General features: G+C 56.2%; 47 protein-coding genes and 2 tRNA genes (1 of these 49 only partly in view). 27 read left to right on the plus strand and 22 right to left on the minus strand.

The genetic code is table 11. The annotated features are described in order from the left end of the window. Together dnaJ and ACT3T7_RS06470 are read left to right on the plus strand one after the other, a co-directional pair. Positions 1 to 295 carry the 3' portion of a molecular chaperone DnaJ gene (gene dnaJ, locus ACT3T7_RS06465; RefSeq protein ID WP_172117607.1) on the plus strand. The gene continues 857 nt to the left of window position 1, outside the view, so the window shows 295 of its 1,152 coding nt (coding positions 858-1,152); the start codon falls outside the window, past its left edge; its stop codon occupies positions 293 to 295. Between the two features lie 98 nt (positions 296 to 393). Further along, on the plus strand, positions 394 to 1,293 hold the full coding sequence (locus ACT3T7_RS06470) for a DMT family transporter (RefSeq protein ID WP_193056525.1): 900 nt from the start codon (positions 394 to 396) through the stop codon (positions 1,291 to 1,293). On the opposite strand, the gene ACT3T7_RS06475 is transcribed toward ACT3T7_RS06470, so the two are convergent. From ACT3T7_RS06475 to ACT3T7_RS06485, 3 genes are read right to left on the minus strand one after another with little or no spacing between them, the layout of a single operon-like run. Continuing rightward, complete coding sequence (locus ACT3T7_RS06475; RefSeq protein WP_444630410.1) at positions 1,271 to 2,020, minus strand: ABC transporter ATP-binding protein; 750 nt, start codon at positions 2,018 to 2,020, stop codon at positions 1,271 to 1,273. The two genes, ACT3T7_RS06470 and ACT3T7_RS06475, sit on opposite strands and share 23 nt — an antisense overlap. Continuing rightward, positions 2,014 to 3,084 (minus strand): FecCD family ABC transporter permease, encoded by a 1,071-nt coding sequence (locus ACT3T7_RS06480; RefSeq protein WP_172117604.1) that lies wholly within the window; start codon positions 3,082 to 3,084, stop codon positions 2,014 to 2,016. Before ACT3T7_RS06480 ends, ACT3T7_RS06475 begins: the two co-directional genes overlap by 7 nt. Continuing rightward, the gene (locus ACT3T7_RS06485; protein WP_172117791.1) at positions 3,074 to 4,153 is read right to left on the minus strand and encodes an ABC transporter substrate-binding protein; all 1,080 of its coding nucleotides are present in this window, start codon (positions 4,151 to 4,153) and stop codon (positions 3,074 to 3,076) included. Before ACT3T7_RS06485 ends, ACT3T7_RS06480 begins: the two co-directional genes overlap by 11 nt. A gap of 307 nt (positions 4,154 to 4,460) precedes the next feature. Here ACT3T7_RS06485 and ACT3T7_RS06490 point away from each other — a divergent pair, with 307 nt between their 5' ends. The 5 genes from ACT3T7_RS06490 to greA all read left to right on the plus strand — a co-directional run bounded on the left by ACT3T7_RS06490 (position 4,461) and on the right by greA (position 11,152). Beyond that, positions 4,461 to 4,745, plus strand: a complete 285-nt coding sequence (locus ACT3T7_RS06490; RefSeq protein WP_087108719.1) for a DUF2218 domain-containing protein — start codon at positions 4,461 to 4,463, stop codon at positions 4,743 to 4,745. Between the two features lie 170 nt (positions 4,746 to 4,915). Beyond that, entirely contained in the window at positions 4,916 to 5,719 is an 804-nt protein-coding gene (dapB, locus tag ACT3T7_RS06495; RefSeq protein WP_172117603.1) for a 4-hydroxy-tetrahydrodipicolinate reductase, read from the plus strand. A gap of 514 nt (positions 5,720 to 6,233) precedes the next feature. Beyond that, a complete protein-coding gene (gene carA, locus ACT3T7_RS06500; RefSeq protein WP_172117790.1) occupies positions 6,234 to 7,379 on the plus strand; it encodes a glutamine-hydrolyzing carbamoyl-phosphate synthase small subunit in 1,146 nt (381 codons plus the stop codon). A 69-nt stretch (positions 7,380 to 7,448) separates the two neighbouring features. Next, positions 7,449 to 10,679 carry a carbamoyl-phosphate synthase large subunit gene (carB, locus tag ACT3T7_RS06505; protein ID WP_444630411.1) on the plus strand — a complete coding sequence of 1,077 codons (3,231 nt, stop codon included), beginning with the start codon at positions 7,449 to 7,451 and terminating at the stop codon, positions 10,677 to 10,679. Beyond that, positions 10,676 to 11,152 carry a transcription elongation factor GreA gene (gene greA, locus ACT3T7_RS06510; RefSeq protein ID WP_172117601.1) on the plus strand — a complete coding sequence of 159 codons (477 nt, stop codon included), beginning with the start codon at positions 10,676 to 10,678 and terminating at the stop codon, positions 11,150 to 11,152. Before carB ends, greA begins: the two co-directional genes overlap by 4 nt. A 129-nt stretch (positions 11,153 to 11,281) precedes the next feature. Here greA and yhbY read toward each other — a convergent pair whose 3' ends face one another. Further along, entirely contained in the window at positions 11,282 to 11,608 is a 327-nt protein-coding gene (gene yhbY / locus ACT3T7_RS06515) for a ribosome assembly RNA-binding protein YhbY (protein ID WP_087108709.1), read from the minus strand. Positions 11,609 to 11,723: 115 nt separating this feature from the next. Here yhbY and rlmE point away from each other — a divergent pair, with 115 nt between their 5' ends. The 17 genes from rlmE (at position 11,724) to ACT3T7_RS06600 (ending at position 28,836) form a co-directional block, all read left to right on the plus strand. Beyond that, positions 11,724 to 12,371 (plus strand): 23S rRNA (uridine(2552)-2'-O)-methyltransferase RlmE, encoded by a 648-nt coding sequence (gene rlmE, locus ACT3T7_RS06520; protein ID WP_172117600.1) that lies wholly within the window; start codon positions 11,724 to 11,726, stop codon positions 12,369 to 12,371. A 204-nt stretch (positions 12,372 to 12,575) separates the two neighbouring features. After that, positions 12,576 to 14,594: an ATP-dependent zinc metalloprotease FtsH gene (gene ftsH, locus ACT3T7_RS06525; RefSeq protein WP_444630412.1), complete on the plus strand. Its 2,019-nt coding sequence runs from the start codon at positions 12,576 to 12,578 to the stop codon at positions 14,592 to 14,594. Positions 14,595 to 14,691: 97 nt separating this feature from the next. Then, positions 14,692 to 15,606, plus strand: a complete 915-nt coding sequence (gene folP, locus ACT3T7_RS06530; protein WP_444630413.1) for a dihydropteroate synthase — start codon at positions 14,692 to 14,694, stop codon at positions 15,604 to 15,606. Continuing rightward, positions 15,603 to 16,952 (plus strand): phosphoglucosamine mutase, encoded by a 1,350-nt coding sequence (gene glmM / locus ACT3T7_RS06535; RefSeq protein WP_172117598.1) that lies wholly within the window; start codon positions 15,603 to 15,605, stop codon positions 16,950 to 16,952. The genes folP and glmM overlap by 4 nt, the downstream gene beginning before the upstream one ends. Positions 16,953 to 17,030: 78 nt before the next feature. Next, on the plus strand, positions 17,031 to 17,780 hold the full coding sequence (tpiA, locus tag ACT3T7_RS06540; RefSeq protein ID WP_444628508.1) for a triose-phosphate isomerase: 750 nt from the start codon (positions 17,031 to 17,033) through the stop codon (positions 17,778 to 17,780). Positions 17,781 to 17,784: 4 nt separating this feature from the next. Continuing rightward, positions 17,785 to 18,144 (plus strand): preprotein translocase subunit SecG, encoded by a 360-nt coding sequence (secG, locus tag ACT3T7_RS06545; RefSeq protein ID WP_172117596.1) that lies wholly within the window; start codon positions 17,785 to 17,787, stop codon positions 18,142 to 18,144. A gap of 34 nt (positions 18,145 to 18,178) precedes the next feature. Next, a tRNA-Leu gene (locus tag ACT3T7_RS06550) sits at positions 18,179 to 18,265 on the plus strand. A gap of 139 nt (positions 18,266 to 18,404) precedes the next feature. Beyond that, a tRNA-Met gene (locus tag ACT3T7_RS06555) sits at positions 18,405 to 18,481 on the plus strand. A 307-nt stretch (positions 18,482 to 18,788) separates the two neighbouring features. Further along, positions 18,789 to 19,250: a ribosome maturation factor RimP gene (gene rimP / locus ACT3T7_RS06560; protein ID WP_172117595.1), complete on the plus strand. Its 462-nt coding sequence runs from the start codon at positions 18,789 to 18,791 to the stop codon at positions 19,248 to 19,250. A 72-nt stretch (positions 19,251 to 19,322) separates the two neighbouring features. Next, the gene (gene nusA / locus ACT3T7_RS06565) at positions 19,323 to 20,837 is read left to right on the plus strand and encodes a transcription termination factor NusA (RefSeq protein ID WP_444630414.1); all 1,515 of its coding nucleotides are present in this window, start codon (positions 19,323 to 19,325) and stop codon (positions 20,835 to 20,837) included. A 27-nt stretch (positions 20,838 to 20,864) separates the two neighbouring features. After that, on the plus strand, positions 20,865 to 23,396 hold the full coding sequence (gene infB, locus ACT3T7_RS06570; protein ID WP_172117593.1) for a translation initiation factor IF-2: 2,532 nt from the start codon (positions 20,865 to 20,867) through the stop codon (positions 23,394 to 23,396). Positions 23,397 to 23,414: 18 nt separating this feature from the next. Then, a complete protein-coding gene (gene rbfA / locus ACT3T7_RS06575; RefSeq protein WP_172117592.1) occupies positions 23,415 to 23,825 on the plus strand; it encodes a 30S ribosome-binding factor RbfA in 411 nt (136 codons plus the stop codon). Next, complete coding sequence (gene truB, locus ACT3T7_RS06580) at positions 23,825 to 24,745, plus strand: tRNA pseudouridine(55) synthase TruB (protein ID WP_444630415.1); 921 nt, start codon at positions 23,825 to 23,827, stop codon at positions 24,743 to 24,745. The genes rbfA and truB overlap by 1 nt, the downstream gene beginning before the upstream one ends. An 8-nt stretch (positions 24,746 to 24,753) precedes the next feature. Further along, on the plus strand, positions 24,754 to 24,894 hold the full coding sequence (locus tag ACT3T7_RS06585) for a hypothetical protein (RefSeq protein WP_172117590.1): 141 nt from the start codon (positions 24,754 to 24,756) through the stop codon (positions 24,892 to 24,894). A 31-nt stretch (positions 24,895 to 24,925) separates the two neighbouring features. Next, positions 24,926 to 25,195, plus strand: a complete 270-nt coding sequence (gene rpsO / locus ACT3T7_RS06590) for a 30S ribosomal protein S15 (protein WP_018917553.1) — start codon at positions 24,926 to 24,928, stop codon at positions 25,193 to 25,195. Between the two features lie 182 nt (positions 25,196 to 25,377). Continuing rightward, positions 25,378 to 27,540 (plus strand): polyribonucleotide nucleotidyltransferase, encoded by a 2,163-nt coding sequence (gene pnp, locus ACT3T7_RS06595; RefSeq protein ID WP_444630416.1) that lies wholly within the window; start codon positions 25,378 to 25,380, stop codon positions 27,538 to 27,540. A 126-nt stretch (positions 27,541 to 27,666) separates the two neighbouring features. Then, on the plus strand, positions 27,667 to 28,836 hold the full coding sequence (locus tag ACT3T7_RS06600) for an MFS transporter (protein WP_444630417.1): 1,170 nt from the start codon (positions 27,667 to 27,669) through the stop codon (positions 28,834 to 28,836). A 100-nt stretch (positions 28,837 to 28,936) separates the two neighbouring features. Here ACT3T7_RS06600 and ACT3T7_RS06605 read toward each other — a convergent pair whose 3' ends face one another. From ACT3T7_RS06605 to dksA, 11 genes are all read right to left on the minus strand, one after another. Continuing rightward, positions 28,937 to 30,115, minus strand: coding sequence for an acetyl-CoA C-acetyltransferase (locus tag ACT3T7_RS06605; protein ID WP_193053253.1), 1,179 nt, complete (start codon positions 30,113 to 30,115; stop codon positions 28,937 to 28,939). A 280-nt stretch (positions 30,116 to 30,395) separates the two neighbouring features. Further along, positions 30,396 to 30,776: an aspartate 1-decarboxylase gene (gene panD, locus ACT3T7_RS06610; protein WP_087108680.1), complete on the minus strand. Its 381-nt coding sequence runs from the start codon at positions 30,774 to 30,776 to the stop codon at positions 30,396 to 30,398. A 49-nt stretch (positions 30,777 to 30,825) separates the two neighbouring features. Then, the gene (gene panC, locus ACT3T7_RS06615; protein ID WP_444630418.1) at positions 30,826 to 31,674 is read right to left on the minus strand and encodes a pantoate--beta-alanine ligase; all 849 of its coding nucleotides are present in this window, start codon (positions 31,672 to 31,674) and stop codon (positions 30,826 to 30,828) included. A 37-nt stretch (positions 31,675 to 31,711) separates the two neighbouring features. Next, entirely contained in the window at positions 31,712 to 32,503 is a 792-nt protein-coding gene (panB, locus tag ACT3T7_RS06620; protein ID WP_444630419.1) for a 3-methyl-2-oxobutanoate hydroxymethyltransferase, read from the minus strand. A gap of 210 nt (positions 32,504 to 32,713) precedes the next feature. Then, a complete protein-coding gene (folK, locus tag ACT3T7_RS06625) occupies positions 32,714 to 33,214 on the minus strand; it encodes a 2-amino-4-hydroxy-6-hydroxymethyldihydropteridine diphosphokinase (protein ID WP_444630420.1) in 501 nt (166 codons plus the stop codon). Positions 33,215 to 33,221: 7 nt separating this feature from the next. Continuing rightward, on the minus strand, positions 33,222 to 34,607 hold the full coding sequence (gene pcnB / locus ACT3T7_RS06630) for a polynucleotide adenylyltransferase PcnB (protein ID WP_444630421.1): 1,386 nt from the start codon (positions 34,605 to 34,607) through the stop codon (positions 33,222 to 33,224). A gap of 840 nt (positions 34,608 to 35,447) precedes the next feature. Further along, complete coding sequence (locus tag ACT3T7_RS06635) at positions 35,448 to 36,830, minus strand: sigma-54-dependent transcriptional regulator (RefSeq protein ID WP_444630422.1); 1,383 nt, start codon at positions 36,828 to 36,830, stop codon at positions 35,448 to 35,450. Then, positions 36,808 to 39,750, minus strand: coding sequence for an ATP-binding protein (locus ACT3T7_RS06640; protein ID WP_444630424.1), 2,943 nt, complete (start codon positions 39,748 to 39,750; stop codon positions 36,808 to 36,810). The genes ACT3T7_RS06635 and ACT3T7_RS06640 overlap by 23 nt, the downstream gene beginning before the upstream one ends. After that, on the minus strand, positions 39,740 to 39,916 hold the full coding sequence (locus ACT3T7_RS06645) for a hypothetical protein (RefSeq protein WP_172117580.1): 177 nt from the start codon (positions 39,914 to 39,916) through the stop codon (positions 39,740 to 39,742). Before ACT3T7_RS06645 ends, ACT3T7_RS06640 begins: the two co-directional genes overlap by 11 nt. 10 nt (positions 39,917 to 39,926) lie before the next feature. Continuing rightward, positions 39,927 to 40,817 carry a tRNA glutamyl-Q(34) synthetase GluQRS gene (gluQRS, locus tag ACT3T7_RS06650; RefSeq protein WP_444621375.1) on the minus strand — a complete coding sequence of 297 codons (891 nt, stop codon included), beginning with the start codon at positions 40,815 to 40,817 and terminating at the stop codon, positions 39,927 to 39,929. An 81-nt stretch (positions 40,818 to 40,898) separates the two neighbouring features. Next, the gene (gene dksA / locus ACT3T7_RS06655; protein ID WP_087108663.1) at positions 40,899 to 41,336 is read right to left on the minus strand and encodes an RNA polymerase-binding protein DksA; all 438 of its coding nucleotides are present in this window, start codon (positions 41,334 to 41,336) and stop codon (positions 40,899 to 40,901) included. 185 nt (positions 41,337 to 41,521) lie between these two features. Here dksA and ACT3T7_RS06660 point away from each other — a divergent pair, with 185 nt between their 5' ends. After that, complete coding sequence (locus ACT3T7_RS06660; RefSeq protein WP_444630425.1) at positions 41,522 to 42,682, plus strand: aminotransferase class I/II-fold pyridoxal phosphate-dependent enzyme; 1,161 nt, start codon at positions 41,522 to 41,524, stop codon at positions 42,680 to 42,682. Continuing rightward, positions 42,679 to 43,488 (plus strand): DNA/RNA nuclease SfsA, encoded by an 810-nt coding sequence (gene sfsA, locus ACT3T7_RS06665; RefSeq protein WP_172117577.1) that lies wholly within the window; start codon positions 42,679 to 42,681, stop codon positions 43,486 to 43,488. Before ACT3T7_RS06660 ends, sfsA begins: the two co-directional genes overlap by 4 nt. On the opposite strand, the gene metW is transcribed toward sfsA, so the two are convergent. The 6 genes from metW to ACT3T7_RS06695 form a co-directional block, all read right to left on the minus strand. Then, on the minus strand, positions 43,429 to 44,022 hold the full coding sequence (gene metW / locus ACT3T7_RS06670; RefSeq protein ID WP_172117576.1) for a methionine biosynthesis protein MetW: 594 nt from the start codon (positions 44,020 to 44,022) through the stop codon (positions 43,429 to 43,431). The genes sfsA and metW overlap by 60 nt on opposite strands. Then, entirely contained in the window at positions 44,022 to 45,203 is a 1,182-nt protein-coding gene (gene metX / locus ACT3T7_RS06675) for a homoserine O-succinyltransferase MetX (protein ID WP_193053262.1), read from the minus strand. The genes metW and metX overlap by 1 nt, the downstream gene beginning before the upstream one ends. A gap of 64 nt (positions 45,204 to 45,267) precedes the next feature. Then, a complete protein-coding gene (locus ACT3T7_RS06680) occupies positions 45,268 to 45,861 on the minus strand; it encodes a YggT family protein (RefSeq protein ID WP_172117574.1) in 594 nt (197 codons plus the stop codon). Between the two features lie 28 nt (positions 45,862 to 45,889). Continuing rightward, positions 45,890 to 46,714: a pyrroline-5-carboxylate reductase gene (gene proC / locus ACT3T7_RS06685; RefSeq protein ID WP_172117573.1), complete on the minus strand. Its 825-nt coding sequence runs from the start codon at positions 46,712 to 46,714 to the stop codon at positions 45,890 to 45,892. Positions 46,715 to 46,728: 14 nt separating this feature from the next. After that, a complete protein-coding gene (locus ACT3T7_RS06690; protein WP_193053263.1) occupies positions 46,729 to 47,439 on the minus strand; it encodes a YggS family pyridoxal phosphate-dependent enzyme in 711 nt (236 codons plus the stop codon). 129 nt (positions 47,440 to 47,568) lie between these two features. Next, entirely contained in the window at positions 47,569 to 48,711 is a 1,143-nt protein-coding gene (locus ACT3T7_RS06695) for an anhydro-N-acetylmuramic acid kinase (RefSeq protein ID WP_444630426.1), read from the minus strand. 115 nt (positions 48,712 to 48,826) lie between these two features. Between ACT3T7_RS06695 and tyrS the strand changes: the two genes are divergently transcribed. Next, positions 48,827 to 50,026, plus strand: coding sequence for a tyrosine--tRNA ligase (tyrS, locus tag ACT3T7_RS06700; RefSeq protein WP_193053265.1), 1,200 nt, complete (start codon positions 48,827 to 48,829; stop codon positions 50,024 to 50,026). Between the two features lie 17 nt (positions 50,027 to 50,043). Here tyrS and ACT3T7_RS06705 read toward each other — a convergent pair. Then, on the minus strand, positions 50,044 to 50,228 hold a 185-nt coding region (locus ACT3T7_RS06705), incomplete at its 5' end, for a hypothetical protein (protein WP_444630427.1).

A 50,228-nucleotide genomic window follows, 5' to 3' on the forward strand; every position in this document is an offset into this window, starting at 1 on the left:
TGGCGAGCTTGAAGTGCCTACGCTGGATGGCCGTGTGAAGCTGAAGATTCCACCGGAGACGCAAACCGGCAAACTCTTCCGTCTACGCGGCAAAGGTGTCAAACCAGTGCGCGGTGGTGCGCCGGGCGACCTGCTCTGCAAAGTCGTTATCGAAACCCCGGTCAACCTGGGTGAAGAGCAGCGCGATTTGCTGCGTAAATTCCAGGAAAGCCTGGAAGGCAGCAATAGCCACTCACCCAAGAAAACTGGCTTCTTCGACAGCGTGAAGAAGTTCTTTGAAGAGATGAAGTCCTGATATTGGTGTGACTGCCCTAACGTAATTGTACAATGTTAGGTTCCGTAGACCCTCGGCCCAGGCCGGGGGTTTTTGACGTTTAAGGAACATAAAGCGTAATGGATAGCTTGCAGGACAAACCCACGTTGGGCATTTGGCTCAGAATTCTTTCCGGTCTGCTGTTTACCGGCATGTTGGTGTGTATTAAAGCGGTGAGTGATGACGTGCCGGTGGGGCAGTCGGTGTTTTTCCGCTCGTTGTTTGCGCTGTTGCCGATTATGGTTTTTCTGATGATTCGCCGGGAATTCCCGGGAGGACTGGCGACGCGTCGTCCGTTGGGCCATGCGCTGCGTTCGGGGTTGGGGGCGGCGGCGATGTTTGCCTCGTTTGCGGCGGTCGCACTGCTGCCCGTTGCCGAGGCAACGCTGTTGGCTCAGCTAACGCCGGTGTTTATGGCAGTGGGCGGGGTGCTATTGCTGGGTGAGCGGTTCTCGTTTTATCGCGCTGGGGCTATTTTGTTGGCGCTTGCCGGTATGGCGGTGCTGGTGCTGCCAGGCCTTAATGCCAGCTCTGAAAGTGGCCTGATGACCGGCTATGTGTTGGGCGCGCTAAGCGCACTTTTAACGGCAGGGGCGCTGCTTACCGTTAGGCGCATTTCACGTACTGAAACAGCAGCTTCTATCGCCTTTTACTTTATTTTGGTGTCTGCGCTTGCAGGGCTGGCCACGCTGCCGTTGGGATGGTCGGCGCTGGATACAAAGGCCCTTTGGCTGTTGGTGCTCTCGGGGCTGTTTGGTGGTGCGGCGCATATTGCCATGACGCTGGCACTTCGCTATGCCGAGGCATCGCGGCTAGCACCGTTTGAGTACATTGCACTGATTTGGCCAGTAGCCGCCGACTGGGTGCTGTTCGGTATTCCGGTATCAAGTAATTTCTTGCTGGCGCTTCCCTTGATGCTCAGTGGGGTGGCGCTCGCCGCCCTGGAAGGGCGGCGGTTTAGACAGCTTCTTCGACGATAAGCTGGGGGTGGCCTTTCGAGCACGGCTCGATACGTGCCGCCACCTTGTACACCTGGCGCAAAAGCTCAGGAGTAATGACCTCTTCGGTGGGGCCGCATGCGATCAGGCGGCCGTTTTCAAGCACCATGGAGGCATCGGTAAAGCGCAGCGCATGGCCTAAATCGTGGAGCGCCACCAGAATCAGCATCTGGCGCTCATCTGCCAAGCGGCGCAACACCGTTAGCAGATTGATCTGGCGGTTAAGATCCAGCGCTGAGGTTGGCTCGTCCAGCATCAGAATCTCGGGCTCTTGTGCCAGTGCCTGCGCCGCGCTGACCAGCTGGCGTTGGCCGCCGCTTAAATCGCCAATGTCACGCTCGCCAAGTGGCGTGATATTAAGCTCTTCAAGTGCCCGGTCCACTTGGGCCAGATCCTCTGGCTGCACTTTCAGGCTGCGTCCTTGCATGCGTGCGAGCAGCACCGACTCATAAACCGTCAACACCGCTTTGGCGCCGGTGTCCTGGGGCATATAGGCCACCGGGCGCTCGGCGCTTGTATGGCGAATAGCGACGTGACCTTCGCCTTTCAGCAGGCCTAGAATACGCCTGAAAAGCGTCGATTTTCCGGCGGCGTTAGGGCCCAGCAGAGCAACGACTTGGCCGCCTTGAAAGCAGGGTGTCGTGATATCTTCCAGAATTGAGCGGCGCCCGTAGTGGGCCGAAACGCGGGTTAGCTGTAGGGTTACCATGAAGCCTTCTTGTGGTTGAGCACCAGAAACAGGAAGAAGGGAATGCCCACCAGCGATGTGATAATGCCGATGGGAATAATCGTGCCTGGAATAATAATCTTGGAGATCACCGAGCCCACCGAAAGAATCAGTGCACCGCAAAGTGCTGAACCCGGCAGGAAGAAGCGTTGATCTTCACCCAGCAGGATGCGCGCAATATGCGGTCCTACCAGGCCGATAAAACCGATAGTGCCCACAAACGCCACGGCCACTGCGGCAAGCAGCGATACCAGCACCAGCACTTCCAAGCGCAGCGCACGCGGGTTAACGCCCATGCTTTCGGCCTTGGCATCGCCCAGGCGCATGGCGGTAAGCGCCCAGCCGTGACGGGCAAGCAGCGGCATAACGGCGGCAAGAATGCCCAGCGCAATCCAGAATTTGGGCCATGTCGCTTTGGTTAAGCTGCCCATGGTCCAGAACACCACTGCCGAGACGGCTTCCTGGCTTGCAAAAAACTGGATCAGCGCCATTAGTGAGTTGAAGATGAACACCATGGCGATGCCGAGCAGTACGATGGTTTCCACCGTCACGCCGCGTTTAAGGCTCAGCGCGTGGATGAGAAACGCGGTGAACATGGCCATGATAAAGGCGTTGAGCGGCACCACGAACTCAATGGCGGTGGGCACAATCGCCACGCCGAAGGCAAGCCCAAGGGCGGCGCCAAAGCTTGCCCCGGCGGAAATGCCCAGCGTAAAGGGGCTGGCCAGCGGGTTGCTTAGAATGGTTTGCATCTGCGCGCCCGCTACCGAAAGGCTGGCGCCTACCACCAGGGCCATTAGCGCCACCGGCATGCGGATTTCCCAGAGAATGACACGTGCCTGCTGGCTGACGCTTTGGGGCGTCAGCAGAGCGGCGACCACTTCGCCCAGGCTGTAGCGGGCTGGCCCCAGTGCCAAATCAACGCAGAGGCTAAATAACAGTGCCACCACCAGCGCCAGAAGAATCATCTGGCGGCGGAATACCTGAGTGCGGTAGAAGGCGCGCCCCTGTGAGTAGCTGTCGGCGGCGATAGTCTCAGTCGTCATGGAGCGATACCCAGTAACCCGGCTCGTAATCAATAGGCAAGAAGCGGTCGTGAAGCTCTTGCAGGGTGGCTTCAGGGTCTAAATCTTCAAACAGCGCTGGGTGCAGCCATTTGGCGAGCTGCTGAATGGCCACGAAGTAGTAGGGGCTGTTGTAAAACTGGTGCCAAATAGCGTGAAAGTTACCATCTTCCACCGCCTGGATGCCGGTCATGGCGGTACGCGAGGTCAGCGCTTCAAGCTTGGCGTGAGCGGCTTGCATACCAGAGCCGGGCCCTACGCCTACCCAGGCACCGCCGGGTACGTAGGCGTCCCAATTACCGCCAGTCACTACAACGTGATCAGGGTTTGCGGCAATGATCTGCTCAGGATTTAGCGTGCCGAAACTGCCAGGAATGATGCCGTCGGCAATATTGGTGCCGCCTGCCAGTGTCACGTACTTGCCGAAGTTACCGGGCCCAAAGCTCATGCAGCACTCATCCGAGTAGCCGCCCGCGCGGTCGATAAAGACGCTGGGGCGCTCGGGGTTCGCTTCGTTAATGACATCGGTCACCCGCGCCAGCTGCGCCTCAGCGAAGTCAATAAACTCCTCAGCCGCCGCTTCGTCGTTCATGACCTGGCCCATGATGCGCATGGAGGGGATGGTGTGCTCGATGGGGTCTTCACGAAAATCGACGTAGATGATCGGAATGCCCAATTGAGCAAGTTTGTCATCATAGGCGGCATCTTCGGTGGCGGCTTTGGCCTCAAGGTTCATAAAGACCACGTCAGGGTTAAGCGAGGCGGCCTGCTCAACGTCGAAGGTGCCGTCTTTAAAGCCGCCAAACGTTGGCAGAGCTTCAATTTCAGGAAAGCGTTCCGCGTAGCGGGCGTAGTTATCAGGGTCTGCTTGGAAAAAATCTTCGCGCCAGCCGACGATATGCGCAAACGGGGCTTCAGGCTCCAGTAGGCCGAGCAAGTAGATCTGACGACCCTCACCCAGGATAACACGCTCAGCGGGCGCCTCCAGTGTGACTTCACGGCCGGTAACATCGGTAACGGTAACAGGGTCTGCCGCTGCCGTACCTATCAGCGTTTTTAAAAGAGAGGACTCATAAGCGTATTGATCACTTGTGGGTGGGTCGGTTGTCAGTGCGCCAAGCTGGAGCTGGTGTCAGCGCATAGCATCGAATATGAAGTTTTTGGGTATAATTCGCATTCTCATAGTGATGCATTATCATGGAATCCGATGTAGCTGTCGAGATGACATCTGTTACGGTAAGAACATTTTTCAGACGGTGCTGAACACGCTGTTGCGCTATCAAGGCATTTAACTGTTTGGCGGCTATCCCTGTTACCCATAAGCTAGAGGTAACACCCTTTATCCAGTGGAGAATACTATGCCTTTATCACGTGCTGAAATTGCGACTGCATCAGGCGAGCGCATCATTAACCGGCTTTGCAAGCACTGGGCGCATAAGTTGGAGGTTGAGCACAGCCAGCAGGAGGGCAGGATTGTATTTCCTGACAAAGGCACCTGCTTGTTGCACGCAGAAGCTGACAAGTTGCTGGTGTCTATCGAAGCCCTGGAAGAGGAGCATCTGGATCAGTTGGAAGGCGTGGTGGAAAATCACCTTGTGCGCATGGCGAAAGACGAGGAACTGATTGTCGTTTGGCAAAACTGACGCTTTTAGAAGACATGCCTTTAGATGCTAGAGCGTTGAAAACCAGCGGCAAGGAAAGTCAGGCCGCCTGAAACACAAGCACAGCACTGCTTGAAGCGTCTGTTATAATCACCGCTTGGTTACTATTCAGTTTGATTCGACGTAATTGATCGCAAAATGCAGGAGTTCGCATGACCCGAGTTGCCATTGTAGGCGTGGCTGGCCGAATGGGCCGTACGCTGGTAAGCGCTATTGAACAGGATGCTGGCGCGACGCTCGCCGGTGGAATTGTCGAGCCAGGCAGCTCGTTGGCAGGTGCGGATATTGGTGAGTTAGCGGGCGTGGGCAAGCGCGGTGTTAGCGCAGTCGACTCCCTTGATGCAATCGTTAACGACTTCGATGTGCTGATCGACTTTACCGCGCCCCAGGTAACGCTGGCGAATCTGGCATTTTGTGCCAAGCACGATAAGTGCATGGTGATTGGCACCACGGGCATGAGCGATGATGAGCTCGCCCAACTGGATAGCTACCGCGATAAAGTGGCGATGGTGTTCGCGCCTAATATGAGCGTTGGGGTTAATCTCACGCTCAAGCTTCTGGAAACCGCCGCTAAAGCGCTGGGTGATGAAGGCTACGATATCGAGATTATCGAGTCGCATCACCGCCACAAGGTGGATGCGCCCTCCGGCACTGCGATTAAAATGGGCGAAGTGGTGGCCGATAGCCTCGGACGTACCTTAAAAGAGCACGGCGTGTTTGAGCGAGTAGGCCAGTGTGGTCCGCGTACCGATAAAGAGATTGGCTTTGCCACTGTACGTGCGGGCGATATCGTCGGCGAGCACACGGTGATGTTCGCCACCGAAGGCGAGCGCATCGAAATTACCCACAAGGCTTCCAGCCGCATGACGTTTGCCAAAGGGGCTGTACGTGCGGCGCGCTGGGTCGCAGGCCAAAAGCATGGCCGTTACGACATGCAGGATGTGTTAGGGCTTTAGTGAGAAGCATCGCATCGATCTTGGCCCGCTTTAGAAGCGCACCACGCGTTGCGGGTTTTTATGGGTAGTCAAAGGCCAGAATATGCTGTAACATTCCATAAATTTTGGCCGGGTGGCCCATGAAAAACAGACGGCGCGCTTGTTGCGTTGGTCAGCCCACTGCCTGCTCAGGTTCGTTAGTGCGAATTTAGTGACAGCGAAATTAGCTACAGCGTCTGTATTGCCTTTGGCATATAGGCCTGATCACAGACCTGAGATGCCCAGAACAACAAGCGGGATGAAACCGATTTTTTCTTTATCGGCTTCGTCCCGCTTTTTTACGACCCGAGTTTTAAGCATTTGATACTGAAGTTTTGGTAGCTGGGTTTCAACACCGGGTTTAAAAAAACCAGACTTCAAACATTAATCTCGATTCTGGTGAGGGCATCCTGCGGATGCTTTCAACCAGCATCGCTGAGCCTGCGCCCACAGGCTCCCACCAGCATGGGAGGACCTTGACTTGAATAACCCCGCATTGAGCAAACCTGCGATTTTGGCCCTAGAAGACGGCAGCGTGTTTCATGGAATCGCCATTGGCGCGGACGGATTAACAAGCGGTGAGGTAGTGTTCAATACAGCCATGACCGGCTATCAAGAAATCCTGACTGACCCCTCCTATACCCGCCAAATCGTAACGCTCACTTATCCCCATATCGGCAATACCGGCATTAACGCTGAAGACATTGAGTCAGCTTCTATTGCCGCCGCCGGTTTGGTTATCCGCGACTTGCCCCTGATGGCCAGCAGTTTCCGCTCTGAGCAAACGCTGTCTGACTACCTGGCAAGCCAAAACGTTGTGGGTATCGCTGATATTGATACCCGCCGCCTGACGCGTATTTTGCGCGATAAAGGTGCCCAGAACGGTGCGATTTTGGCAGGCGAGGACGCGCAGGGCGATGACGCTGTTGAGCGCGCGTTGGCGGCCGCCAACGCCTTTCCTGGTTTGAAAGGTATGGACCTGGCCAAAGAAGTCTCCTGCAAAGAGGCTTATGAGTGGACAGAGGGTGAGTGGACGCTGGGCGAAGGCTATGCGGATGCAACGAAAGGCGAGCGCCCTTACCATGTTGTGGCGTTTGATTACGGCGTGAAATTCAACATTCTGCGCATGCTGGCTGCCCGCGGCTGCCGCCTGACGGTGGTGCCCGCGCAAACACCCGCCGCTGACGTGCTGGCGATGAATCCGGACGGTGTTTTCCTGGCCAACGGCCCAGGTGACCCCGAACCCTGCGATTACGCCATCAAAGCCATTCAGGACGTACTCGAAACGGACACGCCGGTATTCGGTATTTGCCTGGGCCACCAGTTGCTCGCGCTCGCCTCGGGTGCCAAAACCGTCAAAATGAACCATGGTCACCACGGTGCTAACCACCCGGTTCAGGATTTGGACACGGGCGCTGTGATGATCACCAGTCAGAACCATGGTTTTGCCGCCGATGAAACGAGCCTTCCGGCCAATTTGCGCGCCACCCATCGTTCGCTGTTCGACGGCACGCTGCAGGGTATTGAGCGCACCGACCGACCCGCATTTAGTTTTCAGGGTCACCCGGAAGCCAGCCCCGGCCCGCGTGATGTAGCGCCGCTGTTTGATCGCTTCATCACGATGATGCAGGCACGCCGCTAACGCAGGCTCTGCTTCATCACTGTATGCCGCTTTTGTCGCTCTTCGTCACCATTTTTTGCGGGAACCGTTATGCCTAAGCGTACCGACTTAAACAGTATTTTGATCATTGGCGCTGGCCCGATTGTTATCGGCCAGGCCTGCGAATTCGACTACTCCGGCGCCCAGGCGTGTAAGGCGCTGCGCGAGGAGGGGTTCCGGGTTATTTTGGTGAACTCCAACCCGGCCACCATCATGACCGACCCGGCCATGGCGGATGCTACCTACATTGAGCCGATTACCTGGCAGGCCGTTGAGAAGATCATCGAGGCTGAAAAGCCCGATGCTATTCTGCCCACCATGGGCGGTCAGACCGCGCTTAACTGTGCGCTGGATCTGGAAAAACATGGCGTGTTGGAAAAGCACGGCGTGGAGATGATCGGTGCCAACGCTGACGCCATCAACATGGCCGAAGACCGCGACCTGTTTGACCAGGCCATGAAGCGTATTGGCCTTGAGTGCCCGAAAGCGAAAGTCGCGCACACCATGGACGAAGCGTGGGAAATTCAAGCCGAGCTTGGCTTTCCGACCATCATTCGGCCTTCCTACACCATGGGCGGCTCCGGTGGCGGCGTGGCGTACAACAAGGAAGAGTTTGAAGAGATTTGTACGCGTGGTTTCGAGCTTTCCAACAACCACGAGCTGCTGATTGATGAGTCGCTGCTGGGTTGGAAAGAGTACGAAATGGAGGTTGTACGCGACAAAAAAGATAACTGCATTATTGTCTGTGCGATTGAAAACTTTGACCCGATGGGTGTGCATACCGGCGACTCGATTACTGTCGCACCGGCACAAACGCTGACGGACAAAGAGTACCAGATCATGCGCGACGCAAGCCTTGCGGTGCTGCGCGAGATTGGCGTGGAAACCGGTGGCTCCAACGTGCAGTTCGGTATGGACCCGAAAACCGGCCGCCTGGTCGTGATCGAGATGAACCCGCGGGTGTCTCGCTCTTCCGCACTGGCGTCCAAGGCCACCGGCTTCCCGATTGCCAAAATCGCCGCCAAGCTGGCGATTGGTTACACCCTGGATGAGCTGCAAAACGATATTACTGGTGGACGCACGCCAGCGTCGTTCGAGCCGTCTATCGACTACGTGGTCACCAAGATCCCGCGCTTCACATTTGAGAAGTTTCCGCAGGCCAATGATCGCCTGACGACTCAGATGAAGTCGGTGGGCGAGGTCATGGCCATTGGCCGTACCTTCCAGGAGTCGCTGCAAAAAGCACTGCGCGGTACGGAAACCGGTAACGACGGCCTCGACCCGATTATTACCGACTTCAACCCGGAAAATATGGCCCTGATCAAGGGAGAGCTTCAGGCGGCAGGCGCTGAGCGTATCTTCTATGTGGCCGATGCCATGCGTTCAGGTATGAGCGTGGATGACGTCTTCGCACTGACCAATATCGACCCTTGGTTCCTGGTCCAGATGGAAGACCTGGTATTGACCGAAGCCGCCGTTGCCAAGCGCTCACTAAGCGATTTCTCTACGCGCGAACTCTATCAGCTCAAGCGCAAAGGCTTTGGCGATGCGCGCCTGGCCACGCTGCTGAGCGTGAGCGAAAAAGAGTTCCGCCAAACGCGTCAGGCCGCAGGTGTTCGTCCGGTCTACAAGCGCGTGGATACCTGCGCTGCCGAGTTCGCTTCTGATACCGCCTACATGTACTCCACCTATGAAGAGGAGTGTGAAGCGGACGTATCTGATCGCCAGAAGATCATGGTGCTGGGTGGCGGGCCGAACCGTATTGGTCAAGGCATCGAGTTTGACTACTGCTGTGTGCACGCCGCCTTCGCCATGCGCGATGACGGTTATGAAACCATCATGGTCAACTGCAACCCGGAAACCGTGTCGACGGATTATGACACCTCTGATCGCCTCTACTTCGAGCCGGTGACGCTTGAAGACGTGCTTGAAATTGCTGATAAAGAGAAGCCGGTTGGCGTGATTGTTCAGTTCGGTGGTCAAACGCCGCTGAAACTGGCTCGTGAGCTGGAAGCGGCTGGTGTGCCAATTATTGGCACCACACCGGATGCGATTGACCGTGCTGAAGATCGTGAGCGCTTCCAGGTGATGATCGACAAGCTTGGCCTGAAACAGCCGCCTAACGCTACCGCACGCAGCTTTGAAGAAGCCTTCGCCAAGGCGGAAGCCATTGGTTACCCGCTGGTAGTGCGCCCCAGCTACGTGTTGGGCGGTCGGGCCATGGAGATCGTCTACGACGCCTCTGAGCTTGAGAACTACATGACCAATGCGGTCAAGGTTTCCAACGACTCACCGGTGCTGCTGGACCACTTCCTGAGTGCTGCCATTGAGATCGACATTGATGCGGTATCAGACGGCCAGCAGGTAGTCATTGGCGGCATTATGCAGCACGTCGAGCAAGCGGGCGTTCACTCCGGTGACTCCGCCTGTGCGCTGCCGCCTTACTCGCTACCCGCCGATGTACAGGATGAAATGCGCGAGCAGGTCAAGCAGATGGCCGTTGAGCTGGGCGTAAAGGGCTTAATGAACGTGCAGCTGGCCTGGCAGGATGGCGAGATCTACGTGATTGAAGTTAACCCGCGTGCGTCGCGTACCGTGCCGTTTGTCTCCAAGTGCATTGGTACCTCGCTGGCCCAGATTGCGGCACGCTGCATGGCGGGCACAACACTTGCCGAGCAGGGCTTTGAGCGCGAAATCATTCCGCACTTCTATAGCGTGAAAGAGGCGGTTTTCCCGTTCAACAAGTTCCAGGGCGTTGACCCGATTCTGTCGCCGGAAATGAAGTCCACCGGTGAAGTAATGGGTTCAGGCGAGACCTTTGCCGAAGCATTCTTTAAAGCGCAGTTGGGTGCTGGCGAAGCGATTCCGGCGCTTGAGGGTGACCGCAAGGCGTTCCTTTCCGTGCGTGAGCCGGACAAGGCGGGGATTATCGAAGTCGCTCGTTCTCTGCTAACATTAGGCTTCACACTATGCGCGACACGCGGCACAGCCGAAGCACTGGAAGCCGCTGGGCTTGCGGTCGAGCACGTCAATAAAGTCTATGAAGGTCGTCCCCATATCGTCGATCTGCTTAAGAACGACGAAATCGCCTACATCGTGAACACTACCGAAGGTCGTCAGGCTATTAATGACTCTTCGGTCATTCGCCGTACTGCTCTTGCGCGCAAGGTGCCCTATGCAACCACCTTGGCGGGCGCTAATGCCGTTTGTATGGCACTTGAGTACGGTAGGGAGATTACGGTGCGTCGCCTTCAGGATCTGCATGCAGGAGCAAGTCAATGAACAAGGTCCCGATGACGGTTGCGGGTGAAAAAAGCCTTCGCGAAGAACTCAATCATCTTAAGGGCGAAGCGCGCCCGCGAGTGATTGCGTCGATTGCCGAAGCGCGTGAGCACGGCGACCTTAAGGAGAACGCCGAATACCACGCTGCCCGTGAACAACAGGGGTTTATCGAAGGCCGTATTCAGGAAATCGAGAGCAAGCTTTCGGTAGCGCAGGTGATTGATGTCACCAAGCTGCCAAATACAGGGAAAGTGATCTTTGGTGTCACGGTCGCTCTGCTCAACCTGGATACGGATGCCAGCGTGACCTACCGCATTGTGGGCGAAGATGAGGCAGATATTAAGTCTGGCCGCATTTCTGTCACGTCCCCTATTGCACGTGCGTTGATCGGTAAAGAAGAGGGCGACGTTGCCGTGGTGAAAACACCCGGTGGCGACGTTGAGTATGAGATCGAAAGCGTTGAATATGCCTAAGCGCTAGGTCTATAGAGCTAGTGGGTGCCCAACTTAATGGGCGCCCATAAAAAAAGCCCGCTTATCAGGTTGATATCAACCGAATCGCGGGCTTTTTATCGCTCTTTGTAACAGCCAGGCAGTGACGCGTTAGTGGCGGCCGTGGTGACCCTCGAAGCGTGAAACGTTAGAGAGCTTCGGATTGGCTTTAGGGTTTTTGCGATAAAGCAGTGCCATTTTGCCAATCGTTTGCACGACGTCGGCGCGGCTGCCGGTGACCAGTTCGTTTAGCATGGCCGCACGGTCGTCACGCTCAGGCAGGGCAAGTTTCACCTTGATAAGCTCGTGATCGTTGAGCGCGCGGTTGAGTTCTGTGAGCAAATTTTCGGAGACGCCGTTTTCAGAAACGGTGACCACTGGGTTCAAATGGTGGCCAATGCTGCGAAATGCTTTCTTTTGTGCCTGTGACAAGCTCATGGTATCTTGCGGTATCCCGGTTAGCGCTTAACGTTCCATCTTACGGTGAAATGCCACCAAGTGAAAGCTATCGCGTTAACGCGCCCATCTCTATATTGCAGTGTTAGATTCTGATATGCAGCAAAAGCCCCCGAGCCGTAAACATTCAGTGAGCAAAACCAGCAACAACTGGAAGAAAGAGCACTTTGACGACCAGTACGTGAAACAGAGTTGGCAGGATGGTTATCGCTCTCGCGCAAGCTATAAACTGCTGGAGCTGGATGAAAAAGATAAGCTGCTTCGCCCGGGCATGACGATCATTGATCTGGGCGCGGCGCCTGGCGGTTGGAGTCAGATCGCCGCTGAAAAAGTCGGTATGGACGGTGTGGTGATCGCCTCTGACATACTGGAGATGGACGCGCTGGCAGGGGTGGACTTTATTCAAGGCGATTTTACGGAAGAGTCGGTGCTTAATGCGATTCTTGAACGGCTGGGAAATCGTCAGGTAGACCTTGTGATGTCCGACATGGCCCCCAATATGAGTGGTATGGCGGCTATTGACCAGCCTCAGGCTATGTACCTTGTAGAGCTGGCGCTAGAGCTCGCCCGTGAGACACTGCCCCCCAAAGGTCGCTTTCTGGCCAAGGTGTTTCAGGGGGAAGGATTTGATGCCTACCTTAAAGAATTGCGCGGCAGTTTTGATCGTGTCGTGATCCGTAAGCCAGATGCCTCGCGGGCTCGTTCGCGGGAAGTCTACTTTCTAGCGGAGGGGTTTCGCGGCTAAACTGACAGGTCGTGCATAGCAAAGATTTATCATCGCGATTGCCAGACAGGCAGGCGCAAGGTGTGTCACATTATACGCATGAGATAAGCGTGATACAGATGGCCCAAAGTTAATAGTGCTTTGGCAATGGTTGAACGCTAGGTACTGGTGTAAGGTCTCAGTATTGGCGTTTAACTGACGGATTCTTGTAATGAGGGTAGCCCCTTGAACGATATGGCGAAGAACCTGATTCTGTGGCTGGTCATCGCGGCTGTGCTACTAACAGTGTTCAACAATTTTAGTACCGAAAGTGCTCCCCAAAGCACCAATTACTCCCAGTTTGTGGAGCAGGTGCAAAATCAGCAGGTGCGTAGCGTTACCATTGATGGCTATACCATTAACGGTGAGCGTACGGACGGTTCGCAGTTCCAGACGATTCGTCCGGCGGCTGAAGACCCCAAGCTGATGGATGACCTGCTAAGCAATAATGTAACGGTGGTGGGTAAAGCGCCAGAGCAGCAAAGCATCTGGATGCGCCTGCTGATCGCAAGCTTCCCGATTCTGTTGATCCTGGCCATCTTTATGTTCTTTATGCGCCAGATGCAGGGCGGTGCTGGTGGCGGTAAAGGCGGCCCGATGAGCTTTGGCAAGTCCAAGGCCAAGCTGCTTTCTCAGGACCAGATCAAAACCACGTTTGCCGATGTAGCCGGTTGTGATGAAGCGAAAGAGGAAGTGGAAGAGCTTGTCGACTTCCTGCGCGATCCAACGAAATTCCAGCGCCTGGGCGGTACGATTCCTCGCGGTGTATTGATGGTGGGTCCGCCGGGTACCGGTAAAACGCTACTGGCAAAATCGATTGCCGGTGAAGCCAAGGTGCCGTTCTTCTCGATTTCCGGTTCCGACTTCGTTGAAATGTTCGTGGGTGTCGGTGCGTCTCGCGTGCGTGACATGTTCGAGCAGGCCAAGAAGCAGGCGCCCTGCATCATCTTTATCGATGAGATTGACGCGGTTGGCCGGTCACGCGGTGCTGGTATGGGTGGCGGTAACGACGAGCGCGAGCAGACGCTCAACCAACTACTGGTTGAAATGGACGGCTTTGAAGCCAACGAAGGCGTTATCGTGATTGCCGCCACCAACCGCCCGGACGTACTCGACCCGGCGCTGCTGCGTCCAGGCCGCTTTGACCGTCAGGTGACCGTTGGCTTGCCGGACATCCGTGGCCGTGAGCATATTCTGGGCGTTCACCTGCGTAAGGTGCCGCTGGCGGAAGACGTTAAACCGTCGATCATTGCGCGTGGAACGCCAGGCTTCTCAGGTGCCGATTTGGCTAACCTGGTGAATGAGTCAGCGCTGTTCGCCGCACGCCGTAACAAGCGCTTGGTCAGCATGGAAGAGCTGGAGCTTGCCAAAGACAAGATCATGATGGGCGCTGAGCGCAAATCGATGGTCATGACCGATAAAGAGAAGTTGAATACGGCTTATCACGAATCGGGCCATGCGATTATCGGCCTGGTGATGCCTGAGCACGATCCGGTCTACAAGGTAACGATTATTCCGCGCGGTCGGGCATTGGGTGTCACCATGTTCCTGCCTGAGGAAGACCGTTATAGCCTGTCGCGTCAGCAGATTCTTAGCCAGATTTGTTCGCTGTTCGGTGGTCGTATCGCCGAAGAGATGACGCTGGGAGCCAACGGTGTCACCACCGGCGCTTCTAATGACATCAAGCGCGCTACCGAACTGGCTCATAACATGGTCGCGAAATGGGGGCTGTCAGACGAGATGGGCCCGATCATGTACGACGAAGATGAGTCACATCAGTTTCTCGGTGGCCCGGGCCAGGGCGGCAGCAAGATGAAGTCGGGTGACACAACGACGCGTCTTGATAAAGAAATTCGTAAGATTATTGACGATTGTTATGAGCAGGCGCGTCAGATACTGACCGATAATCGCGATAAGCTGGAAGCCATGACCGAAGCGTTGATGAAGTACGAAACCATCGATGCCGACCAGTTGAAAGACATCATGGAAGGCCGTGATCCGCGTCCGCCGGAAGGTTGGAACGACGGTGATTCACCTGGCGGTGGCACGCCCGTTAGCGATGACGTGCCGACGACGCAGAACGATTCACCGAACGCCACTGATCATGCGTCTGGTGGTGGTGCTTCAGGTGATGAGGGTGACGAGGATGATGACGAGCCTCGCCGCCGCCCCTCTGACCCGCTAGGTGGTTCAACGGGTTCCTGATACGCTCCGGCCACTGCAAAGGCGCCCCAATATGGGGCGCCTTTTTGTTATGCTGTTATTCAGGCAGTAGCAGTGCTTCTTTTTAATAGGCAGCCGCATGAAATCAATAATTGACCCCTCTTTATCACCCGCAATGAATGAGAATGTGCACATGCGTTGTGGGCGCCATGTGCTGGATCTCTCTTTTCCTCGCGTTATGGGGATTTTAAATGTTACGCCCGACTCTTTTTCTGATGGTGGTCGGCACGTAGCGCTGGATGACGCGCTGCGTCATGCCGAGCGTATGCTTGCCGAAGGTGCCGCGATTATTGATGTGGGTGGTGAGTCGACGCGCCCCGGGGCTGAGCCGCTAAGTGCTCAAGAGGAGCTGGACCGGGTCGCGCCGGTTGTTGAGGCGCTGGTTCGTGAGCTGGATGCGTTGGTATCAGTCGATACCAGCTGCTCGCTGGTGATGCGCGAATCAAGCGCGCTGGGCGCTGGAATGATTAACGACGTGCGTGCGCTTGAGCGTGAAGATGCCTTAATGGCGGCCATTGGCAGCGGGCTTCCTGTCTGTTTAATGCACCGCCAGGGTGAGCCACAGGATATGCAGCAGTCACCTTCTTATGACCAGCCGGTGGAAGTGGCTGTCGCTGATTATCTAGCGCAGCGTGTCGCGGAGTGCGAGGCTGCTGGCCTGCGTCGCAGCCGCTTGCTGCTCGACCCGGGCTTTGGGTTTGGAAAAACGGTTGAGCACAATTTGCGCCTGCTAAAATATATGGATGCCCTGCAGGCGCTTGGTTTGCCGCTATTGGTGGGAATGTCGCGTAAAAGCATGATTGGTAAAGTGCTGGGGCGCCCGGTAGAAGAGCGTTTGGCGGGTGGTCTTGCGCTGTCTGTCATGGCCGTTGAGCGTGGCGCTAAAATTCTACGCGTGCACGATGTGGGGCCGACGGTCGATGCCGTTAATATGGCCTGGGCGGTACTCCAGGAGGGGTGCGACATGCCGCTAAACGAGGAAAAATATTCATGACACGACGCTATTTTGGTACCGACGGGATTCGGGGCACGGTCGGACAAGCACCAATCACTGCCGATTTTATGCTCAAGCTTGGTTGGGCAGCGGGCCAGGTATTGCGCCGCGAAAAGGGTCGGACGCGGGTATTGATTGGTAAAGACACGCGTATTTCAGGTTATATGTTTGAGTCGGCGTTAGAAGCCGGGCTTTCAGCCGCTGGCGTTGATGTGTCGCTTTTGGGGCCCATGCCGACACCAGGTATTGCGTATCTCACCCGCACGTTTCGTGCCGATGCAGGGATCGTGATTTCAGCATCACATAATCCGTTTGATGATAACGGCATCAAGTTTTTCTCGGCAGAGGGCAAAAAGCTCCCCGATGAGACAGAAGACCGTATCGAAGCCATGCTGGAGGCGCCGTTAACGACCGCTGAAGCGGCCCAGCTGGGCAAGGCAACTCGGATCGGTGATGCCGCTGGCCGCTATATTGAATTTTGCAAATCGACACTGCCAGACCGCTTAAGCCTGCATGGGCTAAACGTTGTGCTGGATTGCTCCCACGGTGCGACCTATCACATCGCGCCAAACGTGTTTCGCGAGCTAGGTGCAGAGGTCAGCGTTATCGGCGCGTCACCTGACGGCTTGAATATTAACCATCAAGTAGGCTCTACACATCCTGCGGCGCTACGTGCTGCGGTCATCCACCGGGGGGCCGATTTAGGCATCGCATTTGATGGTGATGGGGACCGTGTGTTGATGGTGGATAGTGATGGCCGCGAAATTGATGGCGATGATATCCTCTATTTGATTGCTCGTGACCGTCATGAGAGAGGCCTGTTAGCAGGCGGCGTGGTCGGCACCTTAATGAGTAACTTTGGCCTTGCTGTCGCGCTTGAAAAGCTGGGTATCCCCTTTAAACGGGCCAAGGTGGGCGACCGCTTTGTCATGGAGATGATGGCGGCTAACGAGTGGGAGTTGGGCGGTGAAGCGTCGGGGCATATTGTATGCGGACATGTGCAAACCACTGGTGACGGCATTGTCGCTGCTCTACAGGTGTTGGCATTGATGATCCGTGAGCAAGCATCGCTGCCGGAATTGCTGAAAGGGTTTGAGAAAGTCCCGCAGGCCTTGGTGAATGTGCGCTTGCCCGCTGGGACCTTGGCGCATGATGTCATGGCATTAAGCGCCCTGCAGGACGCTGTTGCTGACGTTGAAAAACAGCTGGGTGATCAAGGGCGGGTGCTGTTGCGGCCCTCCGGCACCGAGCCATTGATACGCGTGATGGTAGAAGGCTGCGGTCACTTGAATGTTGATCAGTTGACTCAGGGGCTGGCTGATCGTGTTCAAGCCTTGCTCAAATAAGGCAGCTGTGCTTGTCAGCGGTTGTCTTGTCAAGGCCGCTCCTATACCATTTCGCTCCACCTTGAGTGAGGAGAGTTCATGCGTACGCCATTAATTGCCGGTAATTGGAAAATGAACGGGTCCGCTGCACTGATAAATGATTTTGGCAGCGCGTTTGCTGATGTCTCGTTACCTGCAGCCTTGGACGTTGTGCTTATTCCCCCCTTTCCTTATCTGGACGCGGCGCGTCAGGCGTTTCGCAATACATCGCTAGCGTTAGGCGCCCAGACGCTCAATCCTATCGAGTCTGGTGCGCACACGGGTGAAGTGAGCGGACGTATGCTCAAAGAGTTCGAAGTGGCGTATGTGCTGGTGGGTCACTCCGAGCGTCGCGAGCTGTACCGTGAAAGCGATGAGCAGGTGTTTGATCGCTTATTGGCGGCGCTGGATAATGGCCTGACACCCATTCTGTGTGTGGGTGAGTCACTTGCCGAACGCGATGCCGAGAAGACCATGGATGTGGTATTGCGCCAGGTAGGCTATGCGATGACGCGTTTAGCGCCCGAGCAGCGCCAAGCGGTCGTGATTGCCTATGAACCCGTATGGGCGATTGGTACCGGGCGGACAGCAACGCCCGAGCAGGCGCAGGACGTAATGGCCGGAATCCGCGCCTACCTCGCAGAGTTTAGTGCAGCGCTCGCTGAGCAGATGCGGTTGCTCTACGGCGGCAGTATGAACGCAAAAAATGCGGCTGAGCTACTTGCCCAGCCGGATATCGACGGCGGTTTAGTGGGCGGTGCTTCGCTCAAAACCGATGATTTTTACGCCATTTGTCAGTCAGCAGGATAACGCCATGCAAGTTGCAATTCTTATGGTCCACGTGGTGATTGCGGTCGCCCTGGTTGTATTGATCCTGCTTCAGCAGGGTAAAGGTGCCGAAGCGGGTGCCGCGTTTGGAGGCGGTGCCTCGCAAACGGTATTTGGCTCGCGCGGTAGCGGTAGCTTTTTATCGCGTACCACCGCAGTTCTGGCAGCAGGTTTTTTCGTAACTTCTATGGCGCTGGCGTACTTTGCAACGCAAGCAGGCCAGGCGCCGGAAGCGGGTATTCCTGATTCACGCCTGATCGAGCAACAGCAAAGCGTTCCAACGCTTGACGATAGCCCTGCAAGTGTGGATAATACCGCGCCAGTGCTAGAGGAAAGCAGCGAGTAAATGCTTGATGTCGCTTTCTTTAGCCTCCCCTGATGCCGAAGTGGTGGAATTGGTAGACACGCTATCTTGAGGGGGTAGTGACCGTATGGTCGTGCGGGTTCAAGTCCCGCCTTCGGCACCATCTGTTTTGCTGGCTCGCCAGCTTCCCAGACTCTTTATCAATGTCATCTTTTGATAAAGAAACCCAGGTTTAGCGCCTGAGACGAAAAGAGTTCTTGACGTAAGTGGTTCAAGTGTCTATTATCGTCGACCTAGATTGATGCGGGGTGGAGCAGTCTGGTAGCTCGTCGGGCTCATAACCCGAAGGTCATCGGTTCAAATCCGGTCCCCGCTACCATTTCCTGGTAGCACGTTAGATAGGCGAGTAGCCTGACAGATCATGGTAATGAGATGTCGATAAGGGTTAATTGCCAAGTAGGTAAATCCTGCGCTGTGTTTCCTGGTTGGTATTACAGGTTTCTTATGAAAAGCCCCTTCCTGTGAAGGGGCTTTTTGTTAGCAAGCTTTTTGTTAACAAGCGTGTCTCAAGAGCGGATATCGTCCGAGTTGCCGGAGACACATTCCGGGTAACGCCAATCAGCCTCCTGGCTTCTCTAATAACTCCTGGCCAGGTGCCTGATGCAACGGCTATAGGAGCTTTGTCTGTGGCCACTAAACACGCAGCGCTACATGCGCTAATTGAACCTGTCGTCGCCGCCATGGGCTTTGAACTATGGGGTATCGATCATGTTTCCCAAGGCAAGCATTCGCGGTTGGTGGTTTACATCGAAAGCGAAAGCGGTGTCAGTGTGGAAAATTGCGCTGATATTAGTCGCCAAGTCAGTGCTGTGATGGACGTGGAAGACCCCATTCCCGGTGAGTACCGGCTGGAAGTCTCTTCGCCCGGTATGGCACGCCCTTTATATACCCTGGATCAATTTACCCGCTATCAAGGCCACCATGTCGCACTTAAGCTGCGCGTGGCGTTTGATGGACGGCGCAAATACCAGGGGCTCTTGGCAGGTGTCGAGGGTGATGAAGTACTGCTACAACTGGATGGCGAGGAGTTCTGCTTTCCGATTGAAAGCATTGATTCAGCGCACATCGTACCGCAGTTCGACGATTAACCGGGTGGCGGCGCTGCCGGCAGGCTGCCGGGGTGATGCACAAAAGGACAGGTTTTCTGGCGAGGCAAACGCATGAGTAAAGAAATTTTAATGGTCGTTGACGCGATCTCCAACGAAAAAGGCGTCCCCCGGGATGTCATCTTCGAGGCGGTAGAAGCGGCTCTTGCGAGCGCGTCACGCAAGCGTTTTGAAAATGAAGAAGCCAATGTGCGGGTACGTATCGACCGCCGTACAGGGGAATACGACACCTTCCGCTATTGGACAGTGGTTGAAGATGACGAATTCGAAACGCCAGATTACGAAATCAAAGAAACCATCGCCGAGCAGCGCGACCCGCCTTTGAAACTTGGCGACGTTGTCGAACAGCAGATCGAAAACGCGATGTTTGGACGCATTGCCGCCCAAACCGCCAAGCAGGTCATCGTACAAAAAGTGCGTGAAGCTGAGCGCGCTGAAGTGGTTCGCCAATATGCGGACCGTGAAGGCGAGCTGGTGGCCGGTATTGTCAAAAAGACCACTCGCGACGGCCTGATTATCGATTTGGGCGAGAATGCTGAAGCCTTCTTGCCGCGCAATGAGATGATCCACGGCGAGCGTTACCGCATGAACGAGCGGGTTCGCGCACTGCTGGTTAAAGTTGACCCGGATGCACGGGGTGCCCAGCTGCAGCTGTCGCGTACCAACCCGGCGTTGATTATCGAGCTGTTTAAAATTGAAGTACCTGAAATCGCTGAACAGCTGATTGAGATTAAAGGGGCTGCGCGCGACCCTGGCTCACGTGCCAAAATTGCCGTTAAGACCAATGATCGCCGCATCGACCCGGTAGGGGCGTGTGTGGGGATGCGTGGTTCACGCGTTCAGGCTGTTTCGTCTGAGCTGCAAAATGAGCGTGTCGATATCGTGCTGTGGGACGACAATCCCGCCCAGCTGGTCATTAATGCCATGGCGCCCGCTGATGTTGGGTCTATCCTTGTCGACGAGGACGCCCACGCAATGGACGTGGCGGTTGCTCAGGATAACCTGGCACAGGCAATTGGGCGTAGTGGTCAAAACGTACGCTTGGCGTCAGAGCTTACCGGCTGGCGTATCAACGTGATGACCGAAGAAGAAGCTGACTCCAAGCGCGAGCAGGAGATTGATAGCCTGGTGGGCACGTTCGTTCAGCACCTTGAAGTGGACGAAGACGTGGCCCGCCTGCTGGTAGAAGAAGGGTTTACTACCCTGGAAGAAGTTGCCTACGTGCCGCTTGAAGAAATGCTCGAGATCGAAGAGTTCGATGAAGATCTGGTTGAAGAGCTGCGTGCACGTGCGAAAGACGAGCTGCTGACGATGGCGATTGCCTCGGAAGAAGCGCTAGACGGTGCCCAGCCAGCAACTGATCTGCTGGAAATGGACGGCATGGAGCGCCATCTGGCCTTCATTCTGGCTAGCCGTGGCATTGTCACTATGGAAGATCTCGCCGAGCAGTCTGTCGACGATCTGGTCGATATCGAGGAGTTGGACGAAGCGCGCGCAGCGGCACTGATCATGACTGCCCGTGCGCCCTGGTTTGAAGACGATAACGCATCGGATTCGAACACACAGTAAACAGGTCACGGGCTGAGGAGGGTCACTATGTCAGATATGACAGTTAAAGATTTTGCAGTAAAGGTGGGCCGTGATGTGCCCCGCCTACTAGAACAGATGAAAGAAGCTGGCTTGAAGCACGCCTCTGAAGGCGATGCCGTGTCTGAAGAAGACAAGCAGAAACTGCTGACCTTTCTGAAGAAAAGCCATGGCGGCGACAGCGACACTGATACAAGCAAAAATCGTATCACGCTGACCCGTAAAACGCGCAGCCGTATTAAAACCGGCGAACGCGGTAAAACGATTGAAGTGCAAGTACGTAAGAAAAAAACGTACGTTAAAAGCGCCGAAGAGGATAAGCCGAAAGTCGCTGAGCCCAAGCATTCAGGTCCACGCCAGCTAGTGGGCGATATGGCCGAAGCCGAAGCCGAGCGTAAAGCGCGCGAAGCACGTGAAGCTGCCGAGAAAGCAGCCGCCGCTAAAGCCAAGGCAGCGGAAGACGCCGCGCGTAAAGAAGCCGAAGCGAAAGCAGCGGCTGAGCCTAAACTTGAAGTGCCCGAACTTCAGATCGAAGCTGCGCCAGCGACAGAGGAAATGCCGCCAGCACCGCCGAAAGAGGGCCGTACCGACCGTCGTACTGCACCGCCCAAGAAAGCTGTCGCGAAGAAAAAAGGTCGTGATGACGAAGATGACCGTGGTGATCGCGAAGAGCGTAAGCGCGGCGGCGGGGCGAAGAAAGTAAAACGTGCCGAGCGTCGTGGCGGCCGCCGTGGCCCAAGTCAGAGCGGCAATGGCAAGCACGGCTTCCAAAAGCCGACTCAGCCGATCGTACGTGAAGTATCGATCCCTGAGTCAATCAGCGTGGCTGAGCTTGCCGACAAAATGTCGATCAAGGCCAACGAAGTCATCAAAGCCATGTTTAACATGGGCGCGGCCGTGACCATCAACCAAACGATTGACCAGGATACAGCGGCCATCGTAGTGGAAGAGATGGGCCACAAGGTCAAGCTGGTGAAAGATGATGCGCTGGAAACGGAAATGCTTGAAGGCATCTCCTATGAAGGCGAAGAGATCACCCGCTCTCCCGTCGTGACCGTTATGGGCCACGTTGACCACGGTAAGACCTCACTGCTGGACTACATTCGCCGTGCCAAAGTGGCCACCGGTGAAGCGGGTGGTATCACCCAGCATATCGGTGCTTACCACGTTGAAGACAGCCATGGTGGCGTGACCTTCCTGGATACCCCTGGCCACGCGGCGTTTACCGCCATGCGTGCTCGTGGTGCCAAGGCAACCGACGTGGTTATCCTGGTGGTCGCTGCTGACGACGGCGTGATGCCCCAGACCATTGAGGCGATCGAGCACTCCAAAGCGGCTGAAGTACCCATGGTCGTTGCGGTGAACAAGGTCGATAAGATTGGTGTTGATTTTGACCGCATTCGTAACGAACTCTCGCAGCACGGCGTGATTTCCGAAGAGTGGGGCGGTGATACGCAGTTTGTACACGTTTCCGCCAAGACCGGTGACGGTATTGAAGAGCTGCTGGAAGCGATTCAGCTGGTTTCTGAAGTACTTGAGCTGAAAGCAGTGCCGTCGGCACCTGCTAAAGGCGTTGTCGTTGAGTCGCGTCTTGATCGAGGTCGTGGCCCGGTTGCCACCGTACTGGTTCAAAACGGTACGCTGCAGAAAGGCGACATCGTTCTGGCTGGCCTGCACTACGGCCGTGTACGTGCGCTGACCAACGAACTTGGCCTGCAGGTTGAGAGCGTTGGCCCGGCCATGCCCGTTGAGATTCAGGGCCTAGACGGTACGCCGGATGCGGGTGATGACTTCATGGTCGTGGCCGATGAGAAGAAAGCCCGCGAAGTGGCTAACTTCCGTCAAGGCAAGTACCGCGAAGTACGTCTGGCGCGTCAGCAGAAAGCCAAGCTTGAGAACATGTTTAGCCAGATGGGTCAGGATGAAGTGGCCAAGGTTAATATCGTTCTTAAAGCCGACGTACAAGGCTCTCTGGAGGCGATTAAAGGTGCTCTGGAAGAGCTCTCCACTGATGAAGTACAAGTGGCCGTGGTCTCTTCAGGTGTTGGTGGTATCACCGGTACTGACGCCAACCTGGCGCTTGCCTCTGAGGCAATCGTGGTCGGCTTCAACGTCCGTGCCGACGCCGCTGCCCGCGAGATTATCGAGCGTGAAGGCCTGGATCTGCGTTACTACAGCGTCATCTACCACTTGATCGATGAGGTCAAGCAGGCGATGAGCGGTATGCTCGCCCCCGACTGGAAAGAAGAGATCGTCGGTGTTGCCGAAGTGCGCGATGTGTTCCGTGCGCCGAAGATCGGTGCAGTGGCGGGTTGTATGGTCGTCGAAGGTTCCGTGTCCCGCAGCAAACGCATCCGCGTACTGCGTGACAACGTGGTCATCTACGAAGGCGAGCTCGAATCGCTGCGCCGCTTCAAGGACGACGTACAAGAAGTGCGTAACGGTATGGAGTGTGGCATCGGCGTGAAGAACTACAACGATGTCCAGGTCGGCGACAAGATCGAAGTCTTCGATCAAGTCAGAGTCGAGCGCAGCCTGTAAGGCCGCGAGGAGACAACCATGCGCGAATTTAAGCGTACCGACCGAGTAGCCGACCAGCTCCAAAAGGAGCTGGCGGTACTTATTCAACGCGAAGTGAAAGACCCGCGTTTGGGCATGATCACGGTGAGCGGCGTAACCGTTAGCCGTGATCTTGGCTACGCCGATATCCATGTCACCCTGTTGGGTGAGCAGGAGCCTGAGCGTATCAAGGAGAACCTGCAGGTGCTTAAGCGTGCCGCCGGTTTTCTAAGAAGCCAGATTGCCAAACGCATTCAGCTGCGCCATGTCCCTGAACTGCGTTTTCATTACGATGAGAGCGTGGTGCGTGGGCAGCACCTCTCTTCCCTGATTGAAGAGGCCGTGTCGACTGACCGGGCCCGTCAAGTAGATGAAGAGGGTGATTCTGATCAAGGTGAGGAGACGCGCTAATGGCCCGTCGCCGTCGCGGTTTACCGGTCAATGGGGTATTGCTGCTGGATAAGCCCAAGGGCATTTCCAGCAACCATGCCTTGCAGCGTGTGCGTCGTTTGTTCGAGGCTCAAAAAGCCGGGCATACCGGCACGCTGGACCCCATGGCAACCGGCTTATTGCCGATTTGCCTGGGCGAGGCCACCAAGTTCTCCGCGCACCTGCTGGAAGCCGACAAGATGTATCGCACCCGCGTTGAGCTGGGTGTGATCACCGACACCGGTGATGCAGAAGGCACGGTGATTGAGCGCCGCGATGTGCCGTCGTTAACAGCGGGTGACGTTGAAGCCGCGATTGCGCGCTTTCGCGGTGAGATCGATCAGGTGCCGCCGATGTATTCGGCGCTCAAGCATCAGGGCAAAAAACTCTATGAGCTGGCCCGTGAGGGTAAGCAGGTAGAGCGTGCAGCGCGGCGGGTAAGCGTGTATGATGCGCGCCTGCTTGCGTTTGACGGCGAAGCCTTCGAGCTTGAAGTCACCTGCAGCAAGGGGACTTACATCCGTACGCTGGCCGAAGATATCGGTTTGGCGCTGGGGTGTGGTGCTCACATCAGTCAGCTCCGCAGGCTCAAAACCGGGCCTTTTACGGGTGACGCGATGTGGACCCTCGAAGCGCTTGAAGCATTGGCGGATCAGACCTCGCGTGAGGCTGAATTAATGCCCGCTGATGTGCTGGTGGATCATCTGCCGACGCTTGAGGTGGACGAAACGGCTTACGGGCGCTTAGCCCACGGTCAATCGGCCAACTTGAGTATTGGTACGCTGGCTCCCGATGCGTTGGCAAGGCTTTATTATGCTGAGACGTTTATCGGCCTCGGTGTTGTAAAAGGTGCTCAGGAAGTAGCACCCAAGCGGCTGTTAAGTACCGTCGCTATCTCGTAAGAGTCCGGGTGAAACGTTGCAAGGATGTGACGATTTACGCGAAAATAGCACTTGAAATAGTACTGGAAACGGTACTTGAAATAGTGCTGGAAACAGTACGTCGAAAAGAGTCGCCTGAGACTGCAAATATGCGTGGTCTCACCCATTAAATTTTAGGCATATTGCTTACTGGAGAGACAGATGGCATTAACCGCTGAAACGAAAGCCGAAATCGTCAACGAATACGGCCGCGGCGATAACGATACCGGTTCCCCTGAAGTACAGGTTGCACTGCTGAGCGCCAACATCAATGGCCTGCAGGACCACTTCAAAACCAACAAGCAGGATCACCACTCGCGTCGTGGTCTGATCCGCATGGTAAACCAGCGTCGTAAACTGCTGGACTACCTGAAGCGTAAAGATTTCGAACGCTATCAGTCTCTGATCCAGCGTTTAGGTCTGCGTCGCTAAGCTATTGTTGGCGAAGATTGAGAAACGGGCAGCTCCTTGTGAGCTGCCCGTTTTTTTATGCGTGTCGCCCACAGGCCGTGGCTTGCCCCGGTGATTTTGGGTTTCTGGTAGCCGTATGGCGCTACAGCGCCTAGAATGGTGGCGAGTCAAAACGACCCAAACGAATAGACAAGTAGATATTAATGTTAAAGGAAGTCGCCGTGAATCCGGTAAAAAAAACGTTTCAGTACGGTCGTAGCACCGTCACGCTAGAAACCGGGCGTATCGCTCGTCAAGCCACGGGGGCCGTTATGGTCACCATGGAAGATACCGTTGTGCTGTGTACCGTGGTGGCGCGCAAAGAAGCCAACCCCAGCCAACCCTTTTTCCCGCTCTCGGTTCATTACCAGGAAAAAACCTACGCAGTAGGTAAAATTCCCGGCGGCTTCTTTAAGCGCGAAGGACGTCCGACCGAGAAAGAAACTTTAACCTCGCGTCTGATCGATCGTCCGATCCGTCCGCTTTTCCCCAAAGGCTTTATGAACGAAGTGCAGGTTATCTGTACCGTTCTTTCCACCGATCGTAATCACGACCCGGATATTGCCGCGATGCTGGGTACCTCCGCTGCACTGAGCATTTCTGGCGTGCCGTTCAACGGCCCGATCGGTGCTGCGCGCGTTGGTTTCAACGAAGAGCAGGGGTATTTCCTTAACCCGACCGTTGAAGAGCTTGCGACTTCCGAGCTGGACATGGTCGTTGCCGGTACTGAAAACGCCGTGCTGATGGTCGAGTCCGAAGCCAAAGAGCTTCTGGAAGACGAGATGCTGGGCGCCGTACTGTTTGGCCACCAGGAAATGCAGGTCGCGGTTAGCGCGATTAACGAGCTGGTTGCCGAGGCCGGCAAACCGCGTTGGGACTGGCAGCCAGCCCCTGAGAACGTAGCGCTGAAAACCGCCATTGCGGATGCGTTTGAAGCGCAGGTGGGCGATGCCTATCGCATCACCGATAAGATGCAGCGCCAGGATGCCCTGGCAGCCCTGAAAGATCAGGCGGTTGAACAACTGGCAGCCGTTGACGGTGAGCCGGTTAACGACAAGTTCAGCAAAGACGAAGTAAAAGGTGCCTTTGCTGGTCTTGAGAAACGCGTTGTACGTTCACGTGTTGTAAAAGGTGAGCCGCGCATTGATGGCCGTGACAACTTCACCGTGCGCCCGCTGGCGATCGAAGTGGGCGCGCTGCCCAAGACTCACGGTTCGGCGGTGTTCACTCGTGGTGAGACCCAAGCGATTGCAGTGGCAACGCTGGGCACCCTGCGTGACTCTCAGCTGATCGAGTCGCTGGAAGGCGAGCGTAAAGACCGCTTTATGCTGCACTACAACTTCCCTCCCTACTCGGTCGGTGAAGCGGGCTTTATGGGTGGCCCGAAACGTCGTGAAATCGGCCATGGCCGTCTGGCACGCCGTGGTGTTCAGGCCATGCTGCCGTCTGAAGAAGCCTTCCCCTACACTATTCGTGTGGTATCGGAAATTACTGAATCCAACGGCTCAAGCTCGATGGCTTCGGTATGTGGCTCCTCACTTGCGCTGATGGATGCGGGTGTTCCGTTGAAAGCACCGGTGGCGGGTATCGCCATGGGCCTGGTGAAAGACGAAGATGGCTACGCGGTACTGACCGATATCCTGGGTGATGAAGATCACCTTGGCGATATGGACTTTAAAGTGGCCGGTTCAGAAGAGGGTGTTACTGCCCTGCAGATGGACATCAAGATCGAAGGCATCAACGAAGAGATCATGGAGACTGCGCTTCAGCAAGCCCACAAAGCGCGCCTGGGTATTCTTGAGCAGATGAATGTAGTCATCAGCCAGAGCCGTACCGACGTCTCCGATAATGCGCCTTCCATGGCCACCATCAAGATCGACCCGGACAAGATCCGTGACGTTATTGGTAAAGGCGGCGCCACCATTCGCAAAATTTGCGAAGATACTGGCGCGTCTATCGACCTCGATGACGACGGCACCGTGCGCATCTACGCTGAAGACAAGGCTGCGGCGAAAAAAGCCATCGATACCGTATTGGCGATTACGGCAGAAGCGGAAATTGGCAAGCTGTATAACGGCAAGGTCGTACGTATTGCTGACTTCGGTGCCTTTGTGAACATCATGCCGGGTACCGATGGTCTTGTGCATATTTCGCAAATCGTGGCTGAGCGCGTTAACAACGTGCGCGATTTCCTGAACGAAGGCGACGACGTGATTGTGAAGGTGCTCGACATCGATAACCGCAACCGCGTGAAGCTCTCGATGAAAGAGATCACCGAAGAAGAGAAAGCAGCGTTTGCCGCTGAAAGTGAGAACACCGCGGACTAAGTCGCCGTAAGGTTGTCTCTTCCGCCCCCGTAGCCCCTGGTTGCGGGGGCGGAGTCGTTTGGTTGAAAGAAAGTGTGATTAAAAGAGCGTTTGGTTGGGTGGACGTTTAGTTAGAAGGAAGTAGGCATGGAGAAGGAACAGGCACCGCGTTGGTGGGCGGTGGTCGCCGTGATGATCGGCATTTTTCTATTGGTAACCGCTGAACAGCTGCCTATCGGGTTGTTGTCTCAGGTGGCTTCATCCATGGATGTAACGCCCGGTGTCGCTGGCTTGATGGTAACGGTACCGGGCGTGGTCGCCGCTTTTTCGGCGCCGCTACTGCCCGTGGCGGTAGGCCGGTTGGATCGGCGCATTATGCTCACGCTACTCATGGTCGTCATGGTGATTGGTAGCGTGCTTTCAGCGCTGGCCAGTAGCTTTATCCTATTGCTGGCCGCCCGCGTGCTGGTGGGTGTCAGTATCGGCGGTTATTGGGCCGTGGCCGGGAGTATTGCTCCGCGCTTGGTGCCCAGCGATAAAGTGCCCAAGGCCATGATGATTATTTTTGGCGGCGTAGCCGCTGCATCGGTGCTTGGCGTGCCACTGGGTACCTTACTGGGTGATCTAAGCAACTGGCGAATCGCGTTTGGGGCTTTGGGCGGTTTTAGCCTGTTAACCGCACTGGCATTGTGGTGCTGGCTGCCGCCACTTCCACCCAGGGAGCCAGTCCGTCTCAAAGTGCTGGCCCAGCAGTTCACTAGCCGTGGCGTTCGGGTCGCGGTTCTGGTCACGGGCTTTGTAGTTGTCGGACACTTTGCAGCGTACACTTTCATTAGCCCTATCCTTCAGGAGATAAGCGGTGTAGCTCAGCGCCATGTGGGCAGCTTGCTGCTACTGTATGGGGCGGCAGGAATTCTGGGCAATATCGCCGCAGGCATGTTCGCTGGGCGCCATCCTTACCGAGCGGTGCTGGCGATCCCAAGCTTGCTGCTATTGGTGGTGGCGTCTTTCCCGCTGCTCGGGGTCGAGCCTGTCAGCGGCGTGCTGCTACTCATGGTGTGGGGCGCGGCCTTTGGCAGCGTGTCGGTGAGCATACAGACGTGGATTTTACGCACCGCACCCAATACCGAAGCCGCGACCGCCTTGATGGCCTTTGTATTCAACCTCTCCATTGGGCTGGGCGCGATGGTCGGTGGCCGGGTTGTTGATGCTACTAGCCTGCCTATTACCATGTGGGCCGCATCGGGCCTATTCTTGCTGGGCGCGCTGTTGGTATGGCGAACACCCGCCACCATTGTGGGTGAAAAGCACCGCTAAGCGCCCCATGAGTGCTAGATACCAGATGCGAAGCCTTGATGCATAAAAATGCCCCTGTCAGTGACAGGGGCATTTACATTTTAAGCGTTAATCGCTGAGATCAGGGGCGCTCAATCGCCAGTGCCACCCCTTGGCCGCCGCCGATACACAGCGTTGCCAGGCCTTTCTTGGCATCCCGGGCAATCATCTCATGAAGGAGCGATACCAGTACGCGACAGCCAGAAGCGCCAATCGGGTGGCCCAGGGCAATCGCGCCACCGTTGACGTTGACCTTGGATATATCCCATCCCAGCTCTTTCTGAACAGAAAGGGCCTGTGCCGCAAAAGCCTCGTTGGCTTCCGCCAGGTCCAGGTCCTCCAGGCTCCAGCCGGCTTTTTCCAGGCAGCGACGGGTAGCGGGCACGGGGCCAATACCCATAATGGCAGGGTCTACGCCCGCATTGGCATAAGCGGCAATACGTGCCAGCGGCTCAAGACCTAACGCCTTGGCTTTTTCTGCCGAGCAGATCATCACAACGGCCGCGCCATCGTTCAATGAGGAGGCGTTACCTGCGGTAACGGTGCCATCCTTTTTGAACGCTGGGCGCATGCCCGCCAGCTTTTCAGCGGTAATTTCGCGCGGGTTCTCGTCGGTATCAAACACAACGGGATCGCCTTTGCGCTGGGGGATCTGCACCGGCACGATTTGGCTTTTAAATTTGCCCTCTTTAATGGCGTTGGCAGCGTTCTGTTGCGACTGAGCGGCAAACGCGTCCATTTCCTCGCGGGTAATGCCGTATTTTTCAGCCAGGTTTTCGGCGGTGATGCCCATATGATAGTCGTTGAACGCATCCCAAAGACCGTCATGCACCATGGTATCAATGGCTTTCCAATCGCCCATGCGCTGACCAGTGCGCGAATGGGGCAATACATGGGGAGACGCCGACATGTTTTCCTGCCCACCCGCCAGAATCAGCTCAGCGTCGCCACAGCGAATCGCTTGTGTTGCAAGATGCACGGCTTTTAGGCCTGAGCCACATACCTTGTTGATTGTCATGGCCGGTACAGAGGCCGGCAGGCCCGCTTTAATTGCCGCCTGACGAGCAGGGTTTTGCCCTACGCCCGCCGTCAGTACTTGGCCGAGGAGTACTTCGTCCACCTGGTCGGGGGAAACGCCGGTTGATTCAAGGATATCCTTAATCACTAACGCGCCAAGCTCGCTTGCAGGAATGCCTGCCAGTGAACCGCCAAAGGAACCGACCGCAGTGCGGCGAGCCGCAACAATGACCACTTCTTGCATGAGATGACTCCTAACGTGAGTAAGGTAGACCGCCTGTTTTGCTATTTTGTTTGTACGGGCCTGTTTTTACGGACCTGTTTTACTGTCTGTTCTTGCTATCTGTTCTTGCTATCTGCTCTTACTGCCTGATGTACTGAGCATAACCTACGCTATCTGTTTTTTTATGTCAGGCTTGCTACTCAGCATAGGGGAAAGTTGTGCGTTGCGGCAATGCGCTTTTTTAAAGGCAAATAAAAACGGACCCTGAAGGTCCGCTCGGTAGATGACTAGAAGGCGTAGCCTACGCCAGCTGCACCGGGATAGCGTTGCTGGTATGGCTAACCTCGTTACCTTCTTGTAGGTAGACCAGAGCTGGCTGGTGCTGTTCAAGCTCGGCTTCCGAATAGTGGGCGTAGCTACAAATAATAATCCGGTGACCGGGGGCAGCTAAATGCGCTGCCGCGCCGTTAATCGAGATCAAACGAGAGCCTTCTTCGCCACGGATCGCGTAGGTGGTAAAACGTTCACCGTTTTCAACGTTATAGATCTGGATTTGTTCGTTTTCACGAATACCGGCCATATCCAGCAGGTCGCCATCAATGGCGCAAGACCCTTCGTAGTTAAGCACTGCATGGGTAACGCGTGCCATATGGAGCTTGGCTTTGAGCATAATTGTTTGCATAACAACTCCTGGTTGCGAAGCCTGCGGCTTGGCGATAAAGCGTAATGGATCAAGCGGGCAGCTGCACGCTGAGATTATCAATCAAGCGAGCGGGACCTAGCCGGGTGGCGGCCAGTAATACCGCGTCACGAGTGGTGGTGCTGACAGGCGTTAACTCGGGCGTACGAAGCTCAAGGTAATCGGGCGTAAAGCCCGCCTCGGTAAGCGACTTTAAACCGTACCTTAAGGCGGTTTCCAGTGACTCACCCTGTTCCAAGGCGTCGCGCAATTCACATAGTGTGTGGTAAAGCGTAGGGGCTATAGCGCGTTCGGCATCGCTCAAGTAGCCGTTACGCGATGAAAGTGCCAGCCCATCGTCATCGCGCACAATCGGCACGCCAATAATGTCAATCGGCATATGCAGGTCCTGCACACACTTGCGAATAACGGCAAGCTGCTGGTAGTCCTTCTCACCAAAGCAGGCAACGTCAGGCTGTACCAGGTTAAACAGCAGCGTGACAACGGTAGACACGCCGTCAAAGTGCCCGGGCCGTGAGCCACCGCACAGGCCCTCACCCACGTCAGGCACGTGAACGCACGTTTGCGAGGTTAGCCCACTGGGATAAAGCGTGCTTACCGAGGGTGAAAAGAGCACGTCGCATCCGGCTGCCCTAAGCTTTGCCTGGTCATCGGTGAAGGTGCGCGGGTAGCCGTCCAGGTCTTCGTTAGGCCCAAACTGCATGGGGTTCACAAACAGGCTGGCAACAACAACATCTGCGTGCTCACGCGCCTTGGCAACCAGCGCTAAATGCCCGGCATGAAGATTGCCCATGGTCGGCACGAGCGCGATTCGCTGGCCGTGCGTTCGGTAGTCGCGCAGCAGGCTGCGCAGGTCGTTGATCTCTCGCAATGTACGCATAGTCATGTGTCGTAAGGTTACGTCGCAAACGGGCAGGTTAGAAGCAGTGCTCGGGAGCAGGGAAGGCGCGCGTTTTGACCGCCTCGTGGAAGTCCTGAAAGGCGCCCTGAATATTGCCAGCATCTGCCATGAAGTTTTTCACAAACCGCGGCGGGCGGCCATGGGTGACGCCGAGTACATCATGCATGACCAGAATTTGACCATCGGTATCGGGGCCTGCACCAATTCCGATGACCGGTACATCAAGTGCGTTGGTAATGGCCTTGCCCAGGCTTGCCGGTACGCACTCCAGTAATATAACCGAAGCGCCCGCCTCAACCAGCACCCTGGCATCCTGCAGGATACGCTCTGCCTGGGCGGTGTCTCGTCCTTGTACCTTGTAGCCACCTAGCTGATAAACCGCTTGTGGCGTTAAGCCCAAGTGGGCGCATACGGGCACACCGCGGCGTGTTAGCTCACGGATCCCCTCGGCCATCCAGGCTTCGCCTTCTACCTTGACCAGTTCCGCACCGGCACGCATGAGGGCTGCGCCGTCTTCCAGCATGCGCTGCGTAGAGGCGTTACTCATAAACGGCAGGTCAACCATCAACAGACTATGGCCTTTGCCGCGTGCGGCACAGCGGGTGTGGTAGCAAATATCGTCGACTGTCACGGGGAGCGTGCTGGTATGCCCCTGGAGCACCATGCCGAGCGAGTCACCCACCAAAAGCACGTCGATACCGGCGTGGCTCGCCGCTTGGGCAAAGGAGGCATCGTAAGCGGTTAAGCAACTAAACGTTTCGCCAGCGCGCTTGTAGGCCTGTAGCGTGCTTAGAGTCACGGGTTTCATGGCATGCTCTCACTCGTCGTGGCCGCTGCGGCATGGGCAGCCAGCCGTTGTTAATATCACGCTGTTGCGATGTTCTTAAAAACGGTTTTTGAAAACAGTTCTTAAAAAATGGGCCCTGAAAGACAAACCAGAACGTTGGTGTGTGGGCTGGAAAACGATTGTTACCCGGTCCAGTGTTGTGTGTCGAGGCTAGGGTAGCAAGATAACCGCTTAGGCTGGGCCATCTTCGACTAAACGCTGAATGCCTGGTTCGGGGATTTGATTTAGCCATTCGCTTACCGGCTGTTGGCGAAGCGTCAGCGTTGCATCCAGTTCCGCCAGGGGAGCGAGCACAAAGGCGCGCTCGTGCATACGCGGATGGGGAACGTTTAAGCGCGGGCAGGCAATTGTCTGCTGGTCAAAAAGCAGTAAATCCAGATCCAGCGTGCGTGGGCCCCAGTGGCGTAGCCGCTGGCGCCGGTGCTGTTGTTCCAGCGCCTGTAGTTGGTCAAGCAGCGCCAGCGGTGAAAGGCGCGTTGTCAGGGCGACTACTGCGTTGACAAAATCCGGCTGGTCCTGGGGGCCAACCGGGCGGCTCGCGTAAAGTGAGGAGGTGGCCGTCAACTGGCTCAAGGGCAGCAGGGCAAGTGCCGAAATCGCCTGACGCACCTGCCTGATAGGATCATCAAGATTACTACCCAAGCCAATATACGTAAGCGATGTCGGGCTCATACGTTGCTCACTTTTCCGATTTGCGCGTGGGTTTACGGCGCCGTTTGCGGCGGCGGTCGCCCTGGCTTGCCGGGTCGCCCCCAATTTTTTGTAGCAAGCGAAGCTGCTCATGCTCATCGCCCTGCTGGAAGGCCGTCCACCAGTCGCCCAAGCCGCGCGGGATTTCGCCCGCCTGCTCACGCAGCAGCAGTAAGTCGTAAGCGGCGCGAAACCGTGGGTGCTCGCGGGTTTGGAACGCACGCTTGCCGCGTCGTAACGGCAGACGTGCCTGTAGCTCCCAAATATCGCGCATGGGCATGCCAAAGCGTTTAGGGATAGAGGTATGTTCCAACTGACGCGACACCACCTCCTGCGATGCCGTTTGCAGTGCCGGTATCGCGGGCATGCCTTCACTTTCAAGCTCGGCCTGGCGATTGGCAACCGGGGCCCATAAGAAGGCGGCCAGCAGGAAGGCAGGCGTCACTGGGCGGCCTTCGGCAATGCGCTTATCGGTATTGGCCAAGGCGAATTCAATGAGCTTTTCCGCCCACGCCGCATCGGCCATCGCCTCTTCCGATTCGGGGAAGAGCATGCCAAACAGGCCATAATGGCTAAGCAGGCGGAAGGTTGCCAACCCATAGCCTGACATAAACATCTTGAGCACTTCATCAAATAGCCGTGCGGGCGGAATTTGCAGCAACAGCGGTGCAAGGTCGTACATCGGTGCTTCGGTGGCCGGCTCAATAGTGAAGTCGAGCTTGGCCGCGAAGCGAACGGCGCGCAGCATACGCACCGGGTCTTCCCGGTAGCGGGTGGCTGGGTCGCCAATCAGGCGCAGCGTGCGCGATTCAATATCACGCGCACCGTTGGCAAAGTCGTGAAGGCTGAAGTCGGCAATGTTGTAATACAGCGCGTTAACGGTGAAGTCACGCCGTAAGGCATCTTCCTCAATGCTGCCCCATACATTATCTCGCAGCAGCAAGCCGGCGTCCGACTGGTGCGCGATATTCTCGCCGTGTTCGTCTTGTGGCTTGCCACGGAACGTAGTGACTTCGATGACCTCGCGCCCAAAGCGGACATGGACAATACGAAAGCGTCGGCCAATCAAACGCGAATTGCGAAACAGGTCACGCACCTGCTCCGGCGTGGCGTTGGTGGCAACGTCAAAGTCCTTGGGCATTTTGCCAAGCAGCGCATCGCGAATACATCCGCCCACGAGGTAGGCGTCGAAGCCTGCACCGCTAAGGCGGTAAAGCACTTTTAGCGCAGCGTCGCTGATATGTTGGCGAGAAACAGGGTGCTCGGACCGAGGGATAATGCGTGGGCTGAGAGCGGTTCCACTCTCTTGGGGATCGAGCAGGGTTTTCAATTGCTCTCCCGGGCTATGTAAGAAACGGGTAAATCCTTTGAACATGCGGCGATATCGACTCGCAGGGTATCGAAAAAGTGACCGTGAAGTAAGCGGTAAGCCGATGAGTGTAGCCGACCCCTTTACGCTTGCAAAGCACCTCGGGCAGGTTTACGAACGCCTTCCCCTTTAAACGCGGAAAGGGGAGGCTAAAAGAGCCTCCCCTATAAAGCATTTAATCAGCGTCCATGCTGCTGTTTTTCTTCATGATGGCACATCGCCCTGAATACGCACCGCAGTCGATAGGCAGTATCCGACCGCCTCGTATTCAAAACAATAATCCAACCGCGAACTTTTCTTCCCCGACGTATTATTGTTGTTTCCGGGGGTGTACACACTCACTGCTATTATTCTTGTTGGGGCGCAGATCATTTGGTGTACGTCGCGTCCATTTTGGGCACTTGCTACCTGTTGTTTTTATTAGCTGCGCTTATTGTGCTTAGCGCCAGCAAGTCATGAGATTGAAGCCTGTTGTTATTATTAGTGCTGTTATCTCCCCTGGCCTTGTTGTTTTTGTTATGGCTCAGGTTGGGGTGGTGTCATGTTGTTTTTGTTAGTGACCCACCGCTTGGCCCAGTTTATTTTTCTTACCCAGTAATATTGCACTCGTCGTGCCACTTGTTTAAATGTTTATTCATTTCATGTGCTTATGATTATTTTTTATTTTGAGGAACTTCGGTGATAGATAAGTGTTACCGTTTTTGGTCCGATTTTTTACGGGCATTGTGTGGGTAGGTAACAATGATTGGGTAACGTAAATCGGTTATTTTTTATTTAAATCAGTATAGTAGACGATGGTCGTAAGCACTTGGTGTGAGGCCCTGGCGGGCCGGCCAGTCAGCGGCGTCAGTTGGGACGCCGAGCAGTTTTTTTACGTGGGATGCCAAGCCGTTGGCGTCGTTCCCACAGGTTTTTACGACTAATGCCCAGTTTTTGAGCCAGCTCGGTTTCGCTCATCAGGTCTTGATGCTCAAGCACAAAGTGCTGGAAATAGTCTTCCAAAGAGAGATCATCCTCATCCTCCGCTGGCGTACTCTCGTCGCTGGAGGAAGCCGCTGAACTCGTCTGTGAATGGGCGCGAGGCGGTGCAGGTGCCAGTCCGAGATCATCCGGGTGAATCAGATGGCCTTCGGCTAAAATCACGCCTCGCTCCAGGGCGTTTTCAAGCTCACGAACGTTACCTGGCCACGGGTAATCACGCAGGTCCTGGCGGGCGGCCCTTGAAAGCCGTAGGCCGGGGCGTTCGTGACGCGTGCACGCTTTATCCAGCAAGATATCGGCAATCTGGAGCACGTCGTCTTCGCGTTCGCGCAGCGGGGGGAGCTCGATCTGCATCACGTTTAAGCGGTAGTAAAGGTCCAGGCGAAATTCACCACTTTTGGATAATGCACGCAGGTCGCGGTGGGTCGCGGCAATCAGGCGGACATTAACGTGGCGGGTTTCCACAGAACCAATCTTGCGGATTTCTCCCTCCTGTAACACACGCAGCAGGCGTGCCTGGGCATCAAGGGGCAGTTCACCAATCTCATCAAGAAACAGCGTGCCCTGGTCGGCGGCCTCCACCAGGCCGGTGCGTGATGCGCTGGCGCCGGTAAACGCGCCTTTCTCATGGCCGAACAGTTCAGACTCAATCAGCGTTTCGGGAATAGCGGCACAGTTAACGCTGATTAGCGGGGCGTTGGCGCGCTTGCTTTGTTGGTGGATAGCCCGCGCAACCAGCTCTTTACCGGTACCTGATTCTCCTAAAATCAGCACGGTCACATCGGCCGGGGCGGTTTTGCGGATACGCGTATAGACCTGCTGCATGGCCGCGCACTCGCCAATCATCATCTGCTGGCTGCCACCATCATCAGTAATCGCAGGGGGCTCGCCATGCTGCATCGACTGCTGATGCAATATACGCTCAACGGTCTCCAGCATTTCAGTATGGTCAAACGGCTTGGCGATATAATCGACGGCACCTTGTTTTAAGGCATCTACCGCTGAGCGCATGCTGGCATAGCTGGTCATGATCAGCACCGGTGCGGGAGCAGCAGCGCCAATCAACGTGGTGCCAGGCTCGCCCGGCAGACGCAGGTCACTGATGATGAGGTCGAACTCAGGAAGCGTTAGTTGGTTGGCCTCTTCAACGCTGCCTGCTTCGCTGACGGTGTAGTCATGACGCTCAAGCAGGCGCTTTAGCGCACTGCGAATAATCGCTTCATCTTCAACAATCAGAATCCTGGGCATAGGGTCGCTGGCCATCCTGTTGGTAAAGCGGCAGCCAAAGCGTAATGGCCGTGCCGCGAGGCTCGTTGGGCGGCGGCGAGGCCACGTCTATTCTGCCTTGGTGCTCGTTGATAATTTGATACGCAAGCGACAGCCCAAGTCCTGTGCCTTCGCCTGCAGGTTTGGTCGTGGTGAATGGCTCAAACAAGTGGTCACGCACGCGAGGATCAATTCCCTGGCCGTTATCAGTCACTCGCCACCAGGCACTGCCTGCCTGCTGCCCTGCGGTAATCACCACCTGGCCGCCGGGCATGCAAGCGTCCCTGGCGTTGCTAAGCAGGTTGACCATCACCTGGGTTAAACGCTGAGCATCCCCGCGTACCACAAGACCATCAGGGCATGCATTGGTCAGCGTTACATCCTCACCCGAGCGCGCCAGGTGGATCAAGTTTAATGCGTCTTCGCTCAGCGTGTTAAGCGCCGCAGGAGACGCGGGCGGAGGGCCCGCCTGGCGCCCGCCATGCGCAAAGCCGACCAGCGAGTTCACAATGGTCGTTACGCGCCGGGTTAGCTGCTGGATCTGATCCGCAGTCTCCAGCAGAGCGGGGTCGTTGGTATCGTAGCGTAAATTTTGCGCCAGTGACGAAATCCCGGTAATCGGGTTGCCAATCTCGTGGGCAACGCCGGCTGCCAACTGGCCAATAGAAGCCAGGCGGGCAGCATGGACCAACTCATCTTCCAGCCACTTCATCTCGGTGTGGTCTTCGACCAACACCACGCTGCCGCCTCGGCTGTCGTGGCCGCTAAGCTCGGCTTTATGCAGGGTAAGAAAGTAATCCTTGCCGTGCAGCGACACCGCCTGCTTATAAAGCGGTGTGTGGGAGGCCAGCAAGACGTTGCCCAATAGCTCAGGCCACGGCGCAGGTAAATTATCGCAGCGCGCGCCAATCACGCTTTCGCCGCTGATGCCAGAAAGCTGGGAAAGTGCCTCGTTCCACATCAAAAGCTCTTTGTCATCGCCAAATACGCACAGGCCAACAGGAAGATAAGCCAGCGTTTGGCGGTGATGGCGGCGCAGTCCGTCAAGCTCTCGGGCAAGCCCGGTCAGGCGTGAACGGTAGGCTTCCAAGCGGCTCTCCACAAAGTGGATATCGTCTGTTACCGGGGCGTCGTCATGGCGGTAGGGCAGGTAGCGGTCGACAATATCACGTGCGACCGAAGGCCCCATTAAGCCTGACAGGTTGGCCTGAATACGGTCACGCAGGCGGCGCAGTGCGTAAGGGCGGCGTTCTTGTGGCGTGAACTTGAGCGCTTTTAATGCTCTGGATACTTCTCGCTGGGCGGCTTCATCGCCGATCGCTTGCGCCAGATGAGTAGAAAAGTCAGCAGCGGTGGCTGCCTCCAGCGGTAGCCGCTTGGAGCGGATAACGGCATCGACGGAGCACGCCTCGGCGGCTGATTTTTCGCCCTCTGAAATACGTGTAAACAGCGAAATAACCATCAAGAGAACAATGTTGGTCGCCAGTGATACCAGCGTTACCGTGTACCAGGGGGGCGCACTGTCGCTCATCAGGTGAGTAAAGGGCAGTGCGGGGGTCGGGAACGTGAAGATAAGCGGTAGCCAAAGCCCCCAAAGCCATAGGATGACACCTGCGATAAGGCCAACAACCATGCCTTTGCGGTTTGCGCCTGGCCAGTAAAGCAGTGCCAGCATGCCGGGCAAGCACTGCGCCATACCCACAAAAGAGGCCATGCCCAGGCTCACGAGGTCGTGATGGCGCCCAACCCCCTCATAAAATAGCCAGCCGCTAACAATCACGCCGACCACCAAGGCTCGGCGTAGCCAGAGTAGCCAGCCATAAAGGTCACTACGCGCTTCGGGCGGCCTGGCCACCAGCACAATATGGTTGAGCACCATGCCGGATAGCGCCAGGGCGATCATGATCATCGTACCGGTGACCGCAGCTAGCCCGGCCAGAAAAGCCAGCGCTTTAACCCACCAGTGTTCGCTGATCATATACACCGCGTAGGCAGTGATCGGAAGCTCGTTATTGACCGATTGAGCGGCCCACCAGATAAGCGGTATCGGCAAGGCCATCAATAACAGGTAAAGCGGTAATGTCCAGCTGGCCTGAAGCAGGGTGTGGCGTGACAGGTTTTCGGCAAAGGTAATATGAAATAGATGGGGCATCATGAACGCGGCTGCAAAAAACAGCAGTAACAGCGTGCGCCATTGAGCGTCATCCAACTGATAGGTTGCCTGCTGGGCTTGTAGGCCTGGCCCCTCAAGCCAGCGTTGTAAATCATTGGGTCCATCAAACACAAGCCATAAGGCCACCGCTCCCAGGCACAGCATGGCGAGTAGTTTGATCAGAGACTCAAGCGCCAACATGCTGATTAGCGGGTCCTGGCGCGTATGGCTATGTCGGGCTCCGAACATCACGGCGAGTACCGCAATCAGCCCACAAAATAGCAGGGCGACCGCGGAACTATAGGCACTGCCGGTGAGCCATTGAATAGCGCTGCTCAAGGTTTGAACTTGAATGCCTAACAGTGGCAGCACGGCCAAAAGACTGATTAACGTGACCAGTGAGCCTGCCCAGCGCGAACGAAACCGGAACGCAAACAGATCCGCGAGTGAGGCGAGCTGATACGTGCGGGTAATCCGCTGGATAGGCACTAGCAGGACCGGAGCAAGTAGAAAGGTACCGGCCGCGCCCAGGTAGTAAGCCAGGTAGCCAAACCCTGCCTGGGCCGCAAGTTCAACGCTGCCATAAATTGCCCAGGCGCTGGCATAAACGCCGAGGGCGAGGGTGTAAACGATGGGATGGCGGGTAACGTATGTAGGCAACCAGCCGCGCTCAACGGCGACGCCACAGCTAAACATCAGCCCCAGGAAGCCCAGGCCGAGCAGTAAAACGCCGGTTAACTCAACGCTCATCTAACTTCCTTTTTTGCTCAAGCCATAGCGTGAGCGCAATCAACACGCCCCAGATAGCGAACGGGCGGTACCAGGCCGTGCTCGGATTGCTCCAGCCGTCCATTAATAACGGAGAGAGCAAATAACCGCCAAACACCAAAAACAGCATGATGCGATAGACATACATGGAGAACTCCTTACGGCGAGCGGCGGTGTTCGGTGGGGGAAAGGCGCTCAATCGCCCAGTTTGCCACTGCCCAGTGTAGCTGGCTGGCGGGAGGTTCTGTGGCCAGAGCGGCCGGTGGTGCTTGATCAAGCGCTTGAAGCGCCTGAAAAAGCTGGCGCCGCCTGCCGTCCTCGTCCTCGGCAAGCGCCGGGGCCAGGTTCTGTTTTGAAAGCTTTTGGCCGTCTGGGGTGACGACCAGTGGCAAATGTAAATAGCGCGGTTCTGGAAGCTTCAAAGCGCTTTGAAGCTGACGCTGCCAAGGGGTGTTGTCGAGTAAATCGAGCCCACGAACCACGTCGGTAATACCCTGCTCGGCATCGTCAACGACGACCGCCAACTGATAAGCCCAAAGACCATCCTTGCGCTTAAGTACCACGTCACCCAGCGCTACTGGGTCAAACTGCTGCGCGCCAAACAGACGGTCCTGCCAGACAATCGGGCGCTTGGCTAGGTCACTGCGTAACCGCCAGGCAACCGGCTTATCCGGCTCCCTTAATCCGTCACGGCACCAGCCTGGATAAATAGCATGCGATTGCCACTGTTTGCGTGAGCAGCTACAAGGATACGCCAAGCGCTGATCAATGAGTTGATCCAGCGCTTGTTGATAAGCGTCATGGCGGTTGTGCTGCCAGCATAGCGTTTCATCCCACTGTAAGCCAAAGCGTTCCAACTGGCGCAAAATGGTGGCGTCTGCCCCTTGGGGGCAGCGCGGTGGGTCGATATCTTCAATACGCACCAGCCAGCGCCCGCCAGCGGCACGGGCATCCAGATAACTGCCGAGCGCTGCAACAAGCGAACCAAAATGCAAAGGCCCTGAAGGAGTGGGGGCAAAGCGCCCCCGGTAGCTGATAGAAGACATCATGCAAACCTTTACCCAAAACAAAAGCGGGCACCCAAAGGTGCCCGCTTCAGCGTTAGCGTACCAAGGGGTTAAATAACCGGCTTAGCCGCCAAGCTGTTTTTCTTTAAGTTCCGCCAGGGTTTTGCAATCAACGCAAAGGGTGGCGGTAGGACGGGCTTCCAAACGACGAATACCGATTTCAACGCCGCATGCTTCGCAGAAACCATAATCGTCGTCGTCGATATTTTCGATGGTTTCATTGATTTTCTTGAGCAGCTTGCGCTCGCGGTCGCGAGTGCGCAGTTCAAGGCTAAAGCCCTCTTCCTGCGTTGCCCGGTCGGCGGGGTCGGCGTAGTTGTTGGCGTCTTCCTGAAGGTGGCGCACGGTGCGGTCCACCTCTTCCATGAGGTCTTGCTTCCAGTCCAACAGCAGCTGACGAAAATGCGCCAACTGCTTATCGTTCATGTACTCTTCACCCGGTGCCGACTCATACGGAGTGAAGGACTTGGCCGCTTCCGGTTTTTTTTCCGCTACTGGCATGGGATTGCCCCTTACGTATATGACTGCTGATCGATCATGAGCGTATGCCACGATCTCACGCCAAAGGGATGCTTGTTTAGCTGAAAAACTCCCGCTTTGCAAGCATAATGGTGCGTTTGCGACTATGGTCCTACTGCTTGTAAGACCCCTGTCATGCTTTAACTTTGCTAGATGAAGGAGCCGTTATGGCCTGGAACCCACGAATCAGCCACGTGGCACCTTTTCGCGTGATGCATCTATTGGAAATGGCCCAGGCGCGGGAGGCGGCGGGGCATGACGTGATTCATCTGGAGGTCGGCGAACCAGACTTTGCCACGCCTGAGCCGATCATTGCGGCAGGCCAACAGGCCTTGTCACGTGGTCAGACGCGTTACACTCCCGCCGCCGGGCTGCCTGCGCTGCGTGAGGCCATTGCCAGGCACTACGCAGAACACTTTAATGCTGACGTGGACCCTGCCCGGATTCTGGTTACGCCGGGTGCATCCGGCGCGCTGCTGCTGGCAAGCCAACTGCTTGTAGAGAGCGGTGACCGGGTGCTGATGGCGGACCCCAATTATCCATGCAACCGCCACTTTATGGCGTTGGCAGGCGCTGAAATTGACGCGGTTTCCGTGGGGCGTGAGAGCGGCTGGCAGTTGGATGCCGGTTTGGTCGAGCGGCACTGGCGTGATGAAACCCGGCTGGCCATGCTGGCTTCGCCCTCCAACCCTACCGGGCACACCTTGAGTGCTGAGCAGCTGTCTCAAGTGCTGGACGCTGTGGCCACGCGCTCGGGCGAAGTGATCGTTGACGAGATCTATCAAGGGCTCAACTACGACGATGTTCCGCTGTCTGCGACATCACTTTCCAGCGAAGCGTTTGTGGTTAACAGCTTCTCAAAATATTTCGGTATGACCGGCTGGCGCCTGGGCTGGCTGGTCGCGCCGCCGCGCGCGGTTGAGCCCTTGACCCGGCTTGCCCAGAACGTCTTTCTGGCAGCTTCTACCCCTTCTCAGCATGCAGCGCTTGCCGCTTTCACTCCCGAGTGCCGGGCGATTCTGGAGCAGCGTCGTGAAATTCTCGCTGAGCGCCGTCAGGTCTTGCTTGATGGGCTGGCGACGCTTGGCCTGGCGCCCGACTTACCGCCTCAAGGTGCGTTTTATGTCTGGCTGGATATCTCGCGCTATAGCCGCGATAGCCAGGCCTTTTGTGAACGGCTGCTGGAAGAGGAAAACGTAGCCATTACCCCCGGTATTGATTTTGCCGTGCGCGGTGGCGAGCACCATGTGCGGATTGCGTTTACCAATGATGTTGCTCGGCTTGAGGAGGCGGTGGCGCGGATCACCCGCTTCGTGGGGCGGCTATGACACGGGCCTCTTCGCTGCCTTCTCCATTGGGTTATCCGTCACTGGTTCCCGGTACGCTGCTGCGCCGCTATAAGCGTTTTTTTGCTGACGTGCGCTTGGACGATGGCCGAGAAGTGGTAGCGCACTGCCCCAATACCGGGTCGATGAAAGCCGTCAATGTGCCCGGCTGCCGAGTGTGGCTGTCACCCAGTGATAACCCCAAGCGCAAGCTTTTATGGACATGGGAGCTCATTGAGCTGCCCCAGCCCGATGGTAGCGTGTCGTTGGTATCGGTTCATACGGGGCGAACCAACCGGATTGTCGAGGCGGCGCTCAGTGCTAACCAACTGGAGGCGCTTACCGGTTATGCCTGCCAGCGTCGTGAGGTAAAGGTCGGGGAGTCGCGGCTTGATTTTCTGCTTGAGGACCCGGTGAAAGGGCGCGCGTACATTGAGGTCAAACAGGTAACCCTCAAAGAGCAGGATGGATACGGTTATTTCCCCGACTCGGTAAGCGTGCGCGGGCTTAAACACCTGCAGGCGTTAAGTGCATTGGCCTTGCAGGGGGAGCGGGCCGTGCTGCTGTTTTGCATTGCCCACGAAGGTATTAACGATGTTGCACCCGCTGCACATATCGACGCCGCCTATGCGGCAGGGCTTGAGGCGGCGGTTGCCAGCGGTGTTGAAGTGCTCGCGTATGGTACGAGCACTCAGTGGAAGGAGGGTGTTCCGGTCAGCGTAACGCTTGCGCGCACGCTGCCGGTTCGCTTAACGGCGACGTACGCGAAAGATGGCGATCTCGCCGAAGAGGTTGGGCCACCACTTTGAGGTCCAGTGCCCGCGGCGCTCGCCCACACCCACGGCACGATCCACGATGACCAGGCCCTTTTCACGGCACAGCTGCTCGAAGTCGTTAAAGGTCGACAAGTGAATGTTGGGCGTGTCGTACCAGGCGTGAGGCAGCGACTTGGAGACCGGCATGTAGCCGCGTAGACCCAGGTAGACGCGGTGACGCCAGTAGGCAAAGTTGGGGAAGGTGATAATGCCTTCGTCAGCGACGCGCAGCATTTCATCAAGCATTTTGTCGGGGCGGCGCAGTGCCTGGAGTGCTTGGGTCATGATGACCAGGTCGTAGCTGTGATCGCAAAAGCTGGCCAGTCCGTCGTCCAGGTTGTGCTCTATCACGCTGACACCGCGTGCCACGCAGCTGGTAATGCCGTCTGGGTCGATCTCCAGACCATAGCCAGTGACGCTCTTGTCGCGGGCCAGGCTCTCCAGAAGTTCGCCATCGCCGCAGGCGAGATCCAGTACGTGAGCGCCTTTAGGCACCCAGTCGTAAATCAGTTCAAGGTCGGCGCGCATCAACGGGTCTCCTCCAGGCCTAGCTCACGAGCAGTACGGTTCATAAAGGCGCTGAACAGCGCTTCATAACGCGGCTCTGGTAGCAGGAACGCATCGTGCCCATGGGGCGACGCAATATTGGCGTAGCTAACCGACTTGCCCGCTCGGATAAGGGCATCGACCAGCTCACGGGAACGGGCGGGCGGGAAGCGCCAATCGGTAGTGAAACTGACAATCAAGAAAGGGCACTGTGCAGGGGCAAGCGCTTTGGCCAGGTCACCGCCGCAGGTGGCGGCCGGGTCGAAATAGTCCAGCGCCTTGGTCATCAGAAGATAGGTATTGGCATCAAAGGCGGTGGAGAATGCATCGCCCTGGTAGCGCAGGTAGGATTCGACCTGGAACTCAACATCGAAGCCGAAGTTAAGGTCGTCGCTTCTAAGGTCGCGCCCGAACTTGCTGCCCATGGCGTCTTCTGACAAGTAGGTGATATGTCCCACCATGCGTGCCAGTTTCAACCCGCGCTTGGGTACGGTGTCATGCTCGGCGTACCAGCCGCCGAAGAACTCGGTGTCTGAGCGAATGGCCTGACGGGCTACTTCGTTAAACGCAATGTTCTGCGCTGAAAGCCGGGGCGTTGCGGCAATCACCACGGCATTTGCCACTCGCTCAGGGTAGGTTATTGTCCACTGCAGTACCTGCATGCCACCGAGGCTTCCGCCCACGGCGGCCGCCCAGCGCTCAATCCCCAGATGGTCGGCCAGGCGTGCCTGGCTTGCGACCCAGTCGCTGACCGTGACCATGGGGAAATCTGGCCCCCACTGGCGACCGGTTTCAGGGTTGTGGCTAACCGGGCCGGTGCTGCCGTGACAGCCGCCCAGGTTATTCAGGGAAACGACAAAGAAGCGATTGGTGTCGATCGATTTACCTGGCCCAATGTGCGCATCCCACCAGCCGGGCTTGCGGTCATCCAGACTGTGGTAGCCCGCCGCGTGGTGGTGGCCGGAAAGCGCATGGCAAATCAACACCGCATTGCTGCGTTCGGCGTTTAAGGTGCCGTAGGTCTCATAGATCAGCTCATATTCCGGAAGTACTTTTCCACAGGCGAGGGCAAGTGGCGTGTCGAACTGCGCAATATGAGGCGTGACAAGACCAACGGCGTCCGTTGGTCGGTCAGCAAAGGCAAGCGTGTCTGAGTCGGGCATCGAAAGCGTTAGTCCTGCAAAAGGGTTCTTCTGAATAAAGCCGGGGGGAAGCGGGGCTAAAGCCTTAAAGCCCTACCAGGGCCCCTGAAATGCCGGCAGCACGGATCAGAGAGCCAACCACCAGCCCATCAAGAAGATTAATGGCAATAAAGACCACAATGGGGGACAGGTCGATCATTCCCAGCGGTGGAATCACCCGGCGTACCGGCGCCATGATGGGCTCAACCACCTGCATGACCAGCAGTGCGCCCGGGTGGCTGGCATTCGGAGCCACCCAGCTTAAAATGATCATCACAATCAGAGCGAAAAAGTAGATCTTTAATATCGCATTGGCAATCGCCGCCACCCCGGCAATCAGTAGCCCGGCAATGGGCGGGATACCAATGCCGATCACCATGAAGATAGCCACCATGCTCACTACTTTTAGCACAAAGCCTGCGGCGAGCGTGGCAAGGTCGAAACGGCCCGCCACAGGGCCCAAAAAGCTCTGAAAAGGCCTTACGACAGGCTGGGTGATCTTAACCACCGACTGACTTAGCGGGTTATAGTAGTCCGCCCGCGATGCCTGCAATAAGAATCGCAGCATCAGTAAAAATAAATAGATATTGATCAGCGAGTTAACTAGCGTTAACCCGGCGCTACCCAATTGACTGCCCATTGCTGGTGTCTCCGTTACGTTAGATGATTCAGTGGCTGCTTAATTCACGGGCCATTTCCTGGGCGCGCTTGGCACAGGCTTCCATGGCATCGGCAATGGTAGTGCGCAACTGCGCCTCTTCCAGATGATGAATCGCGCGCTCAGTGGTGCCGCCTGGCGACATCACGTTTTGCTTGAGCGTGGCAGGGTCTTTGTCACTCTTCTGCGCCATGGTAGCGGCGCCCAGCGCCGTTTGGATGGCCAGGCGGCGCGCCGTTTCAGCCGGTAATCCAAGCGTTACGGCAGCCTCTTCCATGGCTTCAAGCATTAAAAAGAAATAGGCCGGGGCGCTACCAGAAACCGCCGTTACCGCGTCCAAAAGCGGCTCTTCTTCCACCCACTCAACAATGCCGACAGCTTCCATTAGCTGAGTGGCGATATCGCGCTGGGCATCGCTCACGGCTGAATTGGCGAACAGGCCGCTGGCGCCGTATCCCACCAGCGAAGGTGTGTTGGGCATGCAGCGGACCAGGGCGTTATTGCCCCCTAGCCACTGGTCGATGGTCGCGGCGTCCAGACCTGCTGCAATGGAGATCACCAGCGGGCGCTGTTGCTGAATAGTCTCCCGCAGCTTTTCACATACCACCCGCATGATTTGCGGCTTAACGGCCAGCACCACCACGTCAGCGTGACTGACGGCAACGTTGTTGTCGGTGTGAATATTAATACCCAGGCGCTCTTTTACCGGCGCAAGCTCGCTGCTGCTGGGCGCGGTGGCGGTAAGGTCCGTGGGTGCAACACCGCTGTCGATAAGGCCGCCGATAATAGCGGTCGCCATATTGCCTGCGCCGATGAAAGTGATCTTATTTGTCATGTGCGTGTCCTGTGTTATGAATTGACTGCGCCGCGCGCACCGAAAATAGCGGTGCCTAAGCGTACCAGTGTGGCACCTTCCATGACGGCGGCTTCAAGGTCATCACTCATGCCCATTGAAAGCGTATCTAATGGGGCCTGAGGCAGCGTTGTCTGTAGTTCTGTCAGCAGGTGCCTTAGTTCGGCTAACGGCTTGCGCTGTGCCTCTAGTGTGTCCGCTGGCGCGGGAATTGCCATTAAACCGCGCAGCCGTAAACGGGGTAGCTGGGCTACCTCATGGGCCAGCGCCCTAACGTCTTCAGGCATCACCCCCGATTTAGACGCCTCACGGCTAATATTAACCTGTAAACATATATTTAACGGCGCTAAATGACCTGGGCGCTGCTCGCTGAGTCGGTTGGCAACTTTTAAACGGTCAACGCTATGCATCCAGTCAAAGTGCTCTGCCACTGCGCGGGTTTTATTCGACTGTAGCGGGCCAATGAAATGCCACACAATATCGTTTAGGTCAGCAAGCTCGGTCTGCTTGTCTAATGCTTCTTGCAGGTAGTTTTCGCCGAACGCCCGCTGACCAAGTGCATAAGCCTGGCGAATCAGAGGGGCTGGCTTGGTTTTACTCACCGCAAGCAGCGTTGCGTCATTTAAAGGACGCTTGACCTCTAAAAGCGCCTGATGCAGACGTTCTCGCGCTTGGGCGAGCGACTCAGGAAGCGCGATGTCCATCATACTCAAGCACCTTACCGCAGTTGGAAGTGAGAGGGATATTACCGAACTGCGAGCATCCTCGGCAAAGTAGAATGCGTATGAACGGCCTCTTTTCGCTAATAAATATCAGCAGCTTCCATCGCCTGACGCTTAGCGTGAGTAAATGCCCCCTAATACACGCAGGCCGCTGGCACCCGTGACCGAGGGTAAGTTGCCAGGTAAATGGTGCAAACGCTGATGGGCAAGCCAGGCAAAGGCACCTGCTTCAATCCAGTCTTCTGGCCAGCCGTAAGCCGATGGCGAGGTAAACGTGGCGTTAGGTAGGTAATGGGCAAGGCGTGCCATTAAGTAGGCGTTGTGGGCGCCTCCGCCGCAGGTGATTAGGGTTGCGGGTTGGTTGTCGGGCAATAAGTACTTAATGCCTTCGGCCACGCTGATCGCTGTTAGCTCGGCAAGTGTGGCCTGCACATCTTCGGGTGATTCCGTGCCGGTAAGGTGCTGCTTGAGCCACGTTAAGTGAAACAGTTCGCGCCCGGTGCTGCGCGGCGGCGGTTGGCGAAAGTAGGGTTCGTTGAGGCAGCGCGCCAAGAGAGCACTATCTACCTGGCCGCTTTTAGCCCAGCTGCCGTTTTGATCAAACCGGCCGGGATAATGTTTTGCAAACCAGGCGTCCAGTAATACATTAGCTGGGCCGGTATCAAACCCTAATACCGGCTGTTCAGCATGGCGCGGTAGCCAGGTAACGTTGGCAATCCCGCCCAGGTTGAGGATGAGTTGTTCTATCGTTTGTCTTCCGAATAGCGCCTGATGAAAGGCGGGCGCAAGTGGGGCCGCCTGGCCGCCTGCCGCCAAGTCGCGGCGGCGAAAGTCGGCGACGACCGTGCATCCTGTCAGTTCCGCCAATAGGCTTGGGTTATCCAGCTGCAGCGTGTAGGCGGGGCCGCCACTATGCCCATCGGGAGCGTGCTCGATAGTTTGGCCATGGCTGCCGATTGCACTGATCTGGCTGGGTGAAAGACCTTGCTGGGCCAAAAGGGTATTAATAGCCTGCGCCTGAAGATGGCAAAAGGCATTTTCGGCCAAGGCCAACTGGGCGAAATTTACCTGCTCTGTGTTACATAGTGTTAATAGTGCGCTGTGTAATGCCTCCGGCATGGGCTCGGCATGGGTTGCCACTAACCGAGGAGGGGCGCTGTGAGTGATTGCAACAAGCGCTGCATCAATGCCGTCAAGGCTGGTGCCTGACATTAAACCCATATAATAAAGCGTGGGAGCAGTGGGGAGCGTTTTCATAAAGCAGTATCCAAGGCGGTGCGAAGGCTCAACCAGGCCGGACAGGCATGGTAACATCGTCGGTTATTGTTCATCTGTATGCCCAACGGGGCAACGTTTAGAGTGGAGAGAGGCAATGAGTGAGGTGGATCAGACGTTAGCGCTGTTGGCGCGGGGTACGCATGAAATCCTCGTAGAGGACGAGCTTAAAAAGAAGCTGGCCTCCGGGCGCAAGCTGCGTATCAAAGCTGGTTTTGACCCCACCGCCCCTGACCTGCATTTGGGTCACAGCGTGCTTCTGACCAAAATGCGTCAATTCCAGGACCTGGGGCATACCGTTATTTTTCTGATCGGTGACTTCACTGGACGTATTGGTGACCCGACGGGTAAGAACATCACCCGCAAGCCACTGACCGAAGCCGATGTGAAAGCCAACGCGGAAACCTATAAAGAGCAGGTTTTCAAGATCCTTGATCCTGAAAAGACCGAGGTGCGCTTTAATGCGGAGTGGTTTGGCGAGCTGACCGCCGCCAAGATGATTGAGCTGGCCGCACAAAGCACCGTTGCGCGTATGCTTGAGCGGGATGATTTTGAAAAACGCTATAAAGCCAATCAGCCTATCGCCATTCATGAGTTTCTGTATCCGCTGGTCCAGGGCTATGACTCTGTGGCGCTGGAAGCGGATATCGAGTTAGGCGGCACCGACCAGAAGTTTAACCTGCTGATGGGGCGTGAAATTCAAAAGCACTTCGGCCAGGAGCCTCAAGTTGTTATCACCATGCCGTTGCTGGAAGGTCTTGACGGCGTGCAGAAGATGTCGAAGTCGCTCGGTAACTACGTGGGCGTTGATGAAGCACCGGGTTCCATGTTCAATAAGCTGGTCTCTATGCCAGATAGCTTAATGTGGCGCTACTTTGAGCTACTGTCGCTGAAATCCAACGAAGAGCTTGATGCGCTTAAGCAGAGTGTTGAGCAGGGTGCGAACCCACGTGACGTGAAAATGGAGCTGGCGCGTGAGTTAATTGCTCGCTACCACGGTGAAGAAGCCGCTGCTAATGCGCACAAGTCAGCGGGTAACCAACTGGCCGATGGCGAACTGCCTGACGATCTGCCAGAAATAGAAGTGGATTTTGAAGGCGCTGATCAAGCCCCCATTGCTGCTGTACTCAACCGTTCAGGCCTGACCAAAAACAGTGCCCAGGCGAAAGACATGCTTAAGAACGGGAGTATTAAGGTTGATGGCGACGTGGTTGCGCAGGACACCATGCTGGCAACGGGTAAGGCCTACGTTATACAGGCAGGCAAGAAACGTTACGGTCGTGTGACGCTTGTTTGAACTTTTTGAAACTATCTTCAAAAAGGCCTTGCCAAACCGGCAGCGAATCCGTAAAGTATGCATCCGCTGTCGGGGACGCCCAGCGTTACCAGCGGTGAAGAAGGTGAAAACCTTCGGTTTGTCAGGAGGTTAGCGAGGTTTAAGTCGCTTGCTTCACCCGCTGAAAACAGCGGTTGACAAACATCAGGAAATGCGTAGAATG

Source organism: Halomonas sp. 111 (assembly GCF_052379685.1).
Classification (GTDB): Bacteria; Pseudomonadota; Gammaproteobacteria; order Pseudomonadales; family Halomonadaceae; genus Vreelandella; species Vreelandella citrativorans.

What these genes read in the sequence shown, in the direction of transcription:
- carB (WP_444630411.1), top strand. Translation starts at nt 7,449, where the DNA reads ATGCCTAAGCGTACCGACTTAAACAGTATTTTGATCATTGGCGCTGGC.
- dapB (WP_172117603.1), top strand. Translation starts at nt 4,916, where the DNA reads ATGACCCGAGTTGCCATTGTAGGCGTGGCTGGCCGAATGGGCCGTACG.
- ACT3T7_RS06660 (WP_444630425.1), top strand. Translation starts at nt 41,522, where the DNA reads ATGGCCTGGAACCCACGAATCAGCCACGTGGCACCTTTTCGCGTGATG.
- ACT3T7_RS06470 (WP_193056525.1), top strand. Translation starts at nt 394, where the DNA reads ATGGATAGCTTGCAGGACAAACCCACGTTGGGCATTTGGCTCAGAATT.
- metW (WP_172117576.1), bottom strand. Translation starts at nt 44,022, where the DNA reads ATGCGCGCCGACCTTGAACTGATTTACGACTGGGTGCCTAAAGGCGCT.
- ACT3T7_RS06695 (WP_444630426.1), bottom strand. Translation starts at nt 48,711, where the DNA reads ATGAAAACGCTCCCCACTGCTCCCACGCTTTATTATATGGGTTTAATG.
- ACT3T7_RS06605 (WP_193053253.1), bottom strand. Translation starts at nt 30,115, where the DNA reads ATGCAAGAAGTGGTCATTGTTGCGGCTCGCCGCACTGCGGTCGGTTCC.
- greA (WP_172117601.1), top strand. Translation starts at nt 10,676, where the DNA reads ATGAACAAGGTCCCGATGACGGTTGCGGGTGAAAAAAGCCTTCGCGAA.
- ACT3T7_RS06490 (WP_087108719.1), top strand. Translation starts at nt 4,461, where the DNA reads ATGCCTTTATCACGTGCTGAAATTGCGACTGCATCAGGCGAGCGCATC.
- tyrS (WP_193053265.1), top strand. Translation starts at nt 48,827, where the DNA reads ATGAGTGAGGTGGATCAGACGTTAGCGCTGTTGGCGCGGGGTACGCAT.
- ACT3T7_RS06645 (WP_172117580.1), bottom strand. Translation starts at nt 39,916, where the DNA reads ATGTATGTCTATCGCATCATGCTGTTTTTGGTGTTTGGCGGTTATTTG.
- nusA (WP_444630414.1), top strand. Translation starts at nt 19,323, where the DNA reads ATGAGTAAAGAAATTTTAATGGTCGTTGACGCGATCTCCAACGAAAAA.
- truB (WP_444630415.1), top strand. Translation starts at nt 23,825, where the DNA reads ATGGCCCGTCGCCGTCGCGGTTTACCGGTCAATGGGGTATTGCTGCTG.
- panB (WP_444630419.1), bottom strand. Translation starts at nt 32,503, where the DNA reads ATGAAACCCGTGACTCTAAGCACGCTACAGGCCTACAAGCGCGCTGGC.
- ACT3T7_RS06690 (WP_193053263.1), bottom strand. Translation starts at nt 47,439, where the DNA reads ATGATGGACATCGCGCTTCCTGAGTCGCTCGCCCAAGCGCGAGAACGT.
- metX (WP_193053262.1), bottom strand. Translation starts at nt 45,203, where the DNA reads ATGCCCGACTCAGACACGCTTGCCTTTGCTGACCGACCAACGGACGCC.
- rpsO (WP_018917553.1), top strand. Translation starts at nt 24,926, where the DNA reads ATGGCATTAACCGCTGAAACGAAAGCCGAAATCGTCAACGAATACGGC.
- gluQRS (WP_444621375.1), bottom strand. Translation starts at nt 40,817, where the DNA reads ATGATGTCTTCTATCAGCTACCGGGGGCGCTTTGCCCCCACTCCTTCA.
- dksA (WP_087108663.1), bottom strand. Translation starts at nt 41,336, where the DNA reads ATGCCAGTAGCGGAAAAAAAACCGGAAGCGGCCAAGTCCTTCACTCCG.
- glmM (WP_172117598.1), top strand. Translation starts at nt 15,603, where the DNA reads ATGACACGACGCTATTTTGGTACCGACGGGATTCGGGGCACGGTCGGA.
- sfsA (WP_172117577.1), top strand. Translation starts at nt 42,679, where the DNA reads ATGACACGGGCCTCTTCGCTGCCTTCTCCATTGGGTTATCCGTCACTG.
- ACT3T7_RS06600 (WP_444630417.1), top strand. Translation starts at nt 27,667, where the DNA reads ATGGAGAAGGAACAGGCACCGCGTTGGTGGGCGGTGGTCGCCGTGATG.
- yhbY (WP_087108709.1), bottom strand. Translation starts at nt 11,608, where the DNA reads ATGAGCTTGTCACAGGCACAAAAGAAAGCATTTCGCAGCATTGGCCAC.
- panD (WP_087108680.1), bottom strand. Translation starts at nt 30,776, where the DNA reads ATGCAAACAATTATGCTCAAAGCCAAGCTCCATATGGCACGCGTTACC.
- ACT3T7_RS06475 (WP_444630410.1), bottom strand. Translation starts at nt 2,020, where the DNA reads ATGGTAACCCTACAGCTAACCCGCGTTTCGGCCCACTACGGGCGCCGC.
- pcnB (WP_444630421.1), bottom strand. Translation starts at nt 34,607, where the DNA reads ATGTTCAAAGGATTTACCCGTTTCTTACATAGCCCGGGAGAGCAATTG.
- secG (WP_172117596.1), top strand. Translation starts at nt 17,785, where the DNA reads ATGCAAGTTGCAATTCTTATGGTCCACGTGGTGATTGCGGTCGCCCTG.
- ACT3T7_RS06635 (WP_444630422.1), bottom strand. Translation starts at nt 36,830, where the DNA reads ATGCCCAGGATTCTGATTGTTGAAGATGAAGCGATTATTCGCAGTGCG.
- pnp (WP_444630416.1), top strand. Translation starts at nt 25,378, where the DNA reads ATGTTAAAGGAAGTCGCCGTGAATCCGGTAAAAAAAACGTTTCAGTAC.
- proC (WP_172117573.1), bottom strand. Translation starts at nt 46,714, where the DNA reads ATGACAAATAAGATCACTTTCATCGGCGCAGGCAATATGGCGACCGCT.
- ACT3T7_RS06680 (WP_172117574.1), bottom strand. Translation starts at nt 45,861, where the DNA reads ATGGGCAGTCAATTGGGTAGCGCCGGGTTAACGCTAGTTAACTCGCTG.
- ACT3T7_RS06480 (WP_172117604.1), bottom strand. Translation starts at nt 3,084, where the DNA reads ATGACGACTGAGACTATCGCCGCCGACAGCTACTCACAGGGGCGCGCC.
- infB (WP_172117593.1), top strand. Translation starts at nt 20,865, where the DNA reads ATGTCAGATATGACAGTTAAAGATTTTGCAGTAAAGGTGGGCCGTGAT.
- rbfA (WP_172117592.1), top strand. Translation starts at nt 23,415, where the DNA reads ATGCGCGAATTTAAGCGTACCGACCGAGTAGCCGACCAGCTCCAAAAG.
- folP (WP_444630413.1), top strand. Translation starts at nt 14,692, where the DNA reads ATGAAATCAATAATTGACCCCTCTTTATCACCCGCAATGAATGAGAAT.
- rlmE (WP_172117600.1), top strand. Translation starts at nt 11,724, where the DNA reads ATGCAGCAAAAGCCCCCGAGCCGTAAACATTCAGTGAGCAAAACCAGC.
- panC (WP_444630418.1), bottom strand. Translation starts at nt 31,674, where the DNA reads ATGCGTACATTGCGAGAGATCAACGACCTGCGCAGCCTGCTGCGCGAC.
- folK (WP_444630420.1), bottom strand. Translation starts at nt 33,214, where the DNA reads ATGAGCCCGACATCGCTTACGTATATTGGCTTGGGTAGTAATCTTGAT.
- ACT3T7_RS06640 (WP_444630424.1), bottom strand. Translation starts at nt 39,750, where the DNA reads ATGAGCGTTGAGTTAACCGGCGTTTTACTGCTCGGCCTGGGCTTCCTG.
- tpiA (WP_444628508.1), top strand. Translation starts at nt 17,031, where the DNA reads ATGCGTACGCCATTAATTGCCGGTAATTGGAAAATGAACGGGTCCGCT.